At 37.2% G+C, this 41,124-nt stretch carries 28 protein-coding genes; 13 read left to right on the top strand and 15 right to left on the bottom strand.

The features are described from left to right. Positions 1 to 655 precede the first annotated feature (655 nt). A complete protein-coding gene (locus DEU40_RS21295) occupies positions 656 to 3,553 on the top strand; it encodes a SusC/RagA family TonB-linked outer membrane protein (RefSeq protein ID WP_110011709.1) in 2,898 nt (965 codons plus the stop codon). 15 nt (positions 3,554 to 3,568) lie between these two features. Then, on the top strand, positions 3,569 to 5,464 hold the full coding sequence (locus DEU40_RS21290) for a SusD/RagB family nutrient-binding outer membrane lipoprotein (protein WP_110011708.1): 1,896 nt from the start codon (positions 3,569 to 3,571) through the stop codon (positions 5,462 to 5,464). Between the two features lie 138 nt (positions 5,465 to 5,602). On the opposite strand, the gene DEU40_RS21285 is transcribed toward DEU40_RS21290, so the two are convergent. The 10 genes from DEU40_RS21285 to DEU40_RS21240 form a co-directional block, all read right to left on the bottom strand. Then, positions 5,603 to 6,172, bottom strand: a complete 570-nt coding sequence (locus DEU40_RS21285; RefSeq protein ID WP_110011707.1) for a hypothetical protein — start codon at positions 6,170 to 6,172, stop codon at positions 5,603 to 5,605. 9 nt (positions 6,173 to 6,181) lie between these two features. Further along, the gene (locus DEU40_RS21280) at positions 6,182 to 6,715 is read right to left on the bottom strand and encodes a hypothetical protein (protein ID WP_110011706.1); all 534 of its coding nucleotides are present in this window, start codon (positions 6,713 to 6,715) and stop codon (positions 6,182 to 6,184) included. Continuing rightward, complete coding sequence (locus DEU40_RS21275) at positions 6,712 to 9,465, bottom strand: hypothetical protein (protein ID WP_110011705.1); 2,754 nt, start codon at positions 9,463 to 9,465, stop codon at positions 6,712 to 6,714. Before DEU40_RS21275 ends, DEU40_RS21280 begins: the two co-directional genes overlap by 4 nt. After that, positions 9,458 to 10,258 carry a WxL protein host-binding domain-containing protein gene (locus DEU40_RS21270; protein WP_110011704.1) on the bottom strand — a complete coding sequence of 267 codons (801 nt, stop codon included), beginning with the start codon at positions 10,256 to 10,258 and terminating at the stop codon, positions 9,458 to 9,460. The genes DEU40_RS21275 and DEU40_RS21270 overlap by 8 nt, the downstream gene beginning before the upstream one ends. A 105-nt stretch (positions 10,259 to 10,363) precedes the next feature. Then, the gene (locus DEU40_RS21265; RefSeq protein WP_110011703.1) at positions 10,364 to 10,942 is read right to left on the bottom strand and encodes a hypothetical protein; all 579 of its coding nucleotides are present in this window, start codon (positions 10,940 to 10,942) and stop codon (positions 10,364 to 10,366) included. 173 nt (positions 10,943 to 11,115) lie between these two features. Further along, positions 11,116 to 13,461: a phosphocholine-specific phospholipase C gene (locus DEU40_RS21260; protein ID WP_110011702.1), complete on the bottom strand. Its 2,346-nt coding sequence runs from the start codon at positions 13,459 to 13,461 to the stop codon at positions 11,116 to 11,118. 83 nt (positions 13,462 to 13,544) lie between these two features. After that, positions 13,545 to 15,065: a SusD/RagB family nutrient-binding outer membrane lipoprotein gene (locus DEU40_RS21255; protein ID WP_110011701.1), complete on the bottom strand. Its 1,521-nt coding sequence runs from the start codon at positions 15,063 to 15,065 to the stop codon at positions 13,545 to 13,547. 20 nt (positions 15,066 to 15,085) lie between these two features. After that, a complete protein-coding gene (locus tag DEU40_RS21250; RefSeq protein WP_181398015.1) occupies positions 15,086 to 18,244 on the bottom strand; it encodes a SusC/RagA family TonB-linked outer membrane protein in 3,159 nt (1,052 codons plus the stop codon). 321 nt (positions 18,245 to 18,565) lie between these two features. Continuing rightward, complete coding sequence (locus DEU40_RS21245) at positions 18,566 to 20,170, bottom strand: autotransporter assembly complex protein TamA (protein ID WP_110011700.1); 1,605 nt, start codon at positions 20,168 to 20,170, stop codon at positions 18,566 to 18,568. Between the two features lie 121 nt (positions 20,171 to 20,291). Continuing rightward, entirely contained in the window at positions 20,292 to 21,086 is a 795-nt protein-coding gene (locus tag DEU40_RS21240) for an SDR family oxidoreductase (RefSeq protein WP_110011699.1), read from the bottom strand. 253 nt (positions 21,087 to 21,339) lie between these two features. On the opposite strand from DEU40_RS21240, the gene DEU40_RS21235 reads away from it, so the two are divergent. From DEU40_RS21235 to DEU40_RS21220, 4 genes are all read left to right on the top strand, one after another. Continuing rightward, positions 21,340 to 22,032: a hypothetical protein gene (locus DEU40_RS21235; protein ID WP_110011698.1), complete on the top strand. Its 693-nt coding sequence runs from the start codon at positions 21,340 to 21,342 to the stop codon at positions 22,030 to 22,032. A 295-nt stretch (positions 22,033 to 22,327) separates the two neighbouring features. After that, on the top strand, positions 22,328 to 25,216 hold the full coding sequence (locus DEU40_RS21230) for a SusC/RagA family TonB-linked outer membrane protein (protein WP_110011697.1): 2,889 nt from the start codon (positions 22,328 to 22,330) through the stop codon (positions 25,214 to 25,216). Between the two features lie 25 nt (positions 25,217 to 25,241). Then, positions 25,242 to 26,750 carry a RagB/SusD family nutrient uptake outer membrane protein gene (locus DEU40_RS21225; RefSeq protein ID WP_110011696.1) on the top strand — a complete coding sequence of 503 codons (1,509 nt, stop codon included), beginning with the start codon at positions 25,242 to 25,244 and terminating at the stop codon, positions 26,748 to 26,750. Positions 26,751 to 26,862: 112 nt separating this feature from the next. Next, positions 26,863 to 28,689, top strand: coding sequence for an alkaline phosphatase (locus DEU40_RS21220; protein WP_110011695.1), 1,827 nt, complete (start codon positions 26,863 to 26,865; stop codon positions 28,687 to 28,689). A gap of 219 nt (positions 28,690 to 28,908) precedes the next feature. On the opposite strand, the gene DEU40_RS21215 is transcribed toward DEU40_RS21220, so the two are convergent. The 5 genes from DEU40_RS21215 to DEU40_RS21195 form a co-directional block, all read right to left on the bottom strand. After that, entirely contained in the window at positions 28,909 to 29,907 is a 999-nt protein-coding gene (locus DEU40_RS21215; protein WP_110011694.1) for a phosphatidylinositol-specific phospholipase C, read from the bottom strand. Between the two features lie 329 nt (positions 29,908 to 30,236). Beyond that, complete coding sequence (locus tag DEU40_RS21210) at positions 30,237 to 30,920, bottom strand: hypothetical protein (protein WP_110011693.1); 684 nt, start codon at positions 30,918 to 30,920, stop codon at positions 30,237 to 30,239. 231 nt (positions 30,921 to 31,151) lie between these two features. Further along, on the bottom strand, positions 31,152 to 32,372 hold the full coding sequence (locus DEU40_RS21205) for a 3-phosphoshikimate 1-carboxyvinyltransferase (RefSeq protein ID WP_110011692.1): 1,221 nt from the start codon (positions 32,370 to 32,372) through the stop codon (positions 31,152 to 31,154). 68 nt (positions 32,373 to 32,440) lie between these two features. Beyond that, complete coding sequence (locus tag DEU40_RS21200; protein WP_047385875.1) at positions 32,441 to 32,767, bottom strand: nucleotide pyrophosphohydrolase; 327 nt, start codon at positions 32,765 to 32,767, stop codon at positions 32,441 to 32,443. Next, complete coding sequence (locus DEU40_RS21195; protein ID WP_110011691.1) at positions 32,767 to 34,176, bottom strand: hypothetical protein; 1,410 nt, start codon at positions 34,174 to 34,176, stop codon at positions 32,767 to 32,769. Before DEU40_RS21195 ends, DEU40_RS21200 begins: the two co-directional genes overlap by 1 nt. A 185-nt stretch (positions 34,177 to 34,361) precedes the next feature. On the opposite strand from DEU40_RS21195, the gene DEU40_RS21190 reads away from it, so the two are divergent. The 7 genes from DEU40_RS21190 to guaB all read left to right on the top strand — a co-directional run bounded on the left by DEU40_RS21190 (position 34,362) and on the right by guaB (position 40,895). Then, entirely contained in the window at positions 34,362 to 34,613 is a 252-nt protein-coding gene (locus DEU40_RS21190) for a type B 50S ribosomal protein L31 (RefSeq protein WP_062702555.1), read from the top strand. A 104-nt stretch (positions 34,614 to 34,717) separates the two neighbouring features. Further along, positions 34,718 to 35,878, top strand: a complete 1,161-nt coding sequence (locus DEU40_RS21185) for a GlmU family protein (RefSeq protein WP_110011690.1) — start codon at positions 34,718 to 34,720, stop codon at positions 35,876 to 35,878. 99 nt (positions 35,879 to 35,977) lie between these two features. Beyond that, the gene (locus DEU40_RS21180) at positions 35,978 to 36,487 is read left to right on the top strand and encodes an RNA polymerase sigma factor (protein ID WP_002976192.1); all 510 of its coding nucleotides are present in this window, start codon (positions 35,978 to 35,980) and stop codon (positions 36,485 to 36,487) included. Beyond that, positions 36,462 to 37,151 carry a hypothetical protein gene (locus tag DEU40_RS21175; protein WP_110011689.1) on the top strand — a complete coding sequence of 230 codons (690 nt, stop codon included), beginning with the start codon at positions 36,462 to 36,464 and terminating at the stop codon, positions 37,149 to 37,151. The genes DEU40_RS21180 and DEU40_RS21175 overlap by 26 nt, the downstream gene beginning before the upstream one ends. 16 nt (positions 37,152 to 37,167) lie before the next feature. Next, positions 37,168 to 38,454: a DUF4252 domain-containing protein gene (locus tag DEU40_RS21170; protein ID WP_228406597.1), complete on the top strand. Its 1,287-nt coding sequence runs from the start codon at positions 37,168 to 37,170 to the stop codon at positions 38,452 to 38,454. Positions 38,455 to 38,541: 87 nt separating this feature from the next. Beyond that, entirely contained in the window at positions 38,542 to 39,246 is a 705-nt protein-coding gene (locus DEU40_RS21165) for a hypothetical protein (protein WP_110011688.1), read from the top strand. Positions 39,247 to 39,434: 188 nt separating this feature from the next. Continuing rightward, positions 39,435 to 40,895, top strand: coding sequence for an IMP dehydrogenase (gene guaB / locus DEU40_RS21160; RefSeq protein WP_110011687.1), 1,461 nt, complete (start codon positions 39,435 to 39,437; stop codon positions 40,893 to 40,895). The last annotated feature ends 229 nt before the right edge of the window (positions 40,896 to 41,124 follow it).

Here is a 41,124-nt window from a genome sequence, read left to right as displayed (position 1 = left end):
GCTAACGCGGGAGAGTAGGCCGCCGCCAGTTTTTATTTTATTTTTAAAAAATCCTTTATCATTGTGATAAAGGATTTTTTTGTTTTATACCCAAGTTAAGCTTATAAGCAATAAGTAATAATTGATAAACGATACATCAATCAACTATGATTGATCAACTATCACTTATCATTTATTACTTATGCTGGACAGCATACACTCCAATTGTCACTCCGTAGGAGTCTCAACACAGTATTAGCACATAACTCAAGTATTACTTTTACCTTTTAAATCCTTTTAAGACTCTAATAAAGGAGGCTGGATTCCTGCGGAATGATACGATTGGGGATATATGAACTCACGATTTAAGCTGATCATTTACAACAGTCACTCCATAGGAATCTAGACAAATCCATTATTTTATTCAACTCAATCCCCACAAAGTACAAGATTCAGACTAGAGCTCTTTTAACTTTAGATTTTACTTAATTATTTAAGTATCAAAAGCTTTACACTCATAGTAATGATTGAATATGTTGTGATTAGAATAATTTGGTTGCTTTTATTAATAGATTTAGCATAAATAATTAATGATTGTATATTAATTTAATGATAATTACGTTTATTTGTTGAAATATCTAGTGATATTGTTAAATATATACCAAATCTAATTTTTATGAAAAAAACCATTTTTAAGGTTGGACTGCTCCAATCCTTATTCTTTTTCGGTGGATTGTATGCACAAAGTGATTCAACTAAAGCGTCAAAGATTGACGAAATAGTTGTTACAGCTTATGGTGTAAAAAAAGAAAAAAAAGCGCTTGGATATTCTTTCCAGGATGTGAAAGGACAAACCCTTGTTGACGCCAAAGAAAATAATGTTACCAATGCGTTAGCAGGAAAAGTTGCCGGGTTACAAGTGATTAAAGGAAGTTTTGGACCAGGTTCTTCCTCCAAAATTAACCTGCGGGGATTTAATTCGTTTACAGGAGATAATCAACCTCTTATTGTGGTAGATGGAGTTCCGTTAAGTAATAGCTTAGGATCAAAGGCTAAGCAGAATGGAAAAGATTCTAATAACGATTTCTGGAATCCGGATCTTGATATGGGGAATGGTTTAAGTGATATCAATCCGGACGATATTGAAAGTCTTTCTGTTCTGAAAGGTGGTGCTGCTTCTGCTCTTTATGGTTCCAGAGGTGGAAACGGTGTTATTTTGATTACTACAAAAACCGGTAAAAGAAAAGGGGGATTAGGAATTACATATTCTACAAGCTTAGGTTTTGAAAATATTTTTATGAAACCTGATTTGCAGCATAGTTTCGCACAAGGAAGTAATGGTTTGGTCAATCCTACGGGGACCGACAATACAACTTCCTGGGGACCGACTTTTGAAGGTTCAAATATGACAGTCCACGATAACTTAAAAAGCTTTTTTAAGACAGGAACTAATTCTCAGCATACATTGAGCTTTCAGGAGAACATTGGTGAAGGATCAAGCTTGTACACTTCTGCTAATTATTTAAGCAGTAATAGCCAGATTCCGAACTCAAAATATGAGAGGTTCAATTTTATGGCGAAAATGAATTCTAATTTTGGGGCTAATAAAAGATGGACTACTGAGGTGAAAGCTCAGTATATGAGTGTTAAAGGTACAAACAGACCCTCTGCAGGGCAAGGTGACGGGAATTACTACCCAGCAATCCTTCTGATGCCTCAAAATGTTGATATAAGAGATTATCGTGAGGGGCAGATGCAAAATGGAGTGACATCGCGCTGGATAACCTCTAATGGAATTAATCCCTATTGGACTGCTTATAATGCATTGAACGCTGATAAAAAAGACAGGTTTTTATTAAACGGTTATCTTAAATATCAATTTAATAACTGGCTGAGCGCAGATGTAAGATTAGGAACGGATTTCTATTCCTTAAATTCGGATACCAGGGTTTGGACGGGATCCAGACGTAATAATTCTTACTCTACCGGTCAGGAAAAGTTTTATGAAAATAATTATATCATAAGTCTTAATGCTAAAAAAGATGATATTGTTGGTAAATGGGGAGGATCGCTTTCTGTTTATGGACAGATGATGGAAAGCAGGGATAAAGCATTATATTTTTCCACACAAAATCTCGTTATTGCCAATGTTTTCAGTACGTCTAATACGAGTGATCTTGCTTCTGTTACAACAACCGAAGTTGATATGTGGAAAAAAATTAATTCAGTATTTGCTGCTGCTGAAATTAATTATGACGGATATTGGTTTCTGAATGCTACGGCAAGAAATGATTGGTCTTCTACTTTGAATATAAATAACAGGTCTTATTTTTATTCTTCTGTGAGTACTTCATTAGTTTTGACAGATATGCTGAAAAAATTAAATGGTACTACTTTAAATGCCTTAACCTTTGCTAAGCTTCGCGCGGCCTACGCAATTGTGGGTAACTCTTTACCTCCTCACAGCTTGTACAATACATATATCGCTTCAACTGATCCAAACGGACATATTGTACTTGCAAGGAACAAGATACTTTTTAATCCGGATTTACATGCGGAAAAGCTTAAAACTTTTGAAGTTGGAGCAGACATGAAGTTTTTTGACAGAGTGTCTCTGGATGTAAGTTATTTTAATAATAATGCCACCGATCAGCTTATAGCCATTCCGATAAATCCACTTTCCGGATATGAAAGAATGATGATTAATTCAGGAGGGTTGCATAACAAAGGGTTTGAATTCGTAATGAATACAGATATCTTTAAGAAGGAAAGCTTTGTGTGGAATGTCAATGCCAATTTTTCAACGTTGAAAAGCAACATCGATAAAATTGATGGAATTGTTTCAAAATATCCTTTATCAGGTTTTGATAACGTTGCTTTCTTCGCAGAAGTAGGAAAACCTTACGGAGCCATTTACGGAACAAAATTCTTAAGAGTAGAAGATACCAGCAGTCCTTATTACGGAAAATTGATTGTGGATCAAAACGGATTACCGCAGGCAACGCCTGATCAATATTATTTAGGAGATCAAACCCCGAGAGCTTTGTTTGGTTTTACAAACAGCTTTGTTTATAAAAATATCGGGCTTTCATTTTTAATTGACGGAAGAATCGGAGGTAAATTTTTCTCTGCAACACAAGCTGCATTACAAGCGAACGGACTTGCTGCAGACACCGCGCCCGGAGGAAAACGTGATAATATGATTTTGGATGCCGTAGTGGAGGGAAATGGCGGTTATACAACAAATACAAAAGAAATTACTCAACAGGATTATTGGGGAGCTGTAACATCCGGAAATTTAGGAATTACTGAGCAAAACATTTATGATGCTACCAATATTCGTTTAAGAAATATTCAGCTGACCTATAATTTTCCTAAAAGTATTTTCCAAAAACTGGCCTTACAGAGTGCTAAGGTTGCTTTTACGGCCAATAACGTATGGATGATCTATAGTAAAGCTAAAGGAATCGACCCGGAATCTGTATTCGCAATTAATTCTAATGCTACAGGATTTGAAAACCTTGCTTTTCCCACTTCAAGATCTTATTTATTTACAATTACTTTAGGCTTTTAATTAACAACTGAAACAATGAAAAAATATATCTTATCATTTTTTACGATTGGTTTACTATGTACTTCATGCAATGATTTTGAAGACATTAATAATAACCCGTTTGCCGTAGACGCTAATAAGGCAGAACCCGAATATTTATTAAATAACTCAATTCTCGGTGCCCAGCAAGATCCTAATATTGCAGAACGTGTTTTTGTTTTATACTGGAAAACGGCAGCAAGACAGCATTTGACAACCGGAATTGCAGGTGGAACTTACGACGATTCCTGGACTTCCGAATATTGGAAATACATTTCAGACTGGCTGAATAATGCGAATGCGGCCATTCAGTTGGCTAATGAAAAAAAGGCGGCCGGACAGGGAAAACCTTATTATGACAATGTTATTCAGGTTTCGAGAATCTGGAGAGCTTATTTAATGAGTGAATTTTCGGACAATTTCGGACCTCAACCTATTCACGCTTTTCAGGGAACGAATCCTACTTTTAATTCTGAAAAAGAAGTGTATTATTTTATTTTGGAAGAATTGAAAGATGCAGTCGCAAAAATGGACACAACCCAAGGAGTACCGTCCAATAAAAATGCCTATGATATGGTGTATGGGTTTAACTGGACTCAATGGGTAAAATATGCCAACTCTATGAGGATGAGAATTGCCATGAGAATTGCCGAAGTAGATCCTTCAAAAGCAAAAACAGAATTTGAAGCAGCGGCAAGTTCAAATATGTTTATCGCTACAAGTACAGATAATTTTAAAGTTGCTGAAAAACCGGGATGGGATGCGCTAACAGGTGTAATGTCCAGAGAATGGAACTCTCAAATTTTATCAGCAACCCTTAATAATTTATACATTGGGCTAGGAGGAGTAAATTCTACAGACCAATTACCAGCAGCTCAACATACACAGGTAAAGGCATCTGATTATATTGGTATAAAATATGATCAACAGTTCACTACAATGACCAACGACCCAAGTGCAGGATACTGGCTGGACGGATTACCTAATAAAATTGATCCGAGAGCCTATAAAACATTCTATATTCCGGGGGATCTTACAAGCCCGGTTTACTCATTGTATCCTACTTATACCAACCAGGCAACTACCAATCACGGAGATCTTACTTTTGAAGACAATTCTAAAATAACAATAAATACCGTAAATACCTGGAACGCCTATACTATTGGAAACTGGGGTGTAAAAGGACAGAGAAACGGCTTAAGAAATGTAGTAGGATGTATGCCGGCTTTAGGTAAGCAGTACAGGGAAAGTAAGAATGCAAGAATATTTTTTGCAAGCTGGGAAACCTATTTCCTTCTGGCAGAAGCTGCATTGAAAGGCTGGACCGTTCCAATGAGTGATGAAGCTGCTTATAATAAAGGAATTCAGGAAAGTTTTGTTTATAATGGAGTTTCACAATTCTATGGTCAATATATTGCTTCAACAGATTATAACCGTGACGGTACTTCTGTTTCTTACAGTCATATTACAGAACCGGGAGCAAGCCATACCATGAAATATAAAGATCCTGTAACCGGGAACTTAGTTTCTGTTGAAATTAAATATCCTGTGAATACCATTTATAAGAACGGATCGGTAAAAAATGATAAACTGACAAAGATTATTACCCAGAAATATATTGCCAATATGCCTTGGCTACCGTTAGAATCCTGGAATGATCAGAGAAGACTTGGGCTGCCGTTTTTTGAAAACCCAGCCATCGAAACTCCATTGCCAAACCTTCCTAATCTGAGCTCAGGGAACTATATGACGAATTCTATTCAGAACTTCCCTCAGAGATTAAGATATCCAAGTACTTTCAGAAATACAGATCAGTCTGGATATGATAAAGCTGTGCAATTACTTGGTGGTACGGATGCTGTACTGACACCTCTTTGGTGGGCCAAACATTAATTAAGTCTAAATATTAAAAAGCAATCCTTTTCTGATTTTGAAAAGGATTGTTTTTTTTAGATACAAATTGACTGAATATCTCTTTAAATGGATTGTTCAATTAATTATGATAAGTGGTATATAGATTGGCTTTGGAGTTTAATTGGCTCCAATTGTAAAAACTACCTGAGTACTATAAGCCGCCGCAGGAATTGTTACAGAAACGCCACTAATCTCTAATTGTACACTAATAGCTGAGTAATCTACACTATTGCTGATTCCTAATAATCCTGTAAAAGTAATAGTTGATAGCGTTACGGCACTTGCTTGAAGTATTTCTATATAATTGGCCGTTCCACCAGTAATTGTTGCGGTGCATCCCAGGCAAAGTCCATTTATCTTAGTAGTACCTCCACTTCTTTTCGCATAGAGTTTCAGAGAGCTGTTCCAGGACGTTGGAGCAAGCTGCATGGATATTTTAGCACCTGAGGCTGAAAGAACATTCAGAAAAGATCCTGGTAAATTGCCTGATAGTGTTAACTGAGAAGGATTCTCATAGGTCCCGATATAGTTACTTCCTGCTTCCGTAATGGCAGGTACACTGGCAGTCCAGCTCGTTCCTGCAATGTTTATAGTTTGCCCTTTAAGGCAAGCACCTGCTATTAAAGCAATAATATATAGATATCTTTTTAAGAACTGTTTTTTTAAAAACGGGCTTTCTATTTTCATTTTTTAATTTTATTCTGTGATAGTGTAGGTGATGACAATTGCTGTATTGGCTTGTGCCTGTAAATTGGCATACGTGTTGGTGGAAAGCGATATGGTAAGTCCATGACCATTATTGGCCCCGTTTCCAGTATATGCTCCACCAATACCGCTAATAATGGTAGTAGGAGTGGTAGTAAGGGTAACCTGTCCTGCAGATGTTCCCAATGTTCCACCTCCTGCTCCGGAAGCCGCAGCTGCCTGCAGCCTTATATTAACTCCGGCAATAACTTGATTCACAGATGCTGTAATCCTTCTTGTAAGTCCTCCGGAAGCAATAGCAGATGTATAGTTTATCCACTTTGATGTATTAGGAGTTGGGGCTACCAGTGCATTTCCAGCCTCGGTAGGACGTGTGAAATTTAATGTAATACTTCCTGTAGGCTCAACATCCATTAAAGTTACTACAGGCAGTGTTAGACTGACAGTTGTACTTGCGGTCTGAGAATAAACAAAACCGGACAAAGCACACAACGCCATTAACAATATAGTACGGATTAGCATCATCTCTTCTTTTTTATTTCATTATATCCTACTTTCAAGGATTCCTGCTGGTACTTGATTTCTATCTGCTGTTTGACAACATTGATCGTTATTTTCTTTGTTTCCGAAGGCTGTAAAGTAAATATAAATTTGTCCGTTGAAATTTTATAACGCTTATCAAGTCCATTTCGGTAAACTTTCACAATCCAGTCTCCCGGACGCAGATAGGTGAAATCAAAATCTTCTCCTATGTTGCATACTTTACGGTAAGTCTGATCGTTATTGGTAGCTTCCACAATAATACTTTCTTTTTTCTTCTTTCCTTTAGCAGATGGCAGCTGGCTAAATTCATTTTGATCTTTATCTCCGGTTTCCAGGAACTTAACATGCCCCTGAACAGTCGCCGCTGTTGTTAATCCGAAATTAAAAGTATTTTCCTTATTAAGTAATGAAAGCGCTGCAGGAAAAGTCTGGGTTGGAATATCATTGATTTCTGTCGTGGAACGGTCTATTTCAAGAAAATAGTTGCCGGGAACAACATTTTTAAACATATAATTTCCATCCTTATCCGTAACAGACAGATAACTTCCAAGTATTAGTCTTATTCCTTCTGTTTTTTTTAATCCTAAGCTGCTGACATTTCCGGACAGTGAAATATACTCGGCAATTTTTTGTACAGGAACGTTGGGGCGCCAGGTATAGCGCATGGAAAATATAAAATCTTTATCTCCGATTTCCCCTCTTTGTAGTGAATACCTTCCGGAAAGATCAAGTTCGTTTCCCGGAAACAGCTGCTGATGAAAAAGAAACTCAAACAGATTTCTGTCTTTAAAATATTCCTCTGGCATGTAATTGTTCTGATAAAAGATACTTAAGCTGGTCTTATCAGAAAACTTGCTGAAGATTCTCGCTCCGTAATAAAAATTTCTCTGGTTTTGAAGCTGATATCTTGAGCTTATAGCATAACTTCCGAAGATGTTAAATGAGGTACTGAATTTTTGAAATGAAAGATTCGCAGAATAAAAACTGGAATTTCCACTAAATCCGGTCAGATAATTATCTGTTTTACCGAATTGTCCATCCAGATTGACCTGGAAAACTCCTATTTGCTGATTGATACTCACCTTGAAGTAACGTTCATAGTAATCAAACTGTTTTGGTTCCAAACGGTCTTTATAAGTTTGATATCCATTATTCAGGATGATGGAACCAGTAGGAATATATTTGTATTGCACTCCATATTGAAAATACTTTCTGTACGGGGTGGCCAGTAGCAATGTATCTCTCTGGAAATTTTTGGCATCCTGCATATAATTGGCAAATACGCTGATTTTTTTTGTGATATTATAATAAATATTACCGTTAAAGGTATTGGTATTGGTAAAATATCCGGCAAAATCAGGGCTGGCTCTCATATACATCAGACTTCCGTTTAATTTTTTAAATATAGCTTCTGCCTGTAGTAAATAAGCTGTTCCATCTGTTTTTTGTGTAGTACTGTATGCCAATTCTCCAGAAAGAGTTATATTGTTTGAAACCTTGAATTTTCCTTTAGCATAAGGAAGATGCGCATCAGAGTCAAGTCGTACGTCACTATATCTGATTTCTTCCTTCCTCGGGGTTTTGTAGAGATAGCCCACAGAAATTTCGGACTCTTTCCGGATTTTAAAAGCTGAATACATATTAAATTCATCTTTAATATCTCTGAAGAATCTGGGATGATTGTAGAATCCCCCAAAGCTTATTTTATTAAAATCATAGCGGATTTCTGCCCCGCGCCCATATCTTGCAAATTCTGTAAGATAGGAGGATGAATAGGTTTTATCACCAAGATGAATAAACCATTTATCCCTTTTGTAATTTACAAAATACTCCTCATATTGAGTGAATGTATTAAGTTCTACCGGATTATGGGTAACTGCTCTAAATTCAATCTGGTTTTTATTATTCTTGTCCAGTGTTCCTTTACCATAGATTTCACCCTGAAAACCATCGTGATAAACTCCCATATTCTGCATTCCGATAAAAGATAGGGAGAGGGCAACAGGAAGTCTGTGATAAATATCGTTTTCAGATGGCTTTACTGAAATTACCTGAGTAGTTGCGTAGACATCCTGAATTTCTTTGGGATGACTCTTCGGGTGTACCGAAAGATTTAGGTTCTGAAATTCATTTTGAGCAAGTTCAGGACTTGTTACTTTGTGAATCGTAATAATTTTTGATTCATTGGGTGCAAGAACAAGGGATGACTCATTATCAACTACGGCATTTTTACTTTCAAGAACAATGTTTTCTGTAACATTACCATTATTTTTCAAAAGGAAAGAAGCACGGATTGTTTCTCCTGCTCTTACAAATTCAGGGGTATTTAAAGCCGTAACCAAAAGCTTTCTGTTTCCGGAAACTACGATTTTTGAATTTTTTGTAAATGTTGTTCCATTACTGCGGTCCATAATGTTCAGGGTTACAGAATAAGTACCCTGTTCTGTTTCTGTTGCGATGCGTAAAGGAACCAGATATACTGATGTTTCATACGGAAGAATCTGAAATTCTCCTTTTGGTAGAATAGGATTAACAGAGGGACTTGATGTGACAGCTGAAATATCATATGTTTTGGTTTCCTTCGAATTATTTTCGAATGTGAAGGGAATAGAAGTAGACATTCCCGGCAATAAACTATCTTTTTTACTGATCAACCTGTTGGGTTGCTCTTGGGAAAAAATAAATACCGGGAAAAGTGATATGATAATAAATAAAGTCCAAGTTCTAATCATTCTTTACTTCTAATTCCACATTGAGTGCAAAAGCATTCTCTTCTTCATCGGTGGCTATAATAGCTGCTTTGTATTTATCAGGGGGTACTTTACTGATATCAATGTAAAATGTTTTGGAGGTGTCTGGCAAAAGCCCCATGGTTAAACTTGAATAAGTTCCCACTTTTTCACCCGTTTTGCGGTTATAGATTTCAATGGAAGCTGTCGGTTTACAGTAAAGATTGCCATTATTGGCTATTGCTATCTTTGCTGTTTGTTTTCCTTCCTGTTTTTCCACCTTTACACTTTCAAACTTAAGGTCCGGCTGGGCCTTTTCTGTTTCAAAATCTGTAATGACCTGAATGGCATATCGTATAACAGAAGTGATACTTACTCCCGGCTTACCGTCGCTGGGTTTTATCTCTTCTACCGGCTCTACAATAATCACACTCCAATAACTTCCAGGATCCATTGCCTGATTGGGAATGGTTATTTCATAGAAGATCTCAGTCTTTTCTTTACCTTTAAGGGTAACAAGATTAGTGTTGAGTTTCAGCCACTCTCCGTTACTTCGTTTATTGGTACGTAATGCTGTATAATTGATCGTTCCGTCCGCATGGTAGGTATAATCCTGTAAAAATATTTTTACACTTTGAGGATTGCTGCCCGTGTTTTCAATGGCAACTTTTCCTTTATAAACCTTTCCGTTTTCTATTTTGTAAGAATGCGTAAGCCCGTTGAGAATCACAATACCGGCATGTAAAAAGCTGAACTGCAAAATCAGGGTGATCAAAAGAAGGATACGCTTTATCATTGTGTAAAGTTTGAAGTTAAATCATTAATAATACAAAGCCAGGAAGAAACTGAATAACAACTTCTTCTTGTTTTTTGAAACGCGAAATTGAATTTAAATTAAATTCTAATTGTCTGATATCGTATACGTAACGGTAGCCGCAACAGTAGCTGTAGCTTGTAAATCGGCGTAAGCTGCTACCCCTCCAGGACCACTTCCTGCAGCGATTGCATAGGTAAGATTGTGACCGTTATTAGCTCCATTTCCAGTGTAAGCACTTCCAATACCGGAAATAATAGTCTGGTCAGTACCAGTTAATGTAAGCAGACCTGCAGAAGTTCCTAATGTACCTGCTCCTGCTCCGGTGGCTGCTGCCGCCGTTACATTAAGATCTACTCCAGGAATGATAGCGTTCATTTTTACGCTTACGTTACGGGTAGGGTCTGCCACAGATTTGATAGAAGAATAATTAAGCCACAAAGTAGTGTTGGCTGCAGCTGGAATAATGGGATTTCCTGCTTCAGTAGGTGCTGTAAATCCAAGGGTAATATTTTTTGTTGCTGATGGCTCAATATCTACCAATGCAACTTCGGGAATAGAAATGGTAACCGTATGGTTATCTGTAGCGAGGTCTTGGGCACTCAGATTCCCGCATAGAGCAAACGCAAATAAAGACGCTGCAATAGTTAAATTTAGTTTTTTCATGACACTGTTAATTAGTAAAGTGAAGATAATAAAATTCAACAGGTTTTGAAAAAAATATACCACAATTTTTTTATAACTGCTTATTTATCATATGTAATGCATTATAAGCTGAAATAACTCAAAAAAAATACTGCCCAAAGTTGTGCAGTATTTTATCAATATTATAAGCGTTTTTAAGCCCAATGCGGGTCAGAAACGGAAACTTTTCCGGTTTCTATTCTTCCGGCAAAGTGCCACAGATGATCGTTTAATTTTAGCTTCAAATCATACCAGCCTTTGTATTTATCAAGATCAATAATGATTTTTTCTTCCGTTTTTTGTACAGAAACTGTTCTTTCGCTTCTTGTATAAAGATCTTCCAGACTGATGGAAAAATTTTTCTTTTTGTGATTTCTGATAATTAATTCAATCTGATTTTTTGAGGTCATATTCGTCAAGATCACCTCTGTTTCTACAGTTTTATTTCCCTTAAATTTCCTGAAAAAGCCATTGGGACCGAAAACTTCATAATCATAAGCTCCCGGCTGAACAGTATGGGATAGCGTTTGCTTTTCATATAAAGCATATGAAAAATGATAATTATTATTGTCGAATTGAGTTCTGTCATATACCAAAAGAGGAACCCCATTATCTTTCAGGTTAGTCATTTTTATATGGTCTCCTTCCAGATTTACATGGAAATGATAAGGCAATGGATTGGAAGGTTTCAGTCCTCTTTCCTGAATGTCAAGCAGGCTATCTTTAAGTTCATCTTCAGAATACCATTTCAAATTAGGGACAGGTTTATTTTTAGCTGCGTTGATGGTTTTAGCATAATCCTTCTGATCAAGATAATCCATCTGAGGAACTTTTACACTGGAAGAATTGAAAGCTGATGTAAGATCACCGCATACCGCTCTTCTCCAGTCACTGATATTGTCAACATGAACATTCTTTTTGAATTTTTTCATAATAAAATTCTCCAGAAACTGCAGTACAGAAGTGTGATCCGATACTTCAGAGTTTACGAAACCTCCTTTCGTCCAGGGAGAAGCGATGATCATAGGGACTCTGTAACCCAATCCGACAGTCCCTTCTACTTTTTCATAGCTTTTCAAAGCAGGATTGCTCATATATTCCTGAGTTTTATCCACATATTCCACCCCTTCTTTTCCGTTCATATCAACAGGCTGGTTTGGATTCACCGGCGGGGCAAAAGGCAATACGTGATCAAAATACCCGTCATTCTCATCATAATTGATGATAAATATGGTTTTCTTCCAGGTTTCAGGATCTTTGGTCAGAATATTCAGAACTTCAGAAATATACCATGCTCCATACCATGGTGATCCCGGATGATCAGAAAAATGTTCCGGGGCTACCAGCCAGGAAACCACTGGAAGCTTTTTCTCTTCCACATCTTTACGGAACTGGAATAATACATCACCCTCGGGAACGACAAGCCTTTCACCATTTTCATCTTTTCCGATCTCCAGTTTCCAGTAATCAGGATCATGTACATTGGTGGTGAAAGCTTTTTCGTGCAGGTTTTTCTCTTCATTTGAAAGTTTTGAATAATTGTCAGGATGGTACCTCACCTGATCTTCCTGAACTTCAGCCAGCATGGCTTCCAGTCTTTTTTTCTGATCAGGATTTTTTTCAATTTCCTTTTTCAGATAATTTATGATATTGGGAATGTTTTCATAATATCCTTTTGAAAACTTAACATTGAATCTTGAAAACCACTCAATCGGGTTATCTGTAAAATTACTTAACCACGCTTCCTGCTCGCCGGACATTCCTTTTGGAAGACTGATTTCGTTCTGATAAATTCTCCATGAAACATTCTGTTCTTCCAAAATCTCAGGGAAGGTTTTCCATCTGGCCTGTCTCGCTTTATCATAGTCAATGTTTTCATTAACAACATTGGCTTTTACTTTTCCGTTTTGCTGTTCCCTTAATGTTCCGGACCAAAGGAATAGCCTGTTGGGAGTTGTTCCGGTGAGTGAAGAACAGAAATACTGGTCGAATATGGTAAATGCATCTGCCAGCTGATAATAAAACGGAAGGTCTTCACGGTTGTAATATCCTAATGTCAGCGGAATATTTTTATAATCTTTATTTCCTGAGGCTTTTGCCTGAAGCCACTGATCGAATTTTCCTTTGTTCAGTGCTTTCTGCTGATCTGCCCATGAGTGTGGCAGTGAGCTCATCCAGGTAGATTTTGTATTTTTTAAATCCAGACGGGCGGGAGAAGCATATTTCCCTTCGTCATTTTTTTGGAAAAAAACGGAATGTCCATCCTGTTTTATAAAAGCTCTTTTATCCAGAAAGCCCCTTACTCCCTTAAGAGTGCCAAAAGCATGATCAAATGAACGGTTCTCCTGCATCAGGATCACAACATGTTCTGCATCATAAAATGTAGACTGGGCAGCCGGATCAATGGCTAAAGCTTTTAAAATGGAAGGATGCAGAACTCCTGACGTTCCTAATCCAGCTAATAAAAGGCTTGATTTTTCTAAAAATTCTCTTCTGTTCATGTTCAATCGTAATAAGAAAGAAACCGCAAGTTAATAGGATTTTCCTGCGGTTTCTTTGTTTTTATATAAAAATAATCAGATTTTTATTGTAACCACCAGGGTTTGGAGTTGATATTATCATTTCCTCCGTACTGAGCGTTTAAAGCAGCTTTTAAATTATTGCTGTTGTAATTATATTCAGATTGCGGATATCTGAATCTGAAAGGTGCAGCAACTCCGGACTTTAACGGATAATTTGGATAACCGGTTCTCAGATAATCATAATAAGAAGTCCATTGTGCCTGATGGAACATCATCATGTATTTTTGAGTCATGATCTTTTCGAGCTGTGTCTGTAAAGGATCAGCATCATTATACACTACCAAAGGAGTTGCAAGATATTGGTTTACATCAAAGCCTGAGAAATATTGTCCCGGATTTTTTACATAAGTCTGATAAAAATTGAAACTTGCCTTAACAGCATTGTCGTAATGTGTTTTGGCAGATCCGGAAATCCATCCTCTGGCCGCAGCTTCAGCCAGAATAAACTCAAGTTCTGAATAACTTAATACAGAAGCAGGTTCGTTAGTAGGGTCTTTATAAAAACGATCGTTTACTTTAGAAATATTTTTTGCAGTGATCAAAGCAGCATTATCAGAATAGGGAGAAGTAGGATTTCCTCCGTTATATCCTGTATAATCTGTAATTGCTTTTCCGGCTTCTTTTGCTCCTGTAGTCTGTGCTGCAAAAGTGAACAAACGTGGATCATGCCTGTCTTTGAACATATTGATAAAATAATCTGCCATATACAAACTAGAACCATATCCACTGTTGTTAAACATAGTGTATCGGCTGTCTGCAGCATCAGCAAACTTAAGTTCACCGTTATCAGCAATGGAAGTCATGATAGACTGGCTTCCTGCAATGGAAGCAAATTCTGTAGCAATATTATAACTTCCTACTGTGTTTTTTTTAGATAAAGTAATAAGAATTTTCAGACGGAAGGAGTTGATCAGTTTTTTCCACTTTAAAGCATCTCCGTTGTATACAATGTCACCTTCAATTTTATCGCTGGTATTAATAAGATCATTGGCTTCTTTGAGCTCTGATAAAATTCCGGACATGATGGCTTCCTGTGAATCATATTTAGGCTGTGTAATTCCGGATTCACCTTTGGCTGCTTCAGAATAAGGAGCGCTTCCGACTTTTAAACTGATATTGAAGAAATGATAGGCTCTCAAGAATTTTCCGATGGCCAGATAATTTTTATTTCCTCTTTTCTCTGCTTCCTGCATCATCTTCCCTGTATTTAACAGCCCTTTGGTATAAACTTCAAAAGAAGCATCATTCCATTTCATATACTGATATGAATTTTCACCATCGGTACCAATCATCATCCTTGAGGCATACATATTATCTCCATTTACCTGGAAAGTGTATTTTTCTACGTAGGTCAAAAGATATTTAGGATCAATGCTGGCCTGGTCATTAGGATTTTCATTGATGGTATCAAGGTTGGATTCGCATGAAGCCAAGGTAAGGAATCCCGCAGCAAACATAGATTTCATCAGCCATTTTGCCGTTTTACCTTTTTGCGCTTTCATTTTGTTTATAGTATTTTTCATTGTCTTGACGTACTTTTTAGTTAAAACTTAAGATTAAAACCGATTCCAAACCATCTGCTGGAAGGATCCTGAATATCATTGCTTACATCACCCTCTCTTCCTGATCTGATCTGGAAATCAGGATCGGAGTAAAGGTTCTTTGATTTTTTCCACATGGCTAAATTATAAGCAGAAATATTGGCCGTGAAACCTTTTACCATTCCTTTCGGATTCAGTAATGAAGAGAAATCGTATTCCAGCACTACCGATCTCAGCTTAACGAAGGTTCTGTCGAAAACGTTGGCAAATTCTTCACTTTCATCCTGCGTTACTCTTGCCTGATATGGATAATTCTGTGCCCAGTCCTGAAAGCTGATGGCTTTCGTGTGCGGAGTATAAAGACCGGTTGCAGGATTGTAGTTGACCCCATCCGGTACAAAATAATAGGTTCCCGGATTCGCGTATTCAAGATCTCTGTACGCTATGGAGTTAGGATGTTTTCCACCCCACCACATTTTTTCTACTACCTGCGATCTCATTATCCCTCCAATGCTTCCGTCAATTCCGATATTTAAAGTAAATTTTTTATATTTAAATGAGTTGTTGAAACCGAAAGTCCAGTCCGGATTGAAATGTCCTAAGTTAGTCGGAGCATTAGCTCTGGTCGGCATTCCTGAATTGGCATCAAGAATGACTTTCCCGTCCGGAGACTTTTGCCATGTATAGTCATAATAGCTATCCATTCTTTCCCCTAACTTAATGTTCAGGTAGTTGGGCATATTATCATAAATAGAAGTCAGCTTTTGCTCATAAGTACTCCAGTTGATTAAGGTTTTCCAACTGAAATCAGCTGTTTTTACCGGAACCATACCAAGGGTAATTTCAAAACCTTTTGTGGTATACTCATTCCCGTTTACATATTGTGAAGTAAAACCTGATGATTCTGCGGCAGGGAACTGAAGGATATTATTATAATCTAATGTTCTGAAATAAGTAGCGTCCAAAGTTATCCTGTTATTCAGGAAGCCTGTACTTAGCCCTAATTCATAAGATTTTGTCTGCTCAGGTTTCAGCATATTTTCAACATTCAGCGTTGTTGGATAATAATAAGTAGGATTTCCGTTGAATGTGATTCCCTGGTTATTCAGATAATAATTTCTGATGGAATAAGGCTGGAAGTCATAGGCAACTTTGGCCCATGAAGCGGAAAGCTTCAACAGATTAATAGATTCCGGCAATTTTACCAGGTTTGAAATAACCGCACTGATGGAAGCAGAAGGATAGAAGTAAGACCTGTTGGCTTTAGGCAGTGTGGAAGACCAGTCGTTACGTCCGGAAATATTGATGAAGAACGCATTATACAATCCGATATCTATGGTTGAATAAGCACTGTAAATTAACTTTTCCTTCAGATAGGTATAATTTTTAAGCGCTCCGATAGAGTTTTCAAAAGTGTACACTTCAGGAATTTTCAATCCGTCCGTAGACCTTTCATTTTTGTTGTTTTTATAATAGAAAGCGGAACCTCCGGCATTGATCGTAAAATCAAAGTTTTCAGATATTTTTTTCTTATAGGTGGCTAAAACATCATAGTTCAGGTTCCATGTCTTATTATCTTTCAAAATATAACCTCCGCTTCTCGGCGCACTATAATTGAAGTAAGAATAAGGGCTCAAAATTTCCGTTTTGCTGTGGTTTTCCACAAGAGATATTTTCCCTTTTACCGATAGATCCTGGGTTGCTTTATACTCTAAGCCTGTCTGTGCATTGATAATATCGGTTCTGTTCTGATTTTTATAATACTCAGCTCCGAACCATGGGTTGTTGTACCAGGCATAGTTCCAGTTGGCCTGTGCTCTTCCTTCCTTTCCGGGAATCCACATGTGATTTTTCAGTGCCTTTCCGTCTACATCGCCTCCCATCCAGATCAGGATGGTGTACATATGTCCGCTTGGGTTGTAATCGTAGTTGGGAATATTAGGGGTGAAGGCCTGATTGAAGTTGAATTTTGTATCAAAGATTAATTTCTCACCAAGATGGTTTTCAGAAGAAAAATTAATTCCGTATTTCTGAAGGTATGAATTCGGAACCCTGTCATCATAATTCATGAAATTCCCGGAGAATCTGTAGACGTCTTTGTTGTTTCTGTAGCTGATCGCAAAGTTATTATTGTTGATCACTGCTGGTTTTAAGAATGTACTTAAGTTATCATGGTATTTCCAGTCAATCGGGACTCTTTCATATCTTGATTTATCATCATACTGAGTTCCCGTCACAGCTCCATACCACGGAACGACCTGACCTGTTACTTTATCTCTAATCGGACTGTTCCACTGGGCAATTTGCAAACCTGGAACAAACTTTGGCCCCCAGATCATATCTCCGTCATTCACGCCGCCATCAGCTCCGTCCCAGAATTCATATTTCCCATGAGAACCGTTACCATATTCAGTCTGGGTTTTCGGGAGATTGGTAAAGCCTCCTGTGATCATCGTATTTTGAGAGAATTCAACGGAGAATCCTTTCTTCTTCGCATTTTTTGTGGTGATCAAAACAGCTCCGTAACGACCTCTTGAACCATATAAAGCAGAAGCGGTAGCTCCTTTCAGTACGTTGATGTTTTCAATATTATTAGGGTCTAAATTCTGGAAAACCTCTTTTTCGACAATCACACCATCAATGACAAAAACGAGATTGGAATTTCCTCTCAATGTAAACTGTGGGGCCTGCTGCATTCCCGTTGGATTGGAAACATTCAGACCAGCAACCTGTCCGGAAAATAAGTTCCCGATACTCGGTGTAGTAATGGTTTCAAACTGTTTCGTTCCCACTTCCTGAGTAGAATATCCGATTTTTTCTTTCTTTTTGGCAATACCTAAAGCGGTAATAACAACGCCTTCAATCTGCTTTTCGTTTTGCTTTTTTAAGACAACGGAATACTGTTTTTTGGAAGAAACCTCAACGGTATAAACGGAAAAATCAGGAGCAAAAAATTCAAGAATGTCTTTTGGGTTTGCAGAAATAGTGAAATTACCATTTTCATCTGTAGTAGCAGTCTTTCCTGTGTTTTTGTCGGTGATGTTCACACCGGAAACACTAGAACCGTTTTCTGATTTTACATTTCCTGAAATATTGATTTCCTGTGCGGAAAAATAAAGAGGAAGTAAAAAAACGGCAAAAGTGGCTAGAGTTTTCTTCATTTTTTTGAAAGCAAATTTAGCAGAGCACTGTTACCTGTACTTTAATGATGCATTAAAATAAAAATACGATTTAATATTTTTTAACATGAAGAATTAATAGAAAAGTAAAATAGAAAATGTCTTTTGTATGGAGACTTTTGCTTTATTATATAAATATTGTTAGGAAGCTGGGAGAGGGAGGCTGGAAGTTATTGTGGTGTTGTCAACTTCTTGAAGCTCACAGTAATAAATTTCTGAATAAAAACTTTCTAATAATAATAGAATAGTAAAACTGTGACTTTGATAACATCCAGCCTCCAGCTTCCCTCTTCCTTTCTATTTCTAAAACCTGCTCAGAATTCCCCAGTGGATTTTAATATCATTAAATTTAAAAGGATTTCCGAACTCATTACCATTAGACAGCTGGAAGCTCATCAAACCGATAGGAATGAAGAAATTGAAACCGAGCCCGACACTGTAGAGCTTGGGTTTTACATTTAAAGATTTATTGTTGAGCTGACCATATTGGCCAAAGACATCAAAAAAAGCCTGGTTACCAATCAGATATCTGTATTCCAAACTTCCGTAATAATAGAAGTCGGCGGCGAGCGAGTTTTCATTGAAACCCCGCATGGAGTTCCAGCCGCCAAAACGGTATAATTCATTGGCAGAGAATTCTATTTTAGAATCCATCATCGCACCTTCCGCTTTGATGTTCAGGAAGTGATTTCCTGAAATATGATAATTATGTTCTCCAAAGAAATAAAACTGGTTTTGATTGGCTTTAATATTATCTTTTGAATAAGTGGTTGTTAAGAAATCATATCCGGCATTGATCCTTGTTTTATAAAGGAAAAGGTCAATATCTGTAGGCTCAGTCATTTCATACCATATCCCGATCCCTTTTTTGTTGTAGTCTTTTCCCTGAACGTATAAGGTGTCAATAATAGTAGAGGTTTCCAAAGTTGCCCTTAGACCTATTTTATTCCGGTTGTTGATGTGGTAATAAAAGGCAGGCAGGAATTTTACATTGGCAAACGTAGAATCCTGACGGTAGATATTTACTTTTGTATCCATCCCGACATTCGATTTGAAAAGGTACGGAATATCTACCCTAAGATCGAAAGTCTGTCCTTTATCAGGGTTTCTCTGCCAGTATAAATTCACGGTTTCAAAACCATTGAACATATTCCTGAAATTGACATTCATTGTCCCGTTTAAGGTAAACTTGGAAGTTTTATCATTCCCGAAGCCGATTACCCCATCAAAAGTATTTGTCTTTTTCTTTTCCAGAAACAGGTAAATACTGGTGGAATCTTTTGTAAATAAAGTCTGAGGCTGCCGTTCAAGGGTCAGAAAAGGATGACTCTGAAAGGTTTTGTTGATGGCTAAAAGGTTTTTATCATCATAGTTTTTATCTTTAAACTCCTTTTCCAGGTTTTTGATAAATCTTTTGGGAACTTTTTCGTATCCTTTTACTACGAATCCGTTGATTGTTCTTTTATCATTCTTGTTGATGTCAAGTTCTACGATCGGATAGCCGTTTTTCTGACCTTTGTATTTAGATTTGATTCTACTGAAAGAATACCCTTCATCAATATAAGTCTTGTTGATACTTTTCTTGGTGGAGTCTAAATTTTTAGTGAAAAAATCTTTCTGGATTTTTAATTTCTGAACAAGAGAATCTGTAAGGTTGACATACGTTTCGTTGAAATTCTTTCCTTTATCGTAGAAAATTTCCGTGCTGTCACCTTTTATTTTTACGTCTTTCAGCTGGGTAAAGAAATAATTACTCTGGGCTAATGAATCCAGAAATTTTACAGCGGAAGTAGAATCTTTTACTTTTTTCCTGACCTTGGTCTCCGTATCAATCAGCCAATACTGCTTCTTCTGCGCTTGTGTAAAAACGCAGAACAGTACAAAAAATATTTTTAAAAGTAATTTCAATTTATTCTTCTGAATATGAAAAGGAATCTCTATAAATACAAAAGATTCTTCACTGCATTTCTGAACTACATTTGCAGACTTTCAGTCTGTGTTCAGAATGACAATGCGCCTTATCAATCAACTAATTTTTATCCAGTTTATTATACTTCTTCATCAAATTCTCATAAGTTCCCTGCGGAAGAATCCATTTTAAAGGAACCCCGATTTTCTGTCCGAATTTACCAAAATAATAATGCGCTTTCCATTTATTTTTTGCTAAAAGTTTTTCAATGTATTCCGCCACTTCCAAAGGCTCTGTTCCGTCATTCACGTGAGAATTCATCAGCGCATATACTTTGTCAAAAACATTTTTATAAGGCTGGGAAACCTGTGCAATGACTCTGTTGTCTGCAATATTGGTTTTAATATCTCCCAGATGCAGAGAGCATACATCAATATTCCATGGGTAAACTTCATATCTCATCGCTTCAGTTACTTTATCCAATGCGGATTTGGAAGCCGAATAAAATCCACGGAAAGGCAGACCCATTTCACTTCCGATACTGGAAACATTGATGATTTTTCCAAATTTGTGCGTACGCATATTCGGGAGTACGGCACTCATCATCTGCACAGGTCCGGCAAGATTCAGGCTGAAAAGCTTCAGAATATCTTCTTTCGTAGAATCTTCCACTGCACCTACCATTCCCATTCCGGCATTGTTGATCAGAACATCAATTTTGCTTTCTGTTTTTAAAACCTCAGCTACAGCATTTTGAACTGCAGTATTTTCTGTCACATCAGTTGGGATAGATTTGAAGTATTGGCTTTCTGTATATTTTCTGCTTAATCCGTATACTTTATGTCCTTTTTTACCAAAATATTCTGCCAATGCAAACCCGATTCCTGATGAGGTTCCTGTTATAATGATGGTCATTGAATTCGTATGATTTTTAATGTTTTATTTTTCTTCTGATTTCATTTCAGCCGTTTTAAAGGTCTCTGTTCAAAAGTAAAATCTATTTTCAGCAAATGTAAAAAAAGAAAAATGAACTTTGATATGGATAAAGCTTTAAAGTTGGATGTATTCTCTAACTGATTTAAAATATTTAGAAATAATCCATCAGTGTTGGAAAAGTTATTATATTTTAACTCCGGTAAAATTTAGTAATTAATTACGTTTTAAATTAATGATGAAAAAAGAACTGCTAATATTATTCATACTCAATTTTAGCTTTTATTGTACAGGACAAGAAATTAAAATTCCGGAGAATTTCACTGAACATTCTATTCCAAAAGTAGAATCTCCGGAATGGTTCGTTCTTATTCATTCTAAAGACTGTTATGCTGTCAAAAAAGATAATGGTAGATTGATTGTGGAAAAAACCAGCTATTACAAAAAAGATTCTGAATTAGAAATTGAAGATGGAACATTGATTGGAGAAAATAAAGGAGAATTTGGGGGAGCACTATACTTCCAGCCTAAAGAAGATAGAGAAAAAATTGAAATAAAATTTGGAAACATTGTTGATATTTTCAGATTTCAGAATAAGATCTATTTCACAGAAGGCTCAGGTATATGGGGAAGTTTGTATGAATTAAAAAAAGATTCAGCTTTCACTTATAATAGAGTCGAATCCTTTGGGGATTCATTAGAAGCTTTAACTATATTCAATGACAGTATTTATATTGCTTCTTTTCATGGCTTTTATAAAGTAGTGGATCAAAAAGCTACACTCCTTTTCAGGGAACAGTTTTGGGGGGGACTGTATCCAAACTCCGTAGTGGTATTCGATGAGGAAAATATTTTTATGGGAATACGAAGTGGAATTGTTAAGTTGAATCTTGTAAAAAAAACAGTTAACTTTTATACAGAAAAATAAGTATAGTTTGTGTTTTAAGAATTAGATTCTTAAAATATTTTTCGTTCAAACCGCTGAATGCGTTTTTATTCTATCATGGAATAAATTTAAGACAAACTTAATATTAATTCATTATTTATCATCGGAGGAATGATTATTTTTAATTACATATATTTCTGAAAAACAGTCGTTTAGTTTTATTTTGTGGTAGATGGTGCCTGAAAAAATCTAAAAATTCTTAATAAAAACATAAGAAAACCTTAATGAGGCATGGAAGCAGACTGATCTAATTTTGCACCTAATCAAAAAGGAGATCATGAATGTATTTAAAATCCCTGTATCCGTAACGTATTTAACGGGAAGGGTATTACTTATTGGTGCAATATCAGCTTCACCGGTGTTCCTCGCTCAAAAAAAAGACAGCTTAAAAGAAAAATCCATCGACGAGATTGTTGTTGTCGGCTACGGAACACAGAAAAAAAGTAAAGTTTCCGGAGCCGTTTCGGAGGCTTCGCTGGATAAGCTAACCTCCAGATCTTTATCCGGAGTAGGAGAAGTTCTTCAGGGGAAAGCTCCCGGAGTAACTGTAGTGAACGAAGGTGGAGATCCTAACGGAGCACCGAAGGTCAATATTCGTGGTCTGGGAGGAATCAATGGAGAAACACCTTTGTATGTGGTGGATGGAGTGGTTTTCAACGGAACACCCTCTATCAATCCGAATGATATTCAGGATATTTCTGTACTTAAAGATGCCTCTGCGGCCATTTATGGAGCAAGATCTTCCGGAGGGGTTATTCTTATTACCACTAAAAAAGGGAAGAAAGGAAATCTAACAGTAGATTTTGATGTTAAGTACGGCGTAAACCAGGCATGGAGGCTGAAAGAATCCCTGAATGCGGCAGAATTTCAGGATGTGATGTACAAAGCCTATGAAAATGCGGGGAAACTGGGAAGTCTGCCAACTGCTTTTAATCCTAATCAATATCCGGACGGAAGAATTACCAGAACAGACTGGATGAAAGAAATTTTCAGAACAGGAACTATTCAGGAATACAATATTAATCTTAGCGGAGGAAGTGAGAAATCCAGATATTTTGTGGGCATGAACCACAGAAACCTTGAGGGGATTTTACTGAATACTCAGGCAAAACGATACAATTTCAGAGTCAATTCTGAACATAAAGTAAAAGACTGGCTCACGATTGGAGAAAATATGTACTATAATTACTCTGACGGCAATACAGCTGATACCAAAAGTGGATATACAGGAGCTTTGGTGGCGGCTATGTACTATCCGCCCAATGTTCCGGTATATACACCCAGCGGTGCTTTTTCCGGACTGCCGATTGATGTGGCGGGTGGTTATGGAGATATGATCAACCCTGTTGCGTATCTTAAAAGAATCAGCATCAGAAATCCTACCCACGAGATTTTAATTAATCCTTATGCTGAAATTACACTGGCAAAAGATTTAAAATTCCGTTCCAATTTCTCACAGACTTTTAAGCTGGGGGATGTAAAAAACTTTACGTACAGAGTCCTTGAGATTGGGAAAATTTTTGATACCAATAATCTGGAATACCAATCCAATAATTCTTCAACAGCGCTTGCAGAACAATTGTTAACGTATAAGATCTCAGCAGGACAGCATAATTTCGATTTCCTTGGAGGTTTTACTTTCCAGAAAACAATTGATGAGGGTTTTGTGGCAAAATCATATGATTTCAGAAGTGAAGCTGAGGTTTTCCAGCACCTTCAGAACGCTGCGGATACCAATAAAGATGTTTCCAGTTACAGATTCAAACAGTCTTTGGTTTCTTATCTGGCGAGAGTAAATTACGACTATGCCGGAAAGTATATTGTAAGTTTATTGGGAAGGCGTGATGGCTCTTCACTGGTAGCGAAACAAAACAGATTTGCTAACTACTATGCCGTTTCCGGTGCCTGGGTGGTTTCGAAAGAAAACTTTATGAAAGATATCTCATGGCTTTCAAGTCTGAAATTAAGAGGAAGCTACGGTATTTTGGGTAATCTTGGAGGAATTTCACCTCAGGCAGTGAATCCTTTGATGACGAGAGATAATAATGTGATTTTCGGACAGGATCCTTCCCAGAATATTGCTTATTATGCCACCACACGTCCGAATCCGGACCTGAAATGGGGGAAGTCTGAGCAGACCAACTTTGGGGTAGATGCTTCATTCCTTCACAACAGCCTTTCTTTACAGTTCGATTACTTTGTGAAGAATTCCAAAGATCAGATCTTCAACGTAAGCTTGCCAAGTACGGCAACGTACAATAATCAGTATGTGAATGCGGGATTATTCCAGGATAAAGGATACGAATTGGGAATCAATTATAACAAAGTAGTTTCCGGCGATTTCACGTTCTCAATAGGAGCTACGATGAGTCAACTAAAAAATACGGTGAAGCAGCTTGCCAATGTGGATGAGATCTTCATCAATGATAACGGAGTAAGAGGTGTATTGAAGCCAACCCGGGTGAAAGTAGGCGATCCTCTGTATTCCTTCTATGGTTATAAGACCGGAGGGATTTTCCAGACTCAGGAAGAAATCAACAATTATAAAGATGCCAACGGAAATCTTATCCAGCCCAATGCCAAGCCGGGAGATATCAAATTCCTGAAAAAGGAAGGAAATACCGGAGTGCTTAATAATAATGATTTTGTTAATCTTGGAAGTCCATACCCTAAGTTCTCCTATGGCTTTTCATACAATATGACCTGGAAAAACTTTGATCTGAATTTATTCTTCCAGGGCGTTTACGGAAACAAAATTTTCAACGGAATGAAGTTTATTTCGTTGAATCCGGGTGGAACGGGACAAAACTATAACATGGACCGAGATATCCTGAATGCATGGACGCCTCAGAATACGAATACCGATATCCCAAGACTGGTACACGGCGATCCGAGTGGAAATTATTCCAAAGTATCAGATTTCTACGTGGAAGACGGATCTTACTTAAGGCTGAAAAACCTTACCATCGGGTATTCATTACCAAAAGAATTGTACCATAAACTGGATGTAAACAAAGTGAGAGTGTATGTAACCACCAACAACCTGTTTACTATAACGAAATATACAGGATTTGATCCTGAAGTAGGAATGAACTCTTACGGAGTTGATACCGGAAGATATCCTCAGGCACGCTCATTCATCTTCGGGGTAGAGATCGGATTATAATTTTTAACCAACAAAAAGTAAAAAAATGAAATTTTTCAATAAAATATTGTTAGTATCAGGAATATCCGTAATGCTTTTGTCATGTACAGGCGAACTGGATGTTCAACCTGAAGGAACCCCTACTGAAGCCAGCTTCTGGAAAACAGAAAACGATCTTATTACCGGGGCAAACGCGATGTACAAGCCTTTATTCGATGGTGAATTTTACGGCAGAGGTTTGTTCTGGTTTATCAATGCCAGTGATGATATGGTAACCGGAAGAGCAAAAAGTGAGGCGGATAACGCCAAAAACTTCAGCAGCAATTATATCGCGGCAGGTGATCTTGAAACCCAATGGAACAAAAGATATAATGTGATTGGAGTTGCGAACCGTGTGATCCGTAACGTTGATAATATTCAAACCTCCCAGGCAACAAAAAATAAATATCTGGGAGAAGCTCTGTTCATGAGCAGCAGAATGTATTTTGAACTGGCCTATTCTTATGGAAATGAAAAAGCAGGTGTTCCTATCATCGACCGTTCAAAAGATCCGGATCCCAACCCGATTCCAAGAGCAGCCAACGTAATGGAAAATTACACGTACATTGTCAATGACCTGAAAAGAGCTGCTGAATTATTACCTGCACAGGCAGAACTTCCTGCAAAAGACTATGGAAGACCTCATAAAGCGGCAGCCTGGGCATTGTTAGCAAAAGTGTACCTGTTTATGAAAGACTGGAAGAATGCGGAGTTCTGGGCCAACGAAGTAATGACCAAAGGAAACAGAGCTTTATTGGGTAATTTTGCTGATGTCTTCAAAGCTGAAAATAACTACAGTTCAGAATACATCTGGTCTGTTCCCGGAACTACAAAGTTTACTGCCTGGGGAAGTATTCTTCCGGGGGTAATGCTTGAAAACAAAGGATGGGGAGAATATAACGGATGGGGATATTTTCAGCCAACAAAAGAGTTATTTGATGAATACGAAACGGGAGACCTTAGAAGAAGTGCTACCATTCTGAAAATTGGAGATAAATTTACCTTCAACGGAAAAGAAAGAATATACGCTTCTACGAATTCCCTTACCGGATACCAGTTTAATAAATATATGGATGCCTTCAAATATGAGTTGAAAAGTGGTCACGTGAGTGCCAACGGAGATTATCCATGTACAGACCTTGCCGTTCCGATTATGCGTTATGCTGAGGTGATCCTGATTAAAGCAGAAGCTTTACTGATGCAGGGAAAATCTGCTGATCAGGAGATCAATATGATCAGAGCACGTGCAGGTTTATCTGCTAAAAACGGATGTACAATGGCAGATCTGAAGCATGAAAGACGTTGCGAACTGGCGGGTGAATGGGCAGACAGACACAGAGACCTTGTGCGTTGGGGAGATGCGCAGGCTGCTTATGCTAAACCTCTGCATGGTATCAATGGACAGGTAGTCTGGGCCGCAAGAAACTTTAATCCGGCTGTACATAATGTTTGGGCAGTTCCACAGGCTGAAATCGTAAACAGTCACGGGATCATTAAACAAAATGAAGGCTGGTAAAATTTAATCTTTATCTACAAGCCGCTATATCATTGCAGAACTTTCTGTGATGATATAGTTTTTTCAAAGGCAGGCCTTTCCATCTGGTCTGTAAAATAATAACGTTAAACGAATGAAACTATCAAAAATATGGGCTGTATTGGCCATTGCTGTTTTTTCTGAAAATCAGGCACAGAATTATCTAAATTATAATGTAGGGAATGCACATTCACATAATGATTATATGCAGGACATCCCTTTCTGGCAGGCTTATTATGCTAACTTCGGTTCCATTGAGGCAGATGTTTTTCTGGTAAAAGGAAAACTTTGGGTAGCGCATACCGAAAAGGAACTTTCCGCAGACAGAACATTGGAAAACCTTTATCTCGATAATATTTCTAAACAGATTAAACTGAACAAAGGGAATATTTACCCTGATGCAGGTAAGAAACTTCAATTGCTGATTGATATAAAACAGGATTATAAAACTTCACTGGCAGCTTTGGTGAGTACGCTGGAAAAATATCCGGAGATTACCGGAAATTCCGGAATTAAAATTGTCATTACCGGAGGAAGACCTCAGCCTGCAGATTTTAAGAACTATCCCAACTATCTTTACTTTGACGGAGATATTGACCAAAATTATTCTGCAGATCAGTTGAAAAGAATCGGAATGTTCAGTGCAGATCTTCCGGGATTGGTAAAATGGAATGGGAAAGGAATTCCAAGGGATGAAGAAACCGCAAAAATTAAAACTGCTGTAGACAAAGCCCATGCTCAGCAAAAGCCGGTTCGTTTTTATGGAGCTCCGGATTTTCCGAATGCATGGGTAAATCTGATGGATTTAGGCGTAGATTATATCAATACAGATCATATTCCGGATCTTAAAAAATTCATGAACACGATTCCGAAAAATTTTTATAAGAATACAAAGGAATATGCCACTTATACTCCAACGTATCAGTCAGATGGTGTGGAGAAAAAAGTAAAGAATGTCATCCTTCTTATTCCGGACGGAACTTCTTTACCACAATATTATGCTGCCTTTACAGCTAATAAAGGGAAACTGAATGTTTTCAATATGAAATCCACAGGGCTTTCCAAGACCAATTCATCCAATGCCTATATTACAGATTCAGCACCGGGTTCTACAGCGTTCGCAACAGGAGTGAAAACCAAAAACACTTTTGTCGGAGTTGACAACATGGGAAAAGCACTGGCACAGATCCCTGATATCATTTCTGAAAAAGGAATGGTTTCAGGCCTGATTTCCACCGGAGATGTTACAGATGCAACGCCTGCTGATTTCTACGCCCATTCGGATAACAGAAACAGTTCGGAACCTATTCTGAAAGATTTTGCAGCTTCAAAAACGAAAATCCTGATTGGTGGCCCTACAAGTGGATTGTCTCAGGAAAATATACAGAAATTTAAAGATGCCGGAATCGATCTCTATCAGGATTTGAAATCAGTAACGAAAATCAATAACCGTACGCTGGTTATTGATCCTCTGGCCTCACAAAGAATCAGCAATGGAAGAGGAAACTGGCTTGCAGATGCCTTTGAGCTTACTTTAAATGATTTAAAGAACAATAAAAAAGGGTTCTTTATGATGATTGAAGCGTCACAGACTGATGGAGGAGGGCATAGCAATAATATAGAACAGCTGGTGACAGAATTACTGGATTTCGACCATGTGGTAGGGAAAGCTATGAAATTTGCTGACGAAAATAAAGAAACCTTAGTGATTGTAGTGGGAGACCATGAAACCGGAGGTTTGACACTTTTGGATGGCAGTCTGAAAGAGGGTTGGGTATTCGGGAATTTCAGTACGAATGATCATACCTCTATTCCGTCAAGTGTTTTTGCGTACGGACCCAATTCAAAAGAGTTCACAGGGTTGTTCGAAAACACTGAGATCTTCAACAAAATACTGGCTGCTTACGGAATTCAGAAATAGCTTTTGGTTTACACTTTTTTTACTTTTACAAAGAGAGACTGTTTCGTTTTTAAAACAGCTTTTTTTATAAATTAATTTAAAGCTCCCGTGGATTTCACAGATTAAGCAGATGTTTGTGGATAATCGGCGTTATCTGCAAAATCTGCGAGAGATAAAAGCAGAACAAAAAGGCTGTCTCAACAAAGAGACAGCCTTTGAATAAATCTAACAAATAATAATTTAGAAATTGGTGTTAACGATCAATTGAGAAAGTTCGGCATTCACAAAGTCAATCGGCATTATTCCGAATGTACCCTGAGTATTGGTCTGGAAGAATGTTTTAAGTCTTGGATTGATATTATTGGATACGGTAGGAATGCTTGGGATCCCGAAGATTCCTGGTTTATAACCGCTGGTGAAATTCAAGAAAAGTTTGCCATTCGTATCAGTTTTAGCTTCGTTAAGCAGGCTGGAGATTGCATTCCACTTATCATCATTGTTGGTTACCTTGTAATAATCCTGAACTTTCAGCTGTACGCCTGAGTTATTGATATCAAAAGTTGTATTATCAGCCCAGGGTGAAGCGTTGATTCCCTTAGTTGTTCCTGAAGAGAATCTTCTTAGTAATTTGATCTTTCCTCTTACAGCGCCCAGCGTAGGAATGTTTGCTCCAAGATCCCATTTAGAAGGATTTTTCTGTACATAAGAATCAAAAGTCTGTTCAAAAGTTCTGGTGGTGTTGGAAGCATCATATTCTTCTTTAACAGACATGATAATGGTTTCTGAAGGATTGTTCTGAAGGAATGTATAACAGGCATTCAGTACATCATCAAAATTCATATTCTGATAAATTGCACCATGATGAATGGTGAAAGCATTGTCAATATGTCTGCAGCGGATATCCAGAAAACGTACACCGGCATTCAGCTGTTCTGCAATGCTGAGGTCCTGGGTTTTAGCCGTACCTGATACAACAGGGGCATCTATACGTGCTCCGGAATCATGAGTACCTGGAATTGATATTTTTGAAATAGAAATATTATCCTGAAGACCGGCCATCCAGCTATTCAGAGAAACAGGCAGTAATGAAGATCTGCCGACTGTTTTTGTTAAAGAAGCGACATTGTTTTCGTTGGAATCCCTTTCCATGATACTGTCGTTTGAACAGGAAAAAAAGATGGATGCAGTAACCACTCCAAGAGTGATGGCTGTCATACGTTTCATGCTTTGTTTGAACATAGTTTTTTTATTTTTAAGGTAGCTTAAAAATAAGAATATATCAAAGCACTAGGAGTTAATTTAACTTTAAGAGATAATTAAGTTGGTATAAAGTAAGGGAGCTGGAAGAAAGAAGAAAAACGACGATTTTTATTAACGCAAAGCTTATTTTGGTTCCGGATATAGAGAGGAAGCAAAGATGAAATCAATAAATTGACTCTTTCTAAGCGGATGCATAACAATTAAGCTTCATCAGCGACATTGTCGCCTTTTGCTTTCTTTAAATAGAACTATAGAATTGTTTTCTTTGCGTTTTCAAAAGATATAGCTTTTCCAGATAGAAGTCTCTCTTAAAACGCAAAATCCTCCTTCAACCCGGGAATTTTGAACTTGTGGTCTCCGATAAAGAAATCATTCATTTTAATAAGAGCCGGGAATTTATGAGTAAATTCTTTATGTGAGTTTTCGGGTAGTTTGGTATGATCCTCACAGGAGGAATATTCTCTGTCAACAATTACTTGGCCTGTAGAAAAATTGATTTCATTCGTAAAACTGAAATCACAGGTATCTTCAAAATGATCGTACAAACCTATCAGATAAAAATCTCCGTTCTGAAATCTGAACGTATGTTTATATTGTTGCGAATGCCTTGAATTGGTAAAAAACAGCTGTTCGATAACAAGACAGTTATTTTTTATATTGATTGTAAGAGTATTATCGGAAGGATAAAATCCGAATCCGCTTGAAAAAATGATATCAGAATTTTCTTTCCATACTTTCAGACCACTGTTTTCCTTTTTCAGAATATAGAAAACCCTTTTATAGTCACTTGTACCTTCCGGGTTCTGCTCGTATGATGCTTTTATATTAGTATTAAATACAAGGACCGTTTCATCTTTTCCATCTTTGTCAAGATCACCTCTGGCTTCTGCAATCTGAATATAACCCTTCGGAACCGAAAAATTTTTCAGCTTCTGAGCAGATAAACCCGAAACAGCTAAGACAATCAAAAAGGAAAAGAAAGGTTTCATCATTATTATATTCAACTCGTTTAAACTTTTGTTTTTGAAACATTAAGATTGTATTAAGGTGTTGAGAGTATTAAGATGAGCTTTGCTTTTAAGCTTAAAAATCAGAATGATTCATCTTAACTATACTTTATTTCTTCAATTCTTCTTAATGGTTTTATTAAACAGCTTCATTATTAAAATGTGGTAATCAGAAAATAAAAATCATCTTCAGATTACCACACTTTAAAGTGTTCATTAATGAATCAGTATACTTTCAAGATCTTTCCAGAACATTGGATAAGACTTTTCTACTACATCTTCATCTTCAATATTGAGCTCGCCGATCAGACAAAATGGTGCAAAACTCATGGCCATTCTGTGATCCTGATAGGTCTTAATAGAAATATGGCTTTGTGGCTCTCCAAAACTGATTGATTTAATCGTCAAATCTGTGATCTCTGTTTCGGTACCCAGCTTTTTAAGCTCATTGTATAAAGCCAGAAGCCTGTCGGTTTCCTTTACTCTTAAGGTCCCCAGTCCGGAAATCTCAAAAGGAATTTTTAAAGCGGCGGCTGTTACACAAAGAGTTTGTGCAATGTCCGGACAGTCGTTCATATCCAGCATAATTTTTTCCGGGAAAGAAAAATCAGGCTGAGGTTCAAGCGTTAGTTGATGTTCATCTTCAGAGAATGTAGTTTTGATTCCGAAGAACTTTTCGTAGATGTTGGCAATTGCAGAATCTCCCTGTGTGGATTCTTTGTAAAAACTTTTTAGATGAATCTTTTCTCTTCCTAATGCACAGATAGAGTAGAAGTAGGAAGCCGAGCTCCAGTCGCTTTCCACTTCATAATGTACTACTGCGGAATTGTCAGGAGTGAAAGGTTCTACTTTGATGGTATTTCCTTCAAAACTGCTTTGAATACCAAATCTGGTCAGGATATCAAGCGTCATTTCAATATAAGATCTTGAAGTAACGTCACCCACAAGATTAATCACCAATCCATTCTCAAGTTTTCCTGCTATAAGTAGCAGTGAAGTGATAAACTGGCTTGAAATATTGGATGGAACATTGACTGATGTCTCAGTAATCTTTCTTCCTGTAATTTTTAAAGGGGGAAAACCTTCATTCTCCATATATTCAATTTCCACTCCAAGATCTCTCAAAGCACTTACCAGATTTTTGATAGGTCTTTCTTTCATTCTTCCGGAACCTGTAAGAACAGTTGTCTTTCCTTCCTGAATAGAATAATAAGAAGTGAGAAAACGCATTGCTGTTCCCGCATGATGAATATCTACCACTTCGGTATTCTCAGATAAAGCTTTTTTCAGCAGCTGAGTATCCTGGGAATTGGATAAATTCCCGATTTTTATATTGTTAAAAAGACTTTCCAGAATCAATAAACGATTCGAAATACTCTTCGAACCGCTGATCTGTACTGTTTTATCTCCTGATAATTTTGATTTTTCTAGCTTCATTATGATCTACATTTCTAAAAAAATAATGAGTTACAAATTGATGTATTATTTATAACTCATCATTTATATTATTTCAATTTTTCGTTGTTCTGATGCCGGTCTTTATCACGGTCAGTTTTTATTTTCATTTTTCTGTCGAAAGCATCCTGTAGATTGACTCCGGTTTGGTTGGCCAGACATAACGTAACAAAAAGTACATCTGCCAGTTCTTCCCCAAGATCTTTAGTCTTATCACTTTCTTTTTCGCTTTGCTCACCGTACCTTCTGGCAATGATCCTTGCTACTTCACCCACTTCTTCTGTCAGCATGGCCATATTGGTAAGCTCATTAAAATACCTTACACCGATGGTTTTGATCCATTCATCTACCTGCTGCTGTAACTGTGTAATTTCCATTATTGATAAGCTCCTAAAGTTGGGTTAGTGGTTCTGGAAACATTAACGATATCAAAAGGTACCGTTGCTGCAACAGCCGTATTTCCTTTTCCAAGAGCCGGAGAACCAGGTTTTACCCTTAAATTCATTTTAGCCATAAAATAATTGACAAACTGAGGTTCTGCATTCTTCACCGTTTGTATCACATTCGGATTATTGTCAAAAGTGAAACCGGATCCCGTTGCACTGGTATATTTGATCAATGAATTTTGAAGTAAGAATTCAAACTGCTGGCCTGGGGTTTGTTCGAAATGAACCGCATCATCCCGGTCAGAATACACAATACTGTTTTTGATGTCAAGAAGCTGCAAAGCGCCCTGCTGTGATTGCCCGGCATCATTTTTCCATTCATTGGCTGCAAAAATTCCTGCTCTGTCAAAAGAACTCATCTTTCTGGAGTAATTGGCAATCGTAGCGTGAGTATAGCTATGTTTTCCACCAAGGAAAATACCGATACATGATAAACCGCAATTGTTCATGACAAGATTATTGGCATTCACGGTAGAACCCACGGCATAAATTCCGTATTCAAAGAAAGTATGGATGAAGGAATTGGTAATGGTAGCATTGGTTTGCTTCATATCCAGTCCTCTCGTACCTCCGAAAAGTCTTGCATGGTTCATCTTAAGGGTAGAATTGGCCTCCATTTTAATAGAATTCCAGTTTTTAGGAATCGTATCATAATAAGGATCATTTCTGTCTCCGCGAAGAATAACCTGATCCGCCTGAGTACCGTTAATATTTAAGACCGCTCCCGAAGAAACTTTCATTCCGCTGTTTTTGTGGAAGTATACTTTCGTTCCGGGATTGATATCCAATGTTATATTAGGATTAATGGTAAGATTTCCGTAGATGATCTTTGCTTTATCATTATTCCACGTTGTGGAACTGGTAATTACATTCGGGTTGCCAGGAGTCTGAATAAAAAATTCTGCATCCTGAACGACAGAAAATAAAGTTACATGCTGTTGTCCTGTTGGACCGGTAAAAAGAACTTTGTCTTCTGCTATGGCCTCCGGTCCTGTAGCTTCCGGGGCAATTTCAACAAAAATATAAAGACTGTCTTTCTTTCTTAAAGGAACATTCTTAAAATCATATCCCGGTTTTCCATCTACATTGATTCTATATAATGAAGCGGCTCCTTTTTCAAGGTTCACTCTTGGGATCATAATGTCCTTATCTTCATTATTATATACTTTCACAACATAAGTTTCTGAACGTACCTGATGGTATACCGTATCACAAAATACCGTATCTCTTGAGAAACGAAGCTCCTGCGTAGGGCTGTCAAACGTTATGTCATCTTTATTACATGATACTGCTACAAGTAACATCCAGAAGGAAAAAGCCAGTAATAATTTGAATTTCATTGAAATTAAAGTTTAAGTAAGTTCCAAATTTAACGAAAATACTTTGAATTTCTTATTAATAAAAAAATATTGAATTCAGTATTTGGAATTTTAAAAAAATGTTGTATTTTTGCAACCTAAAATTTAGCAGAGAAATATCCATTACTATTTCGAAAGCAAACTTTAATTTTTTTAAAAATAGTATTATGAAAAACGGAATCCACCCAGAAAATTATAGACTTGTTGTTTTCAAAGATATGAGTAACGACGAGATGTTTCTTTGCAAGTCTACTGCAGAAACAAAAGACACTATCGAGTACGAAGGACAAGAGTATCCTCTAATCAAAATGGAAATCTCTTCAACTTCTCACCCTTTCTACACTGGTAAAGTAAAACTAGTTGACACTGCAGGTAGAGTTGATAAGTTCATGAACAAGTATAAAAAATTCGCTAAGTAATTTTTGTACATTAAAAATATTAAAGTCTTCCAATTTTTGGGAGACTTTTTTTATTGTAAATTTGTTGATCTTGAATTTTAAACCTTAAACTTAAAAACTGAATGATGCAGTTGGTATTTTCAGACGCACAATACTGGGAAGATTTTCTTCCGCTTACTTTTACCCGCCCGGTTGCTGCGATGCGATGCGGAATCCTTACATTTTCTGAAAGATGGCAGAAAATACTTGAAAACACTGAGGTAACTTATTTCACAGAAATATACCTTCAGGATAAATTTAAAAGCCCGGAAGAAAAAGAAAGCCTTTTTCTTGTTCCGAATTTCCTGCCAACAGAAACCGTGATTCAACAGATTAAAGACCTTAAGCAAGGGGAAGCACTGGTGTATGAAGACGAATTAATCGCCGCAAAAATCAATATGAAAGGTTTTTCTCTGAACCAGATTGAGAAAATGACGGATATTAAGGAAGATCTTGTTTTCTTTAAAAGGCCAAAAGATCTGTTTACCTATAATCATCATGCGATTGATTTTGACTTTGAGCTTCTTACCAAAGGAAAAACCTCACAGGAATTGTCTTCAACCAATGGTTTCTTAGGTGATAAAAAAGATCTGTTTATTGAAGAAGGAGCTTATGTTGAATTCTCTACCATCAATACAAAAACAGGGAAGATTTATATCGGTAAAAATACTGAGGTTATGGAAGGCTGTCATCTTCGCGGGCCAATCGCTCTTTGCGATGATTCCAAATTTAATCTTGGGGCTAAAATTTATGGAGCTACCACAATCGGTCCTCACTGTAAAGTAGGTGGGGAAGTAAATAATATCATTATATTCGGATACTCCAGTAAAGGGCATGAAGGTTTTGTAGGAAACTCTGTGATTGGCGAATGGTGTAATTTCGGAGCGGATACCAATTCTTCAAACATGAAAAATAACTATGGAAATGTAAAATTCTGGAATTACAGAACAAAAGCATTCGAAGATACTGGATTGCAGTTTGCAGGTCTTATTATGGGAGATCATTCCAAAACAGCCATCAATACCCAATTGAATACAGGAACGGTAATTGGAGTAGCTTCGAATATCTTCAAACCAGGTTTTCCGCCTAATCTTGTAGAAAACTTTTCATGGGGCGGATTGAAAGGTGATGAAAGATTCAAACTTGATAAAGTATATGAGGTAGCAGAAAGAGCCATGGCAAGGAGAAAAGTTGCTTTAACACAAGAAGATAAAGCGATTCTGAAACATATTTTTGACACGTATTAATTCTATTATAATAAAAACTTCAAATTTTTTTGAAGTTTTTTTATTTTTGATGTAATAGATAAGTAACTGCAATTGTCTTACCTATAAGAAACAAAACTCATGACCCAAGAAACTTTCAAGAATACGGTGTTTATTCTCAAAGACGAGATGTATCGTTTTGCGAAGCGGTTTGTCATGAGCAGTGATGAAGCGGAAGATGTAGTACAGGATCTCATGATGAAGTTTTGGCAGAAGAGGGATGAGCTTGAGCAATTCGGGAACTTTAAATCCTATGCGCTGAAGTCGGTCCGGAACGAATGCCTGAACAGATTGAAGCATCACGACGTAAAAATCGGCTTTGCGGATATGCAGCTTCACCGCTCGGAGCTTTACAGTATGGAAGTTGATAACCTTAAGGAACATATTGTAGGATTTATCAATCAGCTCCCTGAAAAACAGAAGATGGTCATCCACTTGAAAGATGTAGAAGAATATGATGTTTCCGAAATTTCTGAAATGCTGGAAATGGAGGAAAATGCAGTAAGGGTAAACCTGATGCGTGCGAGACAAAAAGTAAAAGAACAAATCTCACAACTGATGAGCTATGAAAAAAGATCAATTACAAGATAAATACAACGAAGTCTTCCGGGAGATCAAGGAAGAAAAAATGGACTGGAGCTTTGAGGATTTTCTTCAAACTGCAGAAAGTACGGAACCTGAACAGGATGCTGTACCTATTATTCCATTGGAAGAAAAAAAGAAACCCTCTTTTCCCAAATGGTTCTGGATGGCCGCCAGTGTGATGCTGGTCTTCGGAATCGGCTTATTTCTTAATGATACTAATTCCGGCACAGCAGATGTGCAGGACAGAGAAAAACTGGTAAAAGATGAAATCTTAAAACAAAAGTCCGGGTTTATGGAAGAGAACAGTGATCACCAGGAACAAGTAGCGGTGAATCATACCGATTCTATTTCCGGAGTGAAAAAAGATTCTGTCTTTCAGGATAACCAGGTGGCAGAAAAAGATGTAATGGATGATATTCTGCCAAAAAGAGGAAGGCTTAAAAAAGAAAGAAAACCCAGATATGTTGATAATTCTTCCTTCCCGGGTAAAAATTTAAATGATTCTGCAACAGCATACAATGATTCTTATGTCATTGTAAACGGAAAAAGAATCAGCAGTGAAAAAGAAGCTATAGATGTTGCAAAATACTCCTTTATGAAGTTAGGAAGTGAGTTAAAAAAAACAGTAGCATCTTCTCAAAAAAATGAAAATCTTGACAGCGAATACTAAAAATCAGATCAATCTCATGAAAAAAATATTTTTTATAATAGCCATAATGCTGAGCAGCTTTGCAACTTATTCTGCACAGACTGAGAAATTAGACAAGCTTTTTCAGGATTTTGAAAAAAGAGGAAGAGTAACCTCTATCAACATCAAAAAACCGATGTTCAAGCTATTGAATACCATTGATGTTAATGATGCCTATATCGGAAAGATAAAACCTATACTGAACGATGTAGAAGGACTTAAAATTCTGATTATTCCTAAAATTACTTTCCCGGATCGTTTAAAAGATGAAAATCTTGCGAACATAAAAATGAATGAAGAAAAAACAGAGAGAATAAACAAGGCTTTAAACGCTCTCAACTTCAATGAGCTGATGTCCATGAGCAGTGACGGAACTTCTATGAAATTTCTGGCTGAAGAAGAAAAAGACAACTATCTGGAGAATCTGGTTTTTAATGTGGATTCCAAAGAAGAGAATATCATTTTTATCCTCAATGGAAAGATGAAGCTGTCGGATGTTAATAAGATCATTAATTCTGGTGAAACAACTACATCTTCTGTGACGAGTTCTGTAAGAAATGACCTTACATCAGGCAATACCTCTTCTTATCTGAATGGAGATAACAGGAATGTAGGCCAATTTTCAAAAATAGATGCCAGCGTGGGAGTAAATGTTACCTTCAAGCAGGAAAATACCAGCAGTGTAAAAGTAATTGCAGATGCAGATAAACTTCAATATGTTATCACCAAGGTGGAAGACGGAGTATTGAAAATATACGTAGACAATAAGGGAGTCCGTAATCTGAGATTTAAAAATCTTAATGTTAATGTTTCTGCTCCTTCTCTTCAAAGTATAAAAACTTCATCCGGAAGTATTTTTACAGCAGTGAATCCTGTTAATGAAAATAGTATGGAGATTGAAGCAGAGTCAGGTTCTGTTATTAAAGGAACTTTTAATGCGAGACAGGCTGCCAATGTTACAGCGAGTTCCGGAGCTGTTTTGACTGCTGAACTTACCACACAGAAACTGGCTTTGGATACCTCAAGCGGAGCAAGTGTAAGCTTATCCGGAGAAGCTGTTTCCGCCGTGATAGAAACGAGCAGTGGCGCTTCGTGTAAAGCAGATGACCTTAAAATTGCCACGGCAGTAGCTGAATCTACTTCGGGAGCAAGTCTTTCCTTATTGGTTACAGACAAACTGAAAGTAAATGTTTCTTCAGGAGCCGATGTAAAATTGAAAGGAAACCCTGAGCTGGATGCTAAAGTGGATAAAATTTCAGGAGGAAGCTTAAGGCAAATCAAGTAAAAACTAAAAATGATATCAACATCCCAAAATGATTAATTCCGTTGCTGTTCAATAATCCTGATAACTAATCCCCAAAACTTTTACCGCATGGAGAAATTAATAAGAGAAGTCCGGGTCCTTAAAATCTACGCCGCTGTACTTACCGTACTATGTGTAATGTTTTTCCTTCTTGCTTTTAAAAATCAGTCTTCCAACGAACGTTTCAAAGAAATAGATGTAGAACGTATCAATATCGTTGAGAAAGATGGAACTTTAAAGATGGTTATCAGTAATAAGGAGCGTCAGCATCCCGGATTGGTGAATCATAAGGAAATGAAACCCCGTGAAAGAGAAGCAGGACTTATTTTTTTCAATTCCCTGGGAGATGAATGTGGAGGGCTTGTGTATGACGGCAATGAGAAAGAATCCGGAATGGTCTATTCTGTAGACCAGAGAAATACAGATCAGATTATGCAGCTTCAGTATTTTGAAGGTTCAGGAAAAGATAAAAAAAGAGTATATGGTTTAAAGCTCTGGGATCGACCTGATGATTTCCCGATGGAGGATATTATTAAGGCTGCTGATTCTATAAAGAAACTGAATAATCCGGAAGCTTCAAAAAAAGCATTCGCACAACTACAGGAAAAAGGTAAACTGGGAAGTGAACGCTTTTTTGCAGGCAAGACAGCCAATGGTGATGTAGGCATATTTATCCGCGATAATAAAGGGAAAGTAAGATTAAAATTATACATCGATAAAAATAATCAGACCCATATTGAGAATATTGATGAAAATGGAAGTCTCATCAAATAGATCTTACATGATCATATTTAACCTATAAATAAAGTAGTTTCAAACTTATTCAATTATTTTGTACCGTAACCGTTCTTACAAAAGGGCGGTTTTTCGATTTAAGTTATTGATTATTAAATTTTATTTAAACTATCAAAAAGGATTTTCATATCTCACCAAAATAACCTAATTTTGCAAAGAAAGTAAAGATGTCTATTCATAACAAAATTGTAGAGACAGCCATCACTTTCGATGACGTTCTTCTAGTCCCTTCTTATTCAGAAGTTTTACCTAACCAGGTTTCATTAAAATCAAGACTTACCGACAAAATCACGCTGAATGTTCCGATAGTTTCCGCTGCGATGGACACTGTTACTGAAGCTGATCTGGCCATTGCTTTAGCAAGAGTCGGAGGGTTAGGATTTATCCACAAAAACATGACAATTGCTGAGCAGGCAGCTCAGGTAAACCGTGTAAAACGTTCCGAAAACGGAATGATATCTGATCCGGTTACGCTATCTAAAGATCATACTTTAGGGGAAGCTAAAGATCTTATGTCAAGATATAAGATTTCCGGCCTTCCGGTAGTGGATGCTGATAATGTTCTGATCGGAATTATTACCAACAGAGACGTAAAATATCAGGAAAATCTTGATATGAAAGTGGAAGAGATTATGACCAAAGATAATCTGATCACTTCAGATAAAGATACCAACCTTGAAAAAGCTAAAGAAATCCTTCTTAAAAACAGAGTTGAAAAACTTCCTATCGTAGATAAAGATAACAAACTTGTAGGTTTAATTACGATCAAGGATATCGATAATCAGTTGGAATATCCTAATGCTAATAAGGATCAAAACGGACGTCTTATCGTAGGAGCCGGAGTAGGTGTAGGAGAAGATACATTAGCGAGAATTGAGGCTTTAGTACAGGCTGGAGTTGATATTGTAGCCATTGATTCTGCACATGGTCATTCTAAAGGAGTTTTAGATAAAATTTCAGAAATCAGAAAAGCATATCCGAACCTTGATGTTGTAGGAGGAAATATCGTAACTGCAGAAGCTGCTAAAGACCTTATTGAAGCAGGAGCCAACGTGCTTAAAGTTGGAGTAGGACCGGGTTCCATCTGTACAACAAGAGTAGTTGCAGGAGTAGGTGTTCCTCAGCTATCTGCTATTTATAACGTTTACGAATATGCTAAGTCAAAAAATGTAACGGTAATCGCTGATGGTGGAATCAAACTTTCAGGAGATATCGTTAAAGCTATTGCGAGTGGTGCAGGAGCAGTAATGCTTGGTTCTCTTTTAGCAGGAACAGATGAGGCTCCGGGAGAAGAAATTATCTTCCAGGGAAGAAAATTCAAATCTTACCAGGGAATGGGAAGTCTTTCAGCAATGAAGAGAGGTGGTAAAGAAAGATACTTCCAGAGTGAAGCTAAAAAGTTCGTTCCGGAAGGAATTGAAGGAAGAGTGCCACATAAAGGAAAACTGGAAGATGTTATTTTCCAGCTGACAGGAGGTTTAAGAGCCGGTATGGGATACTGTGGAGCAAAAGATATTGAAACCCTTCAAAAAGATTCCAAGCTGGTAATGATTACAGGAAGCGGATTGAAAGAATCCCACCCTCATGATGTAATTATCACACAGGAAGCCCCAAATTATTCTTTATAAAAATATAATTGAATTTAAATATGAAAAACCGCACAATTTGTGCGGTTTTTTTATTGTATGTCTCGTCCTGAAAAAGGTTGACTAAAAAACCATAAAATTAGTCATCCTTATGAATCTAAAAAAAACATCGTCCTCTGTCCAAGAATACAGTGAGGCATTCAAACGACAAGTTGTCTCTGAATATGAACGGGGATTATATACAAAATCCCAATTGCAAACTCGATACAAT

The sequence above is a fragment of the Chryseobacterium sp. AG844 genome, from assembly GCF_003182335.1.
In the GTDB taxonomy this organism is placed as follows: Bacteria; Bacteroidota; Bacteroidia; order Flavobacteriales; family Weeksellaceae; genus Chryseobacterium; species Chryseobacterium cupriresistens.
The sequence above is the reverse complement of the archived record's forward strand: the minus strand, read 5'-3'. Positions and strand labels throughout refer to the sequence as shown.

Coding starts and splice junctions, on each gene's coding strand:
- DEU40_RS21295 (WP_110011709.1), top strand. CDS start 656: ATGAAAAAAACCATTTTTAAGGTTGGACTGCTCCAATCCTTATTCTTT.
- DEU40_RS21290 (WP_110011708.1), top strand. CDS start 3,569: ATGAAAAAATATATCTTATCATTTTTTACGATTGGTTTACTATGTACT.
- DEU40_RS21285 (WP_110011707.1), bottom strand. CDS start 6,172: ATGAAAATAGAAAGCCCGTTTTTAAAAAAACAGTTCTTAAAAAGATAT.
- DEU40_RS21280 (WP_110011706.1), bottom strand. CDS start 6,715: ATGATGCTAATCCGTACTATATTGTTAATGGCGTTGTGTGCTTTGTCC.
- DEU40_RS21275 (WP_110011705.1), bottom strand. CDS start 9,465: ATGATTAGAACTTGGACTTTATTTATTATCATATCACTTTTCCCGGTA.
- DEU40_RS21270 (WP_110011704.1), bottom strand. CDS start 10,258: ATGATAAAGCGTATCCTTCTTTTGATCACCCTGATTTTGCAGTTCAGC.
- DEU40_RS21265 (WP_110011703.1), bottom strand. CDS start 10,942: ATGAAAAAACTAAATTTAACTATTGCAGCGTCTTTATTTGCGTTTGCT.
- DEU40_RS21260 (WP_110011702.1), bottom strand. CDS start 13,461: ATGAACAGAAGAGAATTTTTAGAAAAATCAAGCCTTTTATTAGCTGGA.
- DEU40_RS21255 (WP_110011701.1), bottom strand. CDS start 15,065: ATGAAAAATACTATAAACAAAATGAAAGCGCAAAAAGGTAAAACGGCA.
- DEU40_RS21250 (WP_181398015.1), bottom strand. CDS start 18,244: ATGAAGAAAACTCTAGCCACTTTTGCCGTTTTTTTACTTCCTCTTTAT.
- DEU40_RS21240 (WP_110011699.1), bottom strand. CDS start 21,086: ATGACCATCATTATAACAGGAACCTCATCAGGAATCGGGTTTGCATTG.
- DEU40_RS21235 (WP_110011698.1), top strand. CDS start 21,340: ATGATGAAAAAAGAACTGCTAATATTATTCATACTCAATTTTAGCTTT.
- DEU40_RS21230 (WP_110011697.1), top strand. CDS start 22,328: ATGAATGTATTTAAAATCCCTGTATCCGTAACGTATTTAACGGGAAGG.
- DEU40_RS21225 (WP_110011696.1), top strand. CDS start 25,242: ATGAAATTTTTCAATAAAATATTGTTAGTATCAGGAATATCCGTAATG.
- DEU40_RS21220 (WP_110011695.1), top strand. CDS start 26,863: ATGAAACTATCAAAAATATGGGCTGTATTGGCCATTGCTGTTTTTTCT.
- DEU40_RS21215 (WP_110011694.1), bottom strand. CDS start 29,907: ATGTTCAAACAAAGCATGAAACGTATGACAGCCATCACTCTTGGAGTG.
- DEU40_RS21210 (WP_110011693.1), bottom strand. CDS start 30,920: ATGATGAAACCTTTCTTTTCCTTTTTGATTGTCTTAGCTGTTTCGGGT.
- DEU40_RS21205 (WP_110011692.1), bottom strand. CDS start 32,372: ATGAAGCTAGAAAAATCAAAATTATCAGGAGATAAAACAGTACAGATC.
- DEU40_RS21200 (WP_047385875.1), bottom strand. CDS start 32,767: ATGGAAATTACACAGTTACAGCAGCAGGTAGATGAATGGATCAAAACC.
- DEU40_RS21195 (WP_110011691.1), bottom strand. CDS start 34,176: ATGAAATTCAAATTATTACTGGCTTTTTCCTTCTGGATGTTACTTGTA.
- DEU40_RS21190 (WP_062702555.1), top strand. CDS start 34,362: ATGAAAAACGGAATCCACCCAGAAAATTATAGACTTGTTGTTTTCAAA.
- DEU40_RS21185 (WP_110011690.1), top strand. CDS start 34,718: ATGCAGTTGGTATTTTCAGACGCACAATACTGGGAAGATTTTCTTCCG.
- DEU40_RS21180 (WP_002976192.1), top strand. CDS start 35,978: ATGACCCAAGAAACTTTCAAGAATACGGTGTTTATTCTCAAAGACGAG.
- DEU40_RS21175 (WP_110011689.1), top strand. CDS start 36,462: ATGAAAAAAGATCAATTACAAGATAAATACAACGAAGTCTTCCGGGAG.
- DEU40_RS21170 (WP_228406597.1), top strand. CDS start 37,168: ATGAAAAAAATATTTTTTATAATAGCCATAATGCTGAGCAGCTTTGCA.
- DEU40_RS21165 (WP_110011688.1), top strand. CDS start 38,542: ATGGAGAAATTAATAAGAGAAGTCCGGGTCCTTAAAATCTACGCCGCT.
- guaB (WP_110011687.1), top strand. CDS start 39,435: ATGTCTATTCATAACAAAATTGTAGAGACAGCCATCACTTTCGATGAC.